Here is a 48231-nt window from a genome sequence, read left to right as displayed (position 1 = left end):
TGCTCGACGATCCAACTTGCCCGCCGGAGTCAACGGAATCGAATCCAACACCACAAACACCGACGGAACCATATGCGCCGGCAACACCGACACCACCCGATCACGCACCGCATCGACATCGACCAACCCACCACCGACACCGAACACATACGACACCAACACCGCCGCACCACCAGGACCATCAACACCCAAAGTCGCCACGAAATCAACCTCAGGAAGAGCAGCAATCACCGCATCGATCTCACCCAACTCGATCCGAAAACCACGAACCTTCACCTGAAAATCGCTACGCCCCACATACTCCAAAACCCCAGAACCATTCCACCGCACCACATCACCCGTGCGATACATCCGCTCCCCCACCAAAGAAAACGGCGCCGCCACAAACCGCTCCGCCGTCAAACCCAACCGATCATGATAACCACGCGCCAACCCAGGACCAGCCAAATACAACTCACCCACAACACCCACCGGCACCGGCTGCAAACGCGAGTCCAACACCACCACAGCAAAACCCAACACCGGAGAGCCGATATCGACCGGAACCCCCGGCGACATCGGCGCACTCAACGACGCAAACACCGTCGCCTCCGTCGGACCATACGCATTGAACATCAAACGGCCCGGCGCCCAACGCTCAACCAAATCAGAACCCGAAGCATCACCACCGGTCGCTACCACTGCAAGCGAATCGAGACCGGCCGGATCCACCGACGCCAACGCCGCCGGCGTCACAAAAGCATGCGTAATCTCCTCCTCACGCAGCAACTGAGCAAGCTCGACACCACCGAACACATCCGTCGGCACAATCACCATCGCCGCACCACCACAAAACGCCAACAACAACTCGAGCACCGACGCATCGAAACTCGGCGACGCAAACGACAACGTACGCGAGCCAGCAGTCACCCCGAACCGAACACGCTCCACCTCAGCCAAATTCGCCAAACCCCGATGCGTCACCACCACACCCTTCGGAACACCCGTCGAACCCGAGGTATAAATCAAATACGCCGCATCATCGAGACGAACCGAACCCAACCGATCACCATCGGACACCGGCCCACCAGAAAACTCACCAACCTCATCGACGATCGACTCATCGTCGAGAACAATCCACGACACCCCATCACCGGCCCGGCCCACATCCGACACATACTCGACCGCGGTAATCCCCACCACAGCACCAGAATCGGACAACATATGAGCAATACGATCCACCGGATACGACGGATCCACCGGCAAAAACGCACCCCCAGCCTTCGCCACCGCCCACACCGCAACCACCGACTCCACCGAACGCCGCAACCCCAACGCCACAAACGAACCCACACCCACACCACGACCGATCAACAACCGCGCCAACCGCGAAGACCGAACATCCAACTCCCCATACGACACCGACACACCACCACACACCAACGCCACACCATCCACACCCGCAACATCTACCGCAGAAACCAAAATCTCCGGCAACAACCGACCCACCACCGACACACCACCACGCACCGGCACCAACAACTCACGCTCGGACTCCGACAACACGTCTATGTCGTCAGTGAAGACTCGTGGATTCTGAGAGACAACGCGGAGGATCTTGATCAGCCGAGCGAGATGACCACGAAGTGCCTCTTCATCGAGAACTGTTGCTTCGCAATCGAAGCGGATCGAAATGCCCTGGGGAGCGCCTAGCGCGTCGAACGTTTCGTCGACCGACACCACCAGTTCGGCATCGGTGTCGACTGAGGGTGTCGCTTCGGTACCGAACGCCAGCACGACGCGGTAAAGATCCTCACGTGAGAGTTCCTCGAAGACGTCGGCAATCAACACGTCCGCGTGAGCGAGAGCAGCGGTATCGCTATCTTGCGCACGAGAGGCCAATTCGGCGAACGGTTCTCCGCGCACGACCGAGGTTCGAAACACGATTGTGTTGCCGTCGGTGAACGGTGTCCGGGCGCCGATCGCGATGTCGGTCTCCCCCGAGAGGCGGGCCAACAGTGCGACAAGAGCCGCGTGAACCGTGATGAGAAGACTGGACCCCTTCTTTGCCGCATCGGAAGTGAGTCGTCGGTGGACTCCGGGGTCCACGGTGTCCGCGACTGCAAGTCTCGGCTGCGGATGAACCTCGGAAGGTGCGACCTGCGTGGACGTCCCCAGGCCGACTCCGACCGGTGCGTCGGCGAGCGTTGCCGACCAGTAAGCCAATTGTTGTTGCTCGAGTCTGCGGCGGCGGCCGACAGCCGCGCTCTCGACATGCACATCGTCGACCAGATCCAGCGGGTTCGCGTCGACGAACGCGGACAGAATGTCGATGAATCCACGATGATGACGCGCAAGATCCGCATCGATGTATCTGTTCGGATTTCCGCGGAAGTCGATGAATGTTCTTGCTGGAGAGCCGCTTTGGTAAATATTGACCAAAAGGTCGTCGACCGGGCCGGAGGTGACGATGTTGAATTCACCGGCGATGGGCCCGAGATGGATTTCCTGATGAAAGAGCATCACGTTGACCATGGGCGCAAGTAGGCCGCTATCGAGACCCTTGGCGGTCAGGTCGCGTCGGATGTCCTCGATGCTGAATCGCTGATGCCGTAGCGCTCCCATGAGTTCGAGTTGGACATGCTGTACCAAGTCGCCGATGCTGCCGGCCGGAGAGACCCTGATGGGCAGCGGAGCGACGTTGACGAGCATTCCGCCGGAGCGACGTAGAACTGCGGTCGTTCTCGCGGACACTGGAATGTTCACCAGGACGTCTTCGCGCCCTGTCATGCGTGAGAGGTAGCACGCGAAAGCTGCGATCACTACGGCGGCTGCCGTTGCGCTCTTGGTTGCGTCCGACTTCTCGAGATTATCCACGACGTGCTCGTCGAGGGCCGCGCTTTCGAGCTTGCTCGCGGCCACTGTGGCGCCATCGGAGTTCGCGAGTGTGGCGCCACCCTGCACGTCACGAACGTGGTCGGCCCAGTACTCGCGGTCGGTTTCGAACCGCCCAGAATGTCGGTACTCCTGATCGAGTGAGTACAGCTTCTTCAGATCCGCTGCACTCGCCGGCTTCGGATCCTTTCCTTCGAGCTCGGCTGTATAGAGCTCGGCGGTGCGATTGACCATGGTCATCGCGCCGTAGCCGTCGAGCGCGACGTGATGGATTTTGCTGTACCACAGGAAACGACTGTCCTCGACTTGCAGAATCCACACCGTGACCAGCCGATCGCGGGTCAGATCGACTGGTGCCGTGTAATTTTCGTCGATCCATGCCTTTGCAGCGGCCATGGGGTCCGGTTCGCTACGTAAGTCCAGAAAATCGACGTTGTCGTCTATTCCGTGATCGACGATCTGGTTCGGTTCCCCGTCGATCTCGGACAGGCGAAGAAAGGCAGATTGGAATTCGTGCCCGGCGGTACGTGAAGCCTTTCTCAGTAGCTCGAGATCGAGGTCACCTCGTAGGTCCACGTACTGCGCGATGCAGACCGGGACCTGAGGCGCCAGTTGCTGCGCAAACCACATTCCACGCTGCGCCGAGGAAAGCGGAAATCCGGCTGTCTCGTCACCACTTCGAGGAAGGGAGCTGTGCGAATCCCCCGAGATCACGGCTCGCATTCATTCGCCTTTCTGACGCGGGAACGTCGTCGAACTGATCGTCGGCTTCGACACCGGTCGTCGATACGATGCGCGAGCAGGATCGATCAATGTGTTCACTGTCCGTTCTGATCGGGTGCAGCTGTGTAGGCCAGTACTGAGCAAGCGGGTTCTCGGCGCGGGTACGCGCTCGAGCAACTCAGGTTGATTCGAAGCGGACCACATCATGGATTGGAACTGTGCGCGGATTCAGAAACATGCTTGCAGTCTGTTTCCGATGTCGTGCAGTGCCGCGAGTCGGCTATCCATACACTTCGTGCCCTCTACGGCAAGACTCATCACCGGCGCCCCCTCTCATGTGCGTACACCACCGAACGTTCAGGGCCCCGGTCTTCCTGGCGAACGGTTGGCGATATGCGTGCTGCATATCGCGCTCATGACAATTTCGACCTACCAACACACAATAGTCAGCCGCCATTGCTTTAGCGGACTATTAGTTGAGAATCGAGAACAACTCCCGGTCCGTTACATCTTCGGCGAATCCGAGGTGAATCGCGTCAATTGTCCTGTTCCATGGCGACCGATATCAGGATGCGAATATGTTGGCGGCTCATTTACGAACTTCCGAGACGCTTTCTTCGCCGATAACAGACTCTTTGCCCGTTGTTCGCGAGCGCATTACTGCGAACAATAGAAACAGTCCCGCGCTGACGCACAGGAGCCGTTCGGGCCATACACCCAGATCTGTCGCGACTGTCGTTCCGCTGTGTAGGCCGATCTCTGCGACGAGAGCGTCGGCGACGAACAAGGGGGTCTGGTCGACGATTGCCCCGTCGGGCGAAACAATTGCACTAACCCCGCTCGTTGCGGCGACAACAACAGATCGCCCATGCTCGACAGCACGAATTCTCGACATCGCCAACTGTTGATACGTCATCTCGGTATCACCGAAGGTGGCATTGTTGGTCGGGATCGCGATGAATTCTGCGCCGGATCGGACAGATTCGGTCAATGCTCGGTCGAACGCGACTTCATAGCACGTCGCGATACCGGCAGCGATACCAGCAGCGTGAACGACGCCGTTTCCGCTACCTGGGATGAAGTAGCCTGCTTTGTCGGCGTACTCCGAGAACATTCGAAAGAAGCTTCGGTAGGGTAAGTATTCACCGAACGGTTGAATTATCTTCTTGTCGTGACGTTCGCCGGGCCCCTCGGCACCATCCCATGCGATAACCGAATTCGTGGTCGTGCGATCGTCGTTGACCAAGACCGTACCGACAAGAATTGGTGCCCCGACGGCCTCGGATGCCGCGGTGATTTCCATAGCCGCGTCCGCGTTTCGCAAGGGGTCGATATCCGAAGCGTTCTCGGGCCATACGACCAGATCCGGTCGATCCACGCGCCCAGCCGATACTTCGTCGGCCAACGCGAATGTTTCACGGACGTGATTGTCCAAGACCGCCCGGCGCTGAGAGTTGAAATCCAGACCCAGCCGAGGCACGCTCCCCTGTATTGCGGCCACGGTGATGGTGCGCTCTCCTGCCTCCGGTTCATTGCTCACCAACGTCGGAAGAAGCGCAACTGCGACAATGGATGCTGCACTCGTCGCCGCGACCGAGACGATCAGCATGCCTCGGATGGGACGTCTCTTTCTCGCCGCGAGAGTACAAGCGATCGCAGCAAGTCCAGTGCCGGTCAGCGCAACGCCGAAGCTCAGCAGCGGAGCCCCGCCGATGCTCGCGAGGGGCAGCAACCAACTGTCGGGTTGGCCGAACGATAGTCGGCCCCAAGGGAATCCACCGAACGGAAAACTCGACCTTGCCCACTCGACGAGACTCCACACTGCAGCCGTGGAGACGGGCCACCAGCGGTTTCGGGAGACAACGACAGCTAGTACGCCGAAGAGACCGATGAACAAAGATTCTGCTGCAGCGAGTGCGAGCCACGGCAGCGGACCGACGTAGACACCGATCCAAGGGAGCAGGGGAACGAAGAACCCCAGTCCTGCGAGGAATCCATAGCCGAAACCGCTCTTCTTCGAGACCGACTCGGTAGTTCCGAAACGCCGTAGGACGAGGACGAGAAGCGCCACCCCGACTGCGGCGAGGAACCAAAGGTGGCGGGGAGGGAAGCTCAGGAACAGCAGGAGGCCGGACGCCACAGCGGACAAGACCGACACACCAGTGCGGACCACCTGCGCTCGTGCGACCCCCACCCCTTCAAGCGCCATGAATTGTCCGCCCACGATGAACGGTGCGAAGACAGGTCGGGGACGGCGAGCCAGGCTCGAGCGACGGCAGGGCAGGAACACCGGCCCGCGGGTCGGTCGACCAACGCGCAACACTGTCCTTGGGTGCCCTGACCACGAGGTCGGTTGCGTCCCAGATCGCGTAGCTTGCCGGAGCGCCCGGCGTCAGGGTGCCGGCAAGGCCGTCCCGCACGCCGCCGGCGCGCCACGCACCGCGCGTGGCGGAGGCGAACGCCGCTCGAGGCGAGATTGCACTCCCCTCGGTTCGGTGATTGACCGCTGCGCGCAGCATCCTCCATGGATCGAGCCCGGTGACGGGCGCGTCGGAGCTGAACGCGAGGGAGACGCCAGAGGACGCCAGTTGTGCGAGCGGGTTCAACGTCCGCGCACGATCGATACCTAATCGACGCGCATACATTCCCTCGTCGCCACCCCACAAGTCATCGAACATCGGCTGCATACTTGCGATGACTCCCCAGGATGCCAACTTCGCTGCTTGTTCGCCGGACACCATCTCCACGTGTTCGACGCGATGTCCGAGGGCAGCAAGGGCGGGGCCACCGATGGCGGCCGCCACGCGGGAAAACCCCTGTACGACGGCGGATACAGCAGCATCGCCGATTGCATGGAAGCCCGCTTGGATCCCGGCTTCGGTGCAGGAAGCCACATGCGTGGCAATCGCGTCGACGTCCAGGAACGAGAGTCCTGTGCCGGGCCCGTCGTCGTAGGGCGAACTGAGCCACGCTGTATGTGAGCCGATCGAGCCGTCGACGAACAGATCGCCGCCGAGCGCATATGCACCTGTCTCTCGAGCGAGCGTGCGCGCATGATCTGCGCTGGTCACCGTCTCACCCCAGTATCCGCGTACTTCGACCCCGTGGTCTGTCGCGAGCAGTTCCTGGAAATCGTCACGGCCGGAGATATCCGGACCGCCACATTCGTGCACAGCGCAGATGCCCTGCGATGCGGCGTTGTCGAGAGCCAACGTTCTCGCGGCCGCTCGAGCGGCTGGAGTCAAAAGTTTCAGTGCGGCGCGACGAACGGAGTGATGAGCGTCGCCGGTAAGTGCGTGCTCGGGATGAAACCCCGCGAGGGCGTTCAGCGCGCCACTGGCGGCGCGGAGAACCGTCGAACTTGCGGCGCTGTGGCCGTCCACTCGAACGAGATAGATCGGCCTGCCGGGCGCGGCTTCGTCCAGGTCCGAGGTCGAGAGCACACCAGGCTCGTCCCATGCCGTGTCGTCCCAGCCGTTCCCCCAGATCAACGGATCGGAGCTTTTCAGCGCGTAGCGGCGTATCGCCTGCACACACTCTCCGCGCGAGCGGCACGCACTCAGATCGAGCGCACCGAGAGCAAGACCGTACGCGGTGGTGTGGACGTGTGTGTCGACGAATGCGGGGGCTACGAACGCGCCGGCAAGGTCGATTTCTTGGGCGCCGGGGTGCAACGCGCGGCCGGTTCGATCCTCACCTGTCCAGGTCACGATTCCGTCGGTAATTGCCATAGCGCTCGCGTCGGGAGCCGTCGGACTGTAGATCCGTCCACCGAGAAGCAGTTGGGTACTCACGATGGTTCAGTGTGCCCTCAGCGAACCGGCTTCTGGAAATCCTGACCGTCGATCTCGATTATCCGTCCCTCGAGCACCGTGCCAGAGGGCGGCCCGCCATAGGTGGTCCGGGTGGGCGCGTCGGACACGACCTCGCCGTCGATGACGGTAGGCCGCATCCTGCCTGCGGCTGTCGCTACCGTCGGCATCCACCTGGCGGCCGCCAGCATCACCAGTGGACGTAGCGCCCAACGCGTGGGGGGCAGAAGAAGCAAGATGCCGAACGCAGTGGTGACCAGGCCTGGAACGAACATCGCGACCGAACCTATAGCGAACAGCACACCGTCGGCGACCGCTCCACCAGGGGATCGTTCACCGCGACTGGCGCTGCGGAGGCCTTCCATGACGCGACGTCCCTGACCGCGGACAAGTATCAACCCGGCCGCGGAACCTGCGATGAGGAGCAGCACTGTCCAGAGCACGCCGATGGCGCTACCGACAGCCACCAGCGCGGCCACCTCGACGATGACATAGAGGGCAAAGAGCGCAATCACGTGTTCGTTCCTTTCGTCGCCTGTACTGACAACGGACAGCCACGTTGTATTTCTCCCTGAATCCGTCATCGTTTCGATAACGATTCACAACCGGGGACGCACGACACCCGTTTCGTATGCCAGGACAACCGCTTGAACTCGATCGCGAAGACCGAGTTTCGTCAATATCCGACCGATGTGGGTCTTCACCGTGGCTTCGGACAACACCAACTTACCGGCGATCTCGGCGTTGGACAGTCCGGTTGCGAGCAAGCCGAGCACTTCCCGTTCACGGTCGGTCAGAGCGTCGAGCACCACCGGGTCCTGTGCAAGGGGTGCGTCCTCGGCGATGAAACGTGACAGGAGACGCCGCGTCACTTTCGGTGAGACGACCGCGTCACCTGCCGCGACGCTGCGGATCGCGGATATCAAATCCTCAGGCGGGGTGTCCTTGAGCAGAAAACCACTGGCCCCTGCCCGCAGTGCTCCCAGGACATGCTCGTCGAGATCGAACGTCGTCATGACGAGTACTCGGGAGATCGACTCGGATTCGGCGATCATCGAGGTAGCTCGCACACCGTCGATTCCTGGCATTCGAACATCCATCAGTACGACATCCGGGCGGTGCTCGTGGACAGCGCGCACTGCTGCCGATCCGTCTGCGGCCTCCGCGACGACGGTGATGTCTTCCTGCGCGTCGAGGACCATAGTCAGGCCCATCCGCATCAATTCTTGGTCGTCGACGATGAGAACTGTAATCGGCACGGTCCCAACCTAACGTCATTCGAGCGGCAACTCAGCGCGTACTCGCCACCTGCCGTCCGCCGTTCGGCCGGCTTCCAGTGCACCCTGCAGGACGGCAACACGCTCACGCATGCCGAGCAGGCCGTTCCCTGTCCCCTCGACGGCACTGGTTCCTGATCCGGCACCGTTGACGATCTCGACGAGGATGTCTTCCTCGCGGCGCACGACTGCTACCCGTGCCCGCGGCGCGTGGCCCCCGTGGCGCAGAACGTTGGTGAGAGATTCCTGAACGAGGCGGTGGATACCCAAACTGATCGCGGGACTGATGTCGTCCAGATTCCCGGTTTGTTCGAGTTCTACGTTCAATCCGGCTCGCGACATCATGTCGACCACTTTGGCCAGCCCCGCAGTCCCGTACATGGGCATGTCCTCGGAATAGGGAGTGGTTCGGAGCAGTGCGACCGTGCGCCGTAGTTCCGCGAGCGCCTGCCTGCCGGTAGCAGAGATGTTCGCGACTGCTTCTTCTGCTCGATCCGGATCCCGCCGGATCGCATACGACGCCCCGTCGGCCTGAACGATCATCACGCTGACACCGTGTGCGATGACGTCGTGCAACTCCCGAGCGATGCGGGTGCGCTCGTGTGCAACGGCTTCCTCGGCGCGCCTGTCCCGATCATAGTCGGCGACAAGCAGTTTCGCCTCGACTGCCTCGTCGTACGCACGGCGAGCTCCGAGGAACTCGGCAGCGATCCAGGCGAATCCGTACAGCAGAACAGTGAACAGCATCGAAAGAACCGCATCGTCGTCCAGCGCCCATACCGCCAGACCTCCATCGAGCAGTACCCCGCCCAGATAGATCAGCCCTTCTCGGCGGCCCACGTACGCGATAAGTGTGTAGAGCATGATCGGCAAGGCCAGTGCAGCAGGATGAATGTCGGTTTGCTCCCCGACGGCAAGTCCGCCGAGCGTGATGAGCAGCGAACCTGCCAGCACCGCCCACGCCACGGTCCGCGGGTGCCGTCGTCGCCATGCGATCGGAGCACTCAACGCCGCCGCCCCGACGACGAACAACATCGGGCTTCTCATGTCGACGTTGCTGAAAAATGACACAACCTCGAAGGAGAACAGAGTGCCCGCTAGCAGCATGTCGGCGATGAAGGGCTTCCCCCTGAGCCACAAGCTGAATCTACGCATGTGATTGAGTTTGCCGCATGACTGCCGCCGACTGGGGATTGTTGATGGTCGCAGCGACAGCGGCAGGTTGGGTCGACGCCGTAGTCGGTGGTGGTGGTCTCATTCTCCTACCCGCTATCTTGCTCGTCGCGCCACAGCTGGCCCCACAGGCGGCGCTCGCCACGAACAAGATGACTGCCGTGTTCGGTACTTTCGCAGCCGTAGTCACCTTCTCCCGTCGAATCGCACTCGACTGGCGAATGCTCGTTCCCGCCGGAGCCCTCGCAGCCGTCGCGTCGGCGGCAGGTGCCGCGGCGGTGTCCTTGATCGACCGCGAGTTGTTCATCCCGATCATCATGGTCGTACTGATCGCGGTCGCGGCCCTGGTGACCGCTCGACCCACGATCGGCTCGGCTGCAGGCTCACACGCCCCGAGCAAGCGGAAGACGCTGACCGTCGTCTTCCTCGCAGCGGGTGGGTTCGGGTTCTACGACGGCATACTCGGGCCAGGCACCGGGACGTTCTTCATCATCGCCTTTGCGACGTTGCTCGGAACCGAGTTCGTGCGCAGTGCAGCAATGGCGAAGGTGCTCAATCTCGGCTCCAATCTCGGCGCACTGGCGTTCTTCGCCGTCACCGGTCACGTGCTCTGGCAGCTGGGAGCAGCGATGGCTGTCTGTAATGTGATCGGCGCAGTATCGGGCTCACGCATAGCGCTCGCTCGTGGTTCCGGATTCGTGCGAGTGGTGTTGCTGGTGGTCGTGTTCGGGATGGTCATCCGACTCGGATGGCAACAGTTCGGCTAACCTCGATTCCTGTGACCCAGCAGCGGCAAAGACTTGTGGACCCGGACTTTCTCGAGCTCCCCCTGCGCGAACTTGCCGCGGCAGTACTCGATACCGCGCGGCGAGCGGGTGCCGTCCACGCCGATCTTCGCGTGCACCGGCTGACCACGCAGTCTCTCAATCTTCGCGACGGTGCGGTTCAATCCGCGGTCGACGGCTCCGAGATCGGTCTGGCAGTTCGCGTGGTGATCGACGGTACCTGGGGATTCGCCTCGCACAGCGACTTGTCCGTTGCCGCTGCTGTACGGACGGCCAAGACGGCCGTCGACGTCGCCACTGCTCTGCGCGTCCTCAATCGTGAGCACGTCGAGTTGGCAGGCGAACCGATCTATGCGGACGCAACCTGGGTGTCGGACTACGAGGTGGATCCCTTCGACATCGCTACCCGTGACAAAGTCGAGCTCCTTGCCGAATACTCGTCGCGACTGGCAGCGTCCGACGGCGTCGACCATGTGACGGCTTCGGTTCAACAGGTCAAAGAACAGACGTTCTACGCGGACTCGGCGGGCAGCTCGATCACCCAGCAACGCGTTCGACTGCATCCACAGTTCGAGGCGACCACGGTCGACTCCGACGCCGGTGCCTTCGAGACGATGCGGACTCTTGCGCCACCGGTCAGTCGTGGATGGGAGTACCTGGCTGCGGACAGCACGTGGGACTGGGCCGACGAGCTCGCGCGCATACCCGACTGGCTCGGTGAGAAAGTGAAGTCCCCCTCGGTAGTAGCCGGTCCGATGGACCTCGTGATCGACCCGACCAACCTGTGGCTCACGATCCACGAATCGATCGGCCACGCTACGGAATACGACCGCGCCATCGGATACGAGGCGGCCTACGCCGGTACATCTTTCGCGACGCCGGACAAACTCGGCACACTGAAGTACGGCAGCGAATCCATGCATGTAACAGCCGACCGCACCGAAGTTCACGGGCTGGCAAGCACGGGTTACGACGACGAAGGTGTCGCCGCCCAGAAATGGGACCTGGTGCGCGACGGCGTACTGGTGGGGTACCAATTGGATCGCGTATTCGCACCACGACTCGGGCTTTCGAGGTCCAACGGGTGCTCGTACGCCGACTCCGCACACCACGTTCCGATTCAGCGCATGGCCAACGTCTCCTTGCAACCCGACCCGAATGTCGATCGCAGCATCGACGACCTGGTGGCGGCAGTCGAGGACGGAATCTATGTCGTCGGCGACAAGTCATGGTCGATCGACATGCAGCGGTACAACTTTCAGTTCACCGGTCAGCGGTTCTTCCGTATTCGACATGGACGACTCGAAGGCCAAGTACGCGATGTCGCCTATCAAGCGACCACCACCGACTTCTGGGGCTCGATGGACCTGCTGGGTGGTGAGTCGACCAGGCGGCTCGGTGGCGCATTCAATTGCGGCAAAGCGCAACCCGGTCAAGTTGCTGCGGTCAGCCATGGCTGTCCGGCAGCTCTCTTCCGAGGCGTCAATGTACTCGACACCCGATCGGAGGGGGTCCGATGATTCGAGCTCAGGACGTCGTCGAGCAGGTTCTACGTGCCGCCACAGTCGACGAGACCCTGGTGATCGTCACCGACTCAAGTGAGTCCTCACTCCGATGGGCCAACAATTCGATGACCACAAACGGCGTCGGAGTGTCCAGACGATGGACGGTCGTCTCCATCGTTCGCGGGGACGATGGCACGCGGGTTTCCACGTCTTCGTCCAGCAGCGTCGACCCGAAAGACATAGTAGTGACGGTCCGCGCCTCCGAAAATGCCGCTCGCACAGCTGAATCGGCCGAGGATGCAATGCCCCTCGTCGAGGGGGGCGCGGCGGCACCGGATTGGGATGCCGATCCCGCGCGGACCGACATCGGGGTGTTCGAGTCCCTCACCGGTCCCCTGTCGACCGGTTTCGACGGGCAGGACCAGCTCTACGGTTTCGCCCACCACCAGATCGAAACGGTGTGGCTCGGGTCGTCGACGGGCATCAGACGGCGATACACGCAGCCGACGGGATCGATCGAGATCAACGGAAAGCGTTCGGACGCCAGCGCGTGGGTCGGCGCGAGCACGAAGTACTTCGACGACGTATCGATCGAAAAGCTGCTCGAGAACCTGTCCACCAGGCTCGACTGGTCCAAGAACCGAATCGATCTACCCGCAGGTCGGTACGAGACTCTACTGCCGCCGTCCGCGGTTGCCGACATGATGATCTATCTGATGTGGTCCATGGAGGGACGTGGCGCACAGGAAGGACACACGGCGCTTTCTCGGGCGGGCGGAACTCGCCTAGGTGAGAAGCTGGGCCGGTTGCCGCTGACGTTGTTCTCGGACCCTCGGCAGGAGGGGCTCGAGTACTCGCCGTTCGTCGCAACGGGCTCTTCGAACGACTCGGTATCACTGTTCGACAACGGTGTGTCCACCTCGCGCGTCGAGTGGATCCGAAACGGAACGATCAACGCACTCACCTACCCGCGCTTTCTCGCGGAGAGATACGACACCGAGCTCACCGTCCCGGGCGACAACCTCGCCCTTACCGGTGGGTCGGACACCACCCTCGAAGAGATGGTCGCGCGAACTGAACGTGGATTGCTGCTGAGCACCCTCTGGTACATCCGCGAGGTGGACCCTGCAACTCTACTTCTGACGGGTTTGACTCGCGACGGCGTCTACCTGGTCGAAAACGGCAAGGTTGTCGGAGCGGTCAACAACTTCCGCTTCAACGAAAGCCCACTGGACCTGTTGCGCCGGGCCACGGAGGCCGGGGCAACGGAGAAAACGCTGCCCCGGGAATGGAAAGACTGGTTCACGCGAACGGCTATGCCGCCGTTGCGGATTCCGGATTTCCACATGTCCTCGGTGAGTGAAGCGCAGTAGCTACTCGCTGGGACCCGCGATTTCCAGGGCAATATTATCGGGGTCGCGGAACTCGAGAATCGACAAGCCAGGGCCACCGCTCTTGATCGGCTCGTGTGCGATGCCGAGCTTGTCCAGCGTCGCCACTGCGTCCTGCAAGTCCTGGTGCTTGTCGACACTGAAGGCCAGATGATCGAGTCCCGTTCGATTTTCGTCGAAGGAATCCCCCTCGGGTGCGACCGGGCGCAAGCCGAACAATCCGCCGGGAAACTTGTAGATCACTCCGCCGAAGAGAAACCACAGAGACTTCTTTGTTTCCTCGTCTGCATTGGGATCGAAGGCGAAAGCAACTTCGAAGCCGAACACCTCGTCGTAGAACTTGCGCGACACAGCGATGTCGCTGACCGTGAGGCGAACATGGTTGTAGTCGGATACTGAGATCGGCATTGTGAAATCTCCGTTCTGGCGACTCAACTCGTCACCGATTGTCGAGCACTCGTACAAACATTCGGAACTGGCGCCGCACACGATTGCCGGATGAGCAAAATCCGTATCGACCAGCGCACGACCGATGGCGAAAGCATCGGTGGCTGCTGTGTTCGTCGACTATGCCGGCACGATCGAGATGCCGACCGTGCCGGATTTTCCTCGACGAAGCGAGCTTCCCTTCACCGTGAGCCAACCGAGGATGCCGTACTTGGACGAGATCGCCGAGCGTGCCTTCTCGGTGCCTGCGGCGTCCATGATCTCGGCGACACCGTCGACTGCGTCGCCTTCGACCTTGCCCCGGGCCGAACACGGGGCGATGGTGACCGAGGGATTGCGCTTGATGCGCTTGACCTTCCACGAATCGGTCGTCGTCCACACGAGCAGGCGATCGCCGTCGCGAGCACCCCACAACGGCGTCGCGACGGGAGTCCCGTCCTTCTTGAAGGTGGTCAGTGACACGTATTTTCCGTCGGCGATGTTCGCAAAGGTGGTCATGCCGATAAAGGGTACGGCTACTCCCCTTCCAGGTCGCCTTCGGTTTCGAGGTACACCTGGCGTAGACCGTCGAGGATTGCGGCGTCTGGCTCGGCCCACATCTTTCGTTCCGCTGCTTCGAGCAACCGCTCGGCGATCCCGTGCAGTGCCCACGGATTGGACTGCTGCATGAACTTCTGATTCTGCTCGTCCAGGACGTACGTCTCGGCCAGCTTTTCGTACATCCAGTCGGCGACGACATCTGTGGTGGCGTCGTACCCGAACAAGTAGTCGACCGTGGCCGCCATCTCGAACGCGCCCTTGTAGCCGTGTCTGCGCATCGCTTCGAGCCAGCGAGGATTGATCACCCGCGCGCGGAACACGCGGGCGGTCTCCTCGGACAGCGTTCTGGTCCGCACGGATTCCGGCCTCGTACTGTCACCGATGTACGCCTCGGGAGACTTACCCGTCAGGGCACGAACAGTTGCGACCATGCCGCCGTGATACTGGAAGTAGTCGTCCGAATCGGCGATGTCGTGCTCACGAGTATCGGTGTTCTTGGCGGCAACAGCGATGCGGCGGTACGCACTGCGCATATCGCCGGCAGCGGGTACTCCGTCGAGACCTCGCCCGTATGCGAAACCGCCCCACGTTGTGTAGACCTGCGCCAGATCCTCGTCGCTACGCCAGGTCTTGCTGTCGATCAGTTGCAGCAGCCCAGCGCCGTACGTTCCAGGCTTCGAGCCGAAGATACGGGTCGTCGAGCGACGCTCATCGCCATGCTCGGCGAGATCTGCCTGAGCGTGCGCGCGAACGTAGTTCTGACCGGCCGGTTCGTCCAATGCCGCAACGAGGCGCACCGCGTCGTCGAGCATCGCCAGCACGTGGGGAAAGGCGTCACGGAAGAAACCACTGATTCGCACCGTGACGTCGATGCGTGGGCGTCCCAGTTCGGCCAGCTCGATGACCTCGAGCTTGGTGACGCGTCTCGATGCCTCGTCCCACACCGGTGCGACGCCGAGAAGTGCGAAGACCTCTGCGACATCGTCACCGGAGGTCCGCATGGCTGAGGTGCCCCACACCGACAGACCCACGGACTTGGGCCACTCCCCGTGGTCCTTGCGGTAGCGCGCGAGAAGCGACTCGGCCATTGCCTGCCCGGTTTCCCACGCCAAGCGCGACGGCACTGCCTTGGGATCGACCGAGTAGAAGTTCCTGCCGGTGGGCAGAACGTTGATGAGTCCGCGCAGCGGGGACCCGCTCGGGCCGGCAGGAATGAACCCGCCGTCGAGTGCGTGGAGGATTTGATCGATCTCGCGAGAGGTTGCCCGGAGCCGGGGAACCACCTCGGTGGCCGCGAAGCGAAGGATCTCGGCGACGACCGGTCCGTGCTCTCCCGCCACCCGTTCGGCGGCGTCGGGTTCCCACTGCTCCGTCTGCATTTTCGCCACGAGAGCGTGCGCGATCGACTCGATGGCGTCGACTCGTGTTCGCTCCTCGTCCCCGTCTTCGCTCAGTCCCAACGCTTCGCGAAGTCCGGGCACGGTTTGTTCGCCGCCCCACATCTGACGTGCACGCAGCATGGCCAGCACCAACTCCACCTCGGCGTCGCCGACCGGTTCCTGGCCGAGGATGTGCAGACCGTCCCGGATCTGGACGTCCTTGATCTCGCAGAGCCAACCGTCGACGTGCAGCAGCATGTCGTCGAATACTTCTTCGTCGGGACGCTCCTCCAATCCGAGGTCCTGATGCATCTGGGCCGCGGTCATCAACGTCCAGATCTGCTGCCTGATAGCAGGCAGTTTGGCCGGGTCCAAAGCCGAGATGTTGGCATGCTCGTCGAGTAACTGCTCGAGCCGGGAGATGTCGCCGTAGCTTTCGGCGCGGGCCATCGGCGGGATGAGGTGATCGACCAAGGTGGCGTGGGCGCGACGCTTGGCCTGCGTCCCCTCGCCCGGATCGTTGACGAGGAACGGGTAGATCAGCGGCAGGTCGCCGAGCGCGGCATCGGTGCCGCACGAAGCGGACATCCCGAGCGTCTTACCGGGCAGCCACTCGAGGTTGCCGTGCTTTCCGAGGTGGACCATCGCGTCGGCACCGAAGCCGCCGTCCTGACGAGAGGCCTGGATCCAGCGATATGCCGCGAGATAGTGGTGGCTGGGAGGCAGATCCGGATCGTGATAGATCGCGACGGGTCGCTCACCGAATCCGCGGGGCGGTTGAACCATGATGACGACATTGCCGAACTGCATCGCCGCGATGACGATTTCGCCGTCGCGATCGCTCGACCGGTCTACGTACAGATCACCGGGAGCCGGTCCCCAATGCTTCTCGACGGCGGACGTCAGATCCTCCGGGAGCTCGGCGAACCACGACCGGTACCGCGCGGCCGAGATGCGGATCGGATTTCCCTCGAGCTGTTCGTCGGTGAGCCAATCCGGGTCCTGTCCACCGCGCGCGATCAGTGCGTGAATGAGTGCGTCGCCATCGCGGGCGGCCAAGCCCGGAACTGCGTCGGCGCCGTCTTCGGGTCCGAGATCGTATCCCGCTGTGCGCATCTCGGTCATGAGCGAAATCGCGCTTGCCGGTGTATCGAGGCCGACGGCATTTCCGATGCGAGCATGTTTGGTCGGGTAGGCCGAGAACATCAGGGCAATCCTGCGCTCCGATGCAGGAATGTGGCGAAGCCGTGCATGACGCACCGCGATTCCGGCGACCCTCGCGGCACGTTCGTGATCGGGGACGTAGGTGGTCAGGCCATCGCCGTCGATCTCTTTGAACGAAAACGGAACCGTGATGAGTCGGCCGTCGAACTCGGGAACCGCAACTTGGGTCGCAACGTCGAGCGGCGACATGCCGTCGTCGTTCGCGTCCCAGGCAGCCCGGCTGCTGGTCAAGCAGAGCCCCTGAAGGATGGGAACGTCCAGTGCGGCCAGTTCGGCAACGTCCCAGGCTTCGTCGTCGCCGCCTGCGGACGCGCCTGCAGGCTTGGTTCCGCCCGCGGCCAGCACGGTCACGATCATCGCGTCGGCCGACTTCAAAGCGCCCAGTAGTTCCGGTTCCGCGGCGCGCAACGATGCGCAGAAGATCGGCAGCGCCTTTCCACCTTTCGCCTCGACGGCCGCGGCGAGAGCTTCGATGTAGGCAGTGTTTCCGGCCAGGTGCTGCGCTCGGTAGTAGAGGATCGCGATGGTCGGTCCATCTGCATCGGCGGGTGTCACCGAAGATTCCAGCACTCCCCACGTGGGGGTGTGGACGGGCGGAGCAAACCCATGACCGGTGAGCAGAACGGTGTCGGACAGGAAGCCGAAGAGTTCGGCAAGATTCTCCGGGCCACCTTCTGCCAGGTAATTATGAGCCTGAGCTGCGACATTGCCTGGAACGGTCGACAACTCCATCAACTCCGCGTCCGGCGCCTGCTCCCCACCGAGAACGACCACGGGAACGCCCGAGGCGAGTACTGCGTCGACGCCTTCTTCCCAGGACCGCTTCGACCCCAGGATCCGGAGCACGATCACATCGACGCCCTCGGCCAGCCCGGCGACATCGTCGGCGAGCAGGCGGGAGGGGTTTCCCCACCGGTAGTCGGCGCCGCTGGCACGCGCACTGAGCAGGTCGGTGTCCGATGTGGACAGAAGCAGGATCACGGGTACTGCCCTCCTCGGGGTTTTCGCGCCCCGCATTCGTCTTGCGTGTGGGCTCACGGGAGAGGGTCTGGCTTTCACAGTGGCGCGACCGCGCCGGACTTACACCGGCTTCCTCTCGGCCGAAGCCGTTCGAAGGGGATGCTACCGAAGAAACCTCCTGGCTCGTAACATCGGGAAACGCCGACAAGATGCACTTGTAGCCTGGACAGGTGATGTCGAGCGACCCGAGAACGACCCCCGACCGCTGCCCAGGCGCACTGACCTTGCACCAAGCAGCCGATGGCGCTCTGGCCAGGGTGCGGCTGCCCGGCGGAATGGTCAACCCTTCCCACATGCAGGTTCTCGCGAAGGCTGCCGGCGATCTCGGCAACGGGTCGATGCAGCTGACATCCCGCGGCAACATTCAATTCCGCGGGGTTCGGGACAGCACCGAGCTGGCTCGACGGCTCGCGGATGCCGGTATGTTGCCCTCCCCGTCGCACGAGCGTGTGCGCAACATTCTTGCCTCGCCTTTGACTGGTCGGGTCAATGGTGTCACCGATGTCCGAACCTTGATCACCGCACTCGACCGAGCCTTGTGCGCCCGTGCCGAGCTGGCGGATCTTCCCGGCCGCACACTGTTCGCCCTCGACGACGGCCGAGGCGATGTCACCGCTCTAAACCCGGACTTCGGTGTCCAAGCGCTCTCGCCCGAGTTGTTCGCCCTGATCCTCGGTGGCGCTGATACGGGTGTCCGGGTCTACCGCGACAGCGTCGTCGACGTTTTGGTGGACGCCGCCCGAATATTCGTCTCGTTGCGGGGCACGGAGTGGCGACTGACCGAGCTAGCCGACGGACCCGCACGAGTTCTCGCAACGCTGGGCCTCGATTCATCCGGTTACGACCCTACAAGTACGGGCCCACTGGCCACTCGACCGTCCGATACGCCCCCGATCGGGTGGCTGTCGCAGGGCGACGGACTCGTCGCGCTGGGCGGAGTTCTTGCGCTCGGAGTCCTCGACGCACGGCTCGCCGAGTTTCTCGCTGCAATCGACAAGCCGCTCGTCGTCACGCCGTGGCGCGGGATCGTCGTGTGCGATCTCGACGAGGGCGCTGCCGAACAGGTGGTCCGAGTACTGGCTCCGATGGGCTTGATCTTCGATGCCGACTCACCCTGGGTGAACCTCAGCGCCTGCACCGGCGCACCTGGGTGCGAGAAGTCGAATGCCGACGTGCGGGGGGATCTACGTGACGCCGTGGCCGCCGGCCGAAATCTGGCTGACCAACGCGAACATTGGTCAGGATGCGAGCGTCGATGTGGCAGGCCGAAAGGCGAGATCGTGGACGTCGTCGCCACCGGCGCCGGATACCGGGTGTCATGAGGGGTCTCCGTTCTGACCTATCGTGAACTCCATGTACGACTACATCCGCGACGGTGCGGAGATCTATCGACAGTCCTTCGCGACTATTCGAGCCGAGGCGGATCTTTCGGCGTTCGCCCCTGACGTTGCGCAGGTCGTCGTTCGGATGATCCATGCCAGCGGTGAAGTCGACCTCACCGAAGTTGTCGGTGCCACACCGTCGGTTGTTTCCAACGCCCGCTCAGCCCTTGCTGCAGGTGCACCGGTTCTGTGCGATGTGAAAATGGTCGCAGCAGGTGTCACGCGCCGACGGTTGCCCGCCGACAACGAAGTGATCTGCATGCTGTCGGATCCGAGAGTGCGTGATCTCGCGGCCAAGATGGGTACGACTCGAACTGCAGCCGCGCTCGAATTGTGGGGAGATCGGCTCGATGGCGCCGTAGTTGCGATCGGTAATGCGCCGACAGCGCTGTTCCATTTACTCGAGATGCTGGCTGCAGGCGCGCCCAAACCCGCCGCGATCGTCGGGGGTCCGGTCGGTTTCATCGGTGCTGCCGAATCCAAGGAGGACCTCATCACCTCGAACTTCGGTCTCGAGTATCTGGTGGTTCGGGGGCGGCGTGGCGGTAGCGCCATCACAGCTGCCGCAGTCAATGCCATTGCAAGCGAGGAAGAATGAGCATAATTCCAGGCAAGTTGTGGGGCGTCGGCATCGGGCCCGGGGATCCCGAACTGGTGACGGTCAAAGCTGCGCGGGTCATCGGTGAAGCCGATGTCGTGGCATTCCACAGCGCCAAGCATGGCAAATCCATCTCACGCGGAGTCGCCGCCGGCTATATGCGCGAAGGTCAGATCGAAGAGCACCTGGTCTACCCGGTCACCACGGAGGCCACCGATCACCCAGGTGGCTATCAGGGAGCTATCGACGAGTTCTACGCCCAGGCAGCCGAACGCCTTGCCGCACATCTCGAGTCCGGACTCTCGGTGGTCCTTCTCGCCGAGGGCGACCCGCTCTTCTACAGCTCCTACATGCACATGCACAAGCGGCTCTGCGACCGATTCGACGTCGAGATCGTACCGGGTGTGACGTCGGTGAGCGCCGCCTCGGCCGCATTGAAGACACCACTGGTCGAGCGAGACGAAGTCTTCACGGTGCTACCCGGAACGCTGCCTGTCGCCGAGCTGACCAGACGGCTTCGAAACACCGATGCGGCCGCAATCATGAAGCTCGGGCGCACCTACCCCAATGTTGCAGCTGCACTGAAAGACTCAGGACGACTCGACGAAGCTTTCTACGTCGAACGCGCCAGTACCGGTAGCGAACGGGTCCTTGCCGCTGCCGACGTCGTCGCCGACGAGGTGCCGTACTTCTCCATCGCAGTCGTACCGAGCCCGGCGAACAATCCCGTCGAATCGCGCACGCTGGGTGAAGTGGTCGTCGTCGGGCTCGGTCCGGGCGCAGACAGGTGGACGACGGACGAGGTTCGTCATGAGCTTCGCGCTGCCACCGACCTCGTCGGTTATGTGACGTACCTCGACCGAGTCCCGTTGCAGGCCGGACAGATTCGGCATGCAAGCGACAACAAGGTCGAGTCCGAACGCGCTGCCTTCGCATTGGATCTCGCGAAGCGGGGTCGACGGGTTGCCGTGGTGTCCTCCGGCGATCCTGGAGTGTTCGCAATGGCCTCGGCGGTAGTGGAAATTGCCGCCGAAGATCAATGGTCTACCGTGCCGGTGCGGGTCGTCCCCGGAATGACTGCAGCGAATGCGGTTGCAAGCCGCGTCGGTGCACCCCTCGGACACGACTATGCCGTGATTTCACTGTCGGATCGCCTCAAGCCCTGGGACGTCGTGGCCGCCCGCTTGTCGGCTGTGGCCGAAGCGGACATGGCGATCGCCATCTACAACCCCGCCTCGAAGTCGAGGACATGGCAAATCTCGGCGACCCGTGACATCCTCCTCGAACATCGTGGACCCGACACCCCGGTGGTCATCGGTCGCGCGGTGGGAAGCGAAGACGAGTCGGTGACCACCGTCCGGTTGGCCGACCTCGCCGAAGCGAATATCGATATGCGATGCCTCCTCATCGTGGGATCCTCGCTTACCGAGATCATCGACACGGGAAGTGGCGCAATGATCTTCACGCCACGCAGATATCCCGCGACAGAGGGACGGGCCTAGCCGGAGAGCGAACCAAGCCAGGTGACGACGTCGTCCACGGTGTGGACCACACGTCGATCGGGCGGCACTGTCGGCCGGGCGATCATGATCACTGGAATACCCAGTTCTCTCGCTGCGGTGATCTTCGCTTCGGTCATCACTCCCCCGCTGTTTTTGCTGATGACGGCGTCGATCCCACGGCGACGCATCAGTTCGATCTCGGAGTCGAGGTCGAACGGCCCTCGCGCGAGCAGTAATTCGTGATGGATAGGAAGTACCGGGTCCGGTCGATCGATACTACGAATCAGAAACCAGCTGGATTCGACCCCCGCGAATGCCGCTACCTCCTGACGCCCGATCGTCAGCAGGACGCGACCGGCGTCGGCTGGAATGGCCGCCGCTGCTTCGCCTGGGGTGAATACCTCTATCCACTGGTCACGGGGCCTGCGGGACCATGGCGTGCGATGCAGTCCGAGAAGCGGGATGCGATGGTGTGCAACGGCGATGGCGGCGTTGTTCGAGATCGTGGAGGCGAAGGGATGCGTCGCGTCCACCATCGCGTCGATCTCGTGATCGTGCAGCCAACGGGTCAGCCCGTCGGCCCCGCCGAACCCGCCGACGCGCGAAGTGCCGAGCGGGAGTTTCGGGTCCCGGACGCGGCCGGCGAGAGAGGTGACGACGTCGAACCGATCGTCGCCGGACAACCGTGCGGCCAGCTCTCGCGACTCGGAGGTGCCTCCGAGTACCAGCACCCTCACTGCTTGATCGATATCCACTGCGCAACCGGAAGCTGCGGGCGCCAACTCGTGAACGAGCCCAACGGCTCCCCCCGGTAGATCTGGAACTTCCTCAACGACCCACCGTACCGATCCACACATTGGAGAAGAAGCGCCTCGGATTCGGCCGTCACCGCATTCGCGACGAGTCTCCCCCCTGCTCGCAATTGTGACCAGCAGGCTTCGACCATCTCTCTCTGGGTCAGTCCGCCACCGATGAACACGGCATCGGGCTGCTCACCGTCGCCGAAGCAGTCGGGTGCAGCGCCTCGAACCTGAAGTCCTGGAACACCGAGCGCATGTGCGTTGACTTCGATCTGTGATCGCCGTGCCTCGATAATCTCGAATGCGACTGCGGTGCATCGTGGATCCGTTCGCATCCATTCGATACCGATCGATCCGGACCCGCCTCCGACGTCGAACAACACTTCTCCCGGCGTCGGGGCAAGCGCGCTGACCGTCAAGGCGCGAACCTCGGATTTGGTCAGCTGACCGTCACCGGCGTAAACAGCGTCGGGCAGCCCTGGGATCCGACTGATCCGAGTCGAAGTGGGCGAGAACACGCACTCGACAGCGACGACGTTGAGCGGATCTCCGGGCGACTCGCCCCACGTGCGCGCAGTACCGGTCACCGACCGTTCGGCGTGTCCACCGAGTTGTTCGAAGACTGTGACAACCGAGTCCGCGAACCCCGATTCACGCAGCAACGACACCACCTGAGCGGGGGTGTGCCGGTCTCGGGAAAGGACGATCACTCGGCTGCCGTGAGCCAAGGCGGGTAACAGCGTCGCGGCTTCGGAGTTGACGAGACTGACTGCGGTGGTGGTGTGCACCGCCCAGCCCAGCCGCGCACAGGCCAATGACATCGACGACGGGGCAGGCATCACATGCAACCGCTGGGCGCCGAATTCCCTCGCCAGCGTGACTCCGATGCCGTGGAACATGGGATCCCCGCTGGCGAGTACGCATACCCGCTTACCGTCGAACTCGTCGATCGAGGCTCGCAGGCCGGGCAACATCGGGGACGGCCACGGACGTACACGATCGTCCGGTATGGGAAGCGTCGCCAACTGCCGAGTCGAGCCGAAGACCACGTCCGAGGACAAGATCACAGCCCTGGCGGATTCGGCTACACCTTCCCAACCGTCCGCTCCGATACCGACGACGGCGATACGACCGACAGGGAGCATCAGCGAGGCATCTTTCGCCAGAGCCACGACGGCAGCAGATTCAATCCGACGTACAGGGGTCCGAGAATGCCGGGCACCCACACCCGAGACTTCTTTCGTGCCAGTGCATGCACGACGGCATCAGCAACTTGGTCCGGCGTACTGGAAAACGGTGCGGGAGACATCCCCTCGGTCATCGATCCGATGACGAATCCTGGGCGAACCAGTAGCAGTGATACCCCAGACCCATGCAGTGCATCCGCTAGACCGCCCGCGAAACCGTCGAGGCCGGCCTTGGCCGAGCCGTACACATAGTTGGCTTTGCGCACGCGAACGCCTGCCACGGAGGAGAACACTACAAGTTCGCCGCTCCCCTGTTGGCGCATCATCCGAGCCGTATGAGTGAGAACGGAAACCTGGGCGACGAAGTCGGTATGCACTATCGCCATCGCATGCTCGGCGTCCGATACCGCCCGTGAATGATCGCCAAGGATTCCGAATGCCAGAACAACGGTCGCCAACGGGCCGTACTCCTGCGCGACGGATTCGAGAAACTCGCCGTGCCGGCTCACGTCGTCGGCATCGAACTCCACCGTTGCGACGCTGTGTGCACCGCCGGCCCGCAATCGCCCTACCTGCGAGGAAAGCTGGTCGCTCCGCCTCGCGGCAAGTACGACGGTCCGACCCGGTGCGAGCCGCGTCGCCACCTCCATACCGATCTCGCTGCGGCCCCCTAGAAGCAGGACTGTGCCGACATGGCGCGGAAAAGTGTCACTGGGTGGAGTGGACGTCACGCCTGACAGTCTCGCCGATTACGGTCGTAGCATGGCCACCACCCCCGCAGACCCCGCAGCCCTCACCGCCGAGGCGACCGAATTTCTCACCCAACGTCATCTCGCCACGCTGACGACACTCCGCGCCGACGGCACTCCCCACGTCGTCGCTGTTGGGTTCACCTGGGATCCCGAAGCTCGCCTTGCGCGCGTGATCACCGGCCGAACTACACAGAAGGCGATCAACGCTGCACGAGGTGGATACGCAGCTGTCAGTCAGATCGAAGGACCGCGATGGCTGACTTTGGAAGGGCCGAGCACCGTGCTGACGGACCGAGACGACGTCCACGAGGCCGAGCGGAGATATGCCGAGCGCTACCGAGTCCCTCGGGAGAATCCAGAACGCGTCGTCATCACGATCGCCGTCCAACGGATACTCGGCTCCCGGTCACTGCTAGCGCGCTGATCTACGTGGTCGGCAATACCGCCAGCCCGTGCGGCCGAAGATTGACCGACTCACACCCGTCCGCGGTGACGATCACGATGTCCTCGATGCGCGCACCCCACTGGCCCCGAAAATAGATCCCGGGTTCGATGCTGAAGGCCATCCCCTCGACCAATTCGATGTCATTGCCTGCCACGATGTAAGGCTCCTCGTGAACCGACAGACCGATTCCGTGGCCGGTGCGGTGCAGGAACACATCTCCTAGTCCCTCGGCGGACAGCACGTCGCGCGCTGCCGCGTCGATCGTCTCGGCTCGCGCACCGGGCCTGACTGCGTCGACTGCCGCCTGTTGTGCTCGCTCGAGAACGGCGTACTGCTCGGCAACTTCGGCAGAGGGCTCGCCCAGAACGTAAGTCCGCGTCGAATCGGAGTTGTACCCCGGCGCGACGGGCCCGCCGATGTCGATCACAACGACATCTCCTGCCTCGATGATGCGCTCCGACACCTCGTGATGCGGATCCGCGCCGTGGGGACCGGAACCGACGATGATGAACGCTGCCTCGGTGTGTCCCTCCTCCACGATCGCGGCGCCGATGTCGTGCGCAACTGCAGCCTCAGTTCGGCCGACCCTGAGGAAGTCCCCCATTCGGGCGTGCACCCGGTCGATCGCATGGCCGGCGCGCCGAAGCGCCTCGATCTCGGCGCTGTCCTTCGACATTCGCAGTTGCCGCAACACCGCGGTCGCCAAAATCGGTGTCCGCCCCATTTTCTCGGCCAACGGCACGAAGTGCAATGCCGGCATGGCGTCGTCGACCGCGGTCTTCGCACCGGACGGCAAGATGGCGGCGACAAGTGCGTAGGGACTGACTCCATCCACCCAATCGGTAATGACGAGACCGAGATCACCGACCGCAGAATCCTGCAAGGCTGCCAACTCGATCCGCGGGACGATCACGGTGGGGCTCGAGCCATCCGCAGGGATCACCAGGCAGATCAGCCGCTCGAACGAACTAGCCCGCGAACCGACCAGATATTGCAGATCTGGACCAGGGGTGACCAGCAAGGCATCCAGACCCGCCTGCCCGGCGTACTCGGCCGCGCGAGCCAGCCGCGAAGCATAGATTTCTGTCGCGAATCGGGTGGGTGACGACGTGGAATCGGAACTCATGACTTCAGGCTAACGGCGTTTGGCAAGATGATGTCCATGACAGCCCCGGGAACGTCACCTCTTCTCCTTCTCGACGGAGCCAGCCTGTGGTTTCGGGCCTACTACGCGCTACCCGAATCGATCACGGCCCCGGATGGGCGACCGGTCAACGCCGTGCGGGGATTCATCGACATGGTCGCTGCTCTGATGGCTCGAACCGAGCCGCGCCGTCTCGCCGTCTGCCTCGATCTCGATTGGCGCCCACAGTTTCGAGTGGATGCAGTGCCGTCGTACAAGGCGCATCGCGTCGCAGAAGTACTGCCCGACGCCGGATCGAGCGAGGAAGTACCCGAAACACTGACACCGCAGGTCGAGATGATCATGAACGTTCTCGCTGCCGCGGGGATCGCCACTGCCGGATCGGTCGGACTCGAAGCCGACGACGTACTCGGAACTCTGGCCGCGCGCGAGCGAGAAGATCCGGTCGTCGTCGTCAGCGGAGATCGAGATCTGCTGCAGGTTGCATCCGATGAACCCAACCAGGTCAGGGTGCTCTACGTCGGGCGGGGGTTGGCGAAGGCCGAGTTGTTCGGCCCCACGGAAGTGGCAGACAAGTACGGGGTTCCCCTGCACCGGGCGGGCGAAGCATATGCCGAACTCGCCCTTCTACGCGGTGATGCCTCGGACGGGCTCCCGGGCGTGAAAGGCGTCGGCGAGAAGACGGCGTCGACGCTCATGCTGCGCTACGGCTCGGTGGCCGACCTGCGCGCAGCGGTGAACGATCCAGCATCCGATCTAGCGAAGGGCATCCGAGCAAAACTGACCGCGGCGAGTGACTACCTGGACGCAGCACTGCCCGTAGTTCGCGTCGTCACCGATGCCGAGGTCGAGTTCTCACGGCCGGACATCATCCCAGCTGTGCCCGCCGACCCGGATCGGCTGTCGCAGCTGGCTTCCGAACTCGGAATCGGCAGCGCCGTGGATCGACTGACCTCGGCACTGGGCACCTACGGACGTTCCTGACGTACGAAACCCAGCTGCACTCCCTATCTCAGCTGGGTTTCGTACGTCAGTTGGTCCCAGTACGTCAGTTGGTCCCGGTATGTCAGCGCGGACGTGATACCTCGTAGGTTCCGGTGTCATCGGTGAACGTCAACGTCACCTTCTTGTCGATGCCATCGACTCGCACCGAGCAATCGAAGGATGCACCTTTTTCGACGGCCTGGCCGCTGGGGCAATCTACGTTCGAAACGCTTGTGGCGCCGTAGGTTCCGGAGACAATCTCTTCGATTCCGGCCTCGGCTGCGTCAGCATCGAGGGTCTTCGTTCCACCCAAGGTCGCAAAAAGCACCCCACCGATGAGAAGAATTGCGACGACCAACCCGCCGATCACGAACAGGGGTGTCTTCGACTTGGTGCCCTCAGGTGGTTGTTGACCTGGATTCCACTGCTGCTGACCGGGCTGCTGCTGACCTGGATACATGCTGCCGTACTGGGCCTGCGGGTTTTGACCTTGTGGATACTGCCCCTGCGGATACTGGCCCTGCGGGAACTGACCTTGCGAGAACTGGCCCTGGGGGTACTGCCCCTGGGGAAATTGGCCTTGTGGGAACTGGCCTTGTGGGAACTGGCCCTGGGGAAATTGCCCCTGCGGATACTGCCCCTGCGGGAACTGGCCCTGCTCGAAGGACTGAGTTGGATAGTTACCCTGCCCCTGGGGCTGCGCTGGGTATTGCCCCTGTGAATAGGGCGGCTGCTGCGGGTAGCCCTGAGTCGGTTGGCCAGATGTGGGTCCGGCTTGGCCCCATGCTTGCTGACCAGGTGCTTGCTGACTGGGTCCCTGTTGCTCCCATGGCTGACCGGTCGTCGGGAATTCAGAACCAGAATGGGTCTCCGACGCTGGTTCTTCCCGTTGCCCCTGATTACGCGACCACTGCTCATCAGGGTTGTTCGGACCGTAAGGGCCGGTCATCTCGCCTCCACTTGAATCGATGTCGTCACACCTTAACGGAATTACCTCAAGCCGCATCGACTGCGACAACACCACGTCGTAAGGCAGTAACTGCGCGAGCAGCCGTCTTGGATATCTCCGGATCCGGCGAAGCGAGACGTACTTGATCGAGTAGATCGATGACCTGTCGGCACCATCGAACGAAATCGCCCCCGGACAGAGCTTTTCCGTTGTCTCCTGCAGCTACGAGAGCATCTACGAGCGAGCTGTCGCTGGCCCAGCGATACACGGCTTTCACGAACCCCATATCGGGTTCACGTGTCGGCGGTAGAGAGTGTCGAATCTCGTCGGCGCGCAATTCCGTCCATACCCGGACCGTCTCGGTCAGCGCATGACGCACGGGTCCGGTTGGCCCCTGCGGAGTCGAGTCGCCTTCTTGTCGTGACTCGAACACGACCGAGGACACAACGGCTGCAAGTTCGGCGGGAGCAAGGCCGAGCCAGAGGCGTTGCCGCAGGCACTCGGCGACAAGCAGGTCCGATTCGGAGTAGATGCGGCTCAATCGCGAACCGTTGCCCGTCACCTCGGGTGTACGACCGGCAGTGATGTACTCCCTTTCGGCAAGCAGCGACAAAATCCGATCGAATGTACGCGCCAACGAATTGGTCGTGGCGGACACCTTGCGTCGCATCGATTCGTTCTCCCGAGCAAGCCTGTTGTACCGCTCGCCCACTCGGCCGAGTTCCTCACGATCGGACCTCGAATGAACTGGATGCGAACGTATGCTCCGCCTCAACGTGGCGAGTTCGCGGTCGTCGGCCGCCGTGGATTTACGGCGTCGGTGATCCGATGGCACGGAGATGCCGGTCGAACGCAACGCCGCCGCCAAATCACGCCGAGTCCTCGCTGTTCGATGATCGACGTAACGAGGCAAACGCATCGCGCCCAAGGAGTCTGCAGGAGAGGGGAAGTCGGCAGCCGACACTCGTCCGGCCCACTTGTCCTCGGTCAGAACCAGGGGCCGAGGATCGGTGAGGTCGTCATCGGGCTCGAGGACAACAGCCAACCCGCTGCGTTTGCCGCTGGGAACGGATACGACGTCGCCACGCTTGAGAGTTCGTAGCGATTCGACGGCATTGTCCCTTCGGTCCTGCCGTCCCTGACGCTCGAGGGTTTTCTCGCGGTCCTTCAGTCGTTCCCGCAGTTTGGCGTACTCGAAGTATTCGCCCTCCGGTCCACCCAGTCGCGCACCCAACTGGGTCAGAGTCACATCGTTGCGCTCGATGCCGCGAACGAGACCGACGACAGATCGGTCCGCTTGAAACTGGGCAAACGAGCGTTCCAGCAATGCGCGCGAGTCGGCAGCTCCGAACTGTTCGACCAGATTGATCGACATGTTGTAGCCCGGGCGGAATGAACTCCGCAGCGGAAAGGTGCGGGTCGATGCCAGACCCGCTACTTCGGTCGGCTCGGTTCCCGGCTGCCACAACACGACCGCATGACCTTCGATATCGATGCCGCGGCGGCCCGCTCGACCCGTCAGCTGGGTGTACTCCCCCGGAGTCAACTCCGCATGAGTTTCGCCGTTGAACTTGACCAGCTTCTCGAGCACGACGGTGCGTGCAGGCATATTGATGCCCAGAGCCAAGGTTTCGGTGGCAAACACTGCCCGGACCAGGCCTTTGACGAACAGCTCTTCGACCGTATGTCGGAAGACCGGCAGCATGCCCGCATGATGGGCAGCGAGACCCCGCTCGAGGGCCTCGCGCCACTCCCAGAAGCCGAGTACTTCGAGATCCTGACGGGGAAGCTCGGAAGTGTGCTTTTCGACAATGTCGCGAATCTCTTCGACCTGCTCCGGCGTCGTGAGAACCAACCGGGAACGCAGACATTGCGTCAGCGCGGCGTCACAACCGGCACGGCTGAAGATGAAAGTGATCGCCGGGAGTAGACCTTCCTGATCTAGCCGAGCGATAACTTCGGGCCGCGGCAGAGGGCGATTGTTCGCACTCGCTCCGTGTCCACCACGCCCGCGCCCTCTTCCATGGGGCGCTTGCCATCTGTCGACGTAATCGAGTGACTGCCGTTCCTTCACATGGCGGACCAGATCGCGGTCGACGACAGGTTTTGCCGCACCCCCGCTGGAGTGAGAGCGATTGTCGAACAAATCGAACAACCGGCGGCCGACCATGATGTGCTGCGACAACGGCACCGGTCGATTCTCGTCCACCACGACGGTGGTATCTCCCCGGACCGTCTCCATCCACGCGCCGAACTCCTCGGCGTTGCTCACGGTCGCCGACAGGCTGACCAGTCGAACGTCCTGCGAGAGATGAAGAATCACCTCTTCCCACACCGCACCCCGGAACCGATCCGCGAGATAGTGAACCTCATCCATGACCACGTGGGACAGTCCCCGAAGGGCATTCGAGTTGGCATAGAGCATGTTTCGCAAGACTTCGGTCGTCATCACGACGATCGGAGCATCGGGATTGATGCTCGAGTCACCGGTCAACAGGCCGACAGTCGACCGGCCGTACCGTGCCGTCAGCTCGGCGAACTTCTGATTGCTCAGTGCTTTGATCGGAGTCGTATAGAAGCACTTGCGACCCGATGCGAGGGCGAGATGAACGGCGAACTCACCGATAATCGTTTTACCCGCACCGGTGGGAGCGCACACCAGCACGCCGTGGCCTGCCTCCAACGCCGTACAGGCATCGATTTGGAAACGATCGAGTGGAAAGCTCAGCTCACCGGCGAACTTCTGCAATTCGGACGTCGAGGCGCTCACTCGATCACGTCAGATCGTGTCGGTGAAGTCCTGCTGGGGTTGACGGGGTGCCTCGACCTTGCTCGGTGCCTCGACCTTGTTCGGTGATTCGATGGATCCAGTGAAATCGATCGACGATGCTTCGTCATCGGATACATCACCCCATTCCTCGCTACTCTTGCGCAATTTACGCCTGTCGTGAATGCGAGCGATCTGCACTGCCATCTCGAACAGGATCGTAAGTGCCAACGCCAATGCCAACATCGAGAACGGGTCTTGTCCGGGCGTTGCGATCGCAGCGAAGACGAACAGTCCGAAAATCAGTCCGCGGCGCCATGCTTTCAATCGTTCGTAGGTCAAGATGCCCACGAAATTCAACGCCACCACCAGAAGCGGAATCTCGAAGCTGACACCGAAAATGATCAGCAAATTGATCAAGAACCCGAAGTACTGGTCACCGCTGAGCGCCGTGATCTGAACGTTGTCACCGATGGACAACAAGAAGTGCAGGCCCTTGGCCACGACGAAGTACGCGAGAATCGCACCTGCGACGAACAGTGCAGCCGCGGACGACACGAACGCGATCGCATAACCGCGTTCCTTCGCGTAGAGACCTGGGGTGATGAAGGCCCACAGCTGGTAGAGCCATATAGGACATGCCAACACCACGCCGGCGGTGAACGCGACCTTGAATCGGAGGAGGAACTGATCGAATGGGCCGGTAGCCAGCAAGCGGCACGAATCGTCGTTGCTCAGATTCGCTCTCAAACTTGGATCGAGCGAGCAATAAGGACCGCGTAGGAGGTCACCGAGGCTCTCGAAGCCGAACAAGGTGTGCGAGTACCAGAAAAAGCCGAAGGCCGTCGTCACGGCAACGGCGAGCAGAGCCCACATCAACCGAGTCCGCAACTCGTACAAGTGATCGACCAACGACATCGTGCCGTCGGGATTCAGTCGGCGCTTGCTTCGCCTTGGGTCGAACGGGATTCGCATTCTCTGTCTTCGCTCAGCAGTGAACCGGGGTGCTGATCAGCACCCCGGTTAGCTACGTATCGTTCTTCTCAGGCCGACTTGGTGTCAGGTCGGCTGCTCACACCGTCGACGGGATGAGCGTCCACGGCGTGCGGGTCGACCGGCACCGCAGGATTGAGCTGCGTCGGCGCGGCAGGTTGAGCGGCAGGAGCTTCGGCCTTGCCGTCGTTCTGCATCTCCTTCACTTCGCTTTTGAAGATGCGCAGCGAGCGGCCCAGTCCCCGAGCTGCTTCGGGCAGCTTCTTGGAACCGAACAGAATTACGACGACCACCGCGACGATGGCCCAGTGCCACGGGCTCAAGGCTCCCATGTGTACCTCCCAGAATCAGATACCTCGAGCGTACCCGACATCAGACCTAGTCGGACCCGAAGAAACCGAGTGTTAACGGCAAGTTCATTGATATTGAGCAGTGCGAAACAACCTCGCTCGAATCATTCACCGAGCTCAGCATAAGCAGCCAGCGCGGTCTGGGCGCGTTCGTTGACGCTGCGCTGCAGTTCCGGCGGTCCGAGCACCGCGATACCCGTACCGAAACCAAGCGTCAAACGGGTCATCCACGCCAAGGTCGCGAATCGCATCGTCACCGTGATCGAGCCATCTGCCGCAGCACCTATCTGAGTCATCGGGTAGTAGTCCATCACCCACACGAAACTGGGTTGGATCTCGAGTAGAGCCTGTGGGAGCGAGGGGTCGTCATTGAAGATCTCGAAACTGTCGTCCTGTGGCACGCCCTCGGGAGGGCGCGACGGCTCGGAAAGCTCGACTGCGCTGTCGATTCGATCGAATCGAAACAGTCGCACTCCCTCGGCGCGACGGCACCAAGCCTGCAGGTAGCTGTGATCGTCGATCAGGACAGTTCGGATCGGATCGACGATTCGTTCGGACACGGCGTCACGCGAAGCGGAGTAATAGGTCAATTCGAGCGCATGTCGATTCCGAAGGGCAGAGCGGATGGCGGCCGCGGCCTCGCTCTCCGGTACCGATGTCGCCGTATCTTGCCCGGATGATCGGGGGACGTTGGCGGCAGCAGCTCCCGCCGCATCCTCGATCTTCGCGATCGCGCGCTGCGCAGCTGACGGATCCACCATCCCCGGCATCGAGGTCAATGAACGAAGTGCGACGAGCAGGGCCGTGGCTTCGGTCGACGTCAACCGCAGCGGACGATCGATTCCGGCAGAGAACGTCACCTCGATGCTCTCCTCGGAGAAGGACAGGTCGATGAGATCTCCGGGACCGTAGCCGGGCAATCCGCACATCCAGAGCTGATTCAGATCGGTCATCAGGGTCGTGGTGGATACGCCGAGCTCGCGCGCTGCTTCGGCTGCGCTCAGGCCCGGATTGGCCAGGAAGAAAGGCACCATGTTGAGGAGTCGGGCCAACCGCACCGACAGTCGCGCGCTCACCGTGACGCCGCGACCGCTGCGGAACGCAGCGCACGAATGACGTCGGCACGTAGCTCCGGCGGATCCAGTACCAAAGCATCACCCCCGTGCCCTGCCACGAGACGGGTCACCCATTCCCACGAACGTACCGGGATCTGTACGACCGATCCGCTTCTTCCGCCGACTGTGCGGTCCTCCAGCGCAGTTCCCAGTCTTCTGATCTCGAATGCGGCATCGTCGACAACCCAAACGGTTGCCGATCCGCTGACCTCCGCGGTTCCGGCAACTCGTTCGACAATGGACTGAAGATCGATGCCCTCGGGCTTACGGACACTTCCGGTGCGCCCGAACGTGGAAACGTCATCGCCGATCCGCGACAACCGGAACGTCCGAATGTCGTCGCGATCGACGTCGTGCCCCACCAGGTACCACCGTCCGCGAAACGTGACTACGCCCCACGGTTGCACGGTGCGAGTGACGTAAGGGTCTGTGGTCGAGCCTCGATGCTCGAAACGGACGGACCGCCCCGCGTCGATTGCCGAAAGCAAGGCACCGAGCGCAGGTTCGGAGCCTCTGGTCCGCGCTGGAACCGCGGTGACCGACGCCGCCGATTGGTCCTGATCGACCTGAATGCCGGCGGCACGTAGCTTGAGGAGCGCGCTTTGCGCTGCGGAAGTCAACTCTGGGGACTCCCACAACTGCACGGCGACTGCGACGGCGGCGGCTTCTTCTCGGCTGAGATCGATGGCCGGGAGCTCGTAGGCATCACGATTGATCCGATAGCCCTCGATCCCTCCCGAGCCGGCAGCCAGCCCGGTCTCCAACGGCACGCCGAGATCGCGGAGTTCGTTCTTGTCTCGCTCGAACATGCGACTGAACGCTTCGTCGGTCCCCGAGTCTCCGTACCCTGCGACGCTGTCTCGGATCCGCTCCGCGGTCACGAACTGCCGCGTCGACAGGAGACAGATGACCAGGTTCATCAATCGCTCGACTTTGGTGATCGCCACTATGGCAGCCTAATGGTCGATGCGTGACCCGCTACATCGAAGCGATCAGACGCTCCACGCGTTCGTCGACCGAACGGAACGGATCCTTGCACAGCACGGTGCGCTGTGCCTGGTCGTTCAGCTTGAGATGTACCCAGTCCACGGTGAAGTCGCGTCCTGCTTCCTGCGCGGCGGTGATGAATTCGCCTCGCAGCTTCGCGCGAGTCGTTTGCGGTGGCACATTGACCGCCTCGTCGATTTGTTCGTCTTCGGTGATGCGTTTGACCAAGCCTTTGCGTTGAAGAACGTCGAACACCCCGCGACCGCGCTTGATGTCGTGATACGCCAAGTCGAGCTGAGCGATCTTCGGATCCGACAGCTCCATCGAGTAGCGATCCTGGTAACGCTGGAACAGCTTGCGCTTGATCACCCAGTCGATCTCGGTATCGACCTTCGCAAAGTCCTGCGCTTCCACGGCGTCGAGAGTGCGGCCCCACAGATCGACCACTTGCTCCACCTGTGGATCGGGTTCTCGGGACTTCAGGTGTTCGACGGCTCGCGCGTGGTACTCACGCTGGATCTCCAGTGCACTGGCCTGACGGCCACCGGCCAGGCGGACAGGCTTCCTGCCGGTCAGATCGTGGCTTACCTCGCGAATCGCCCGAATCGGGTTGTCCAGAGCGAAGTCTCGGAAGGAGACGCCGGCCTCGATCATTTCCAGAACGAGCGCAGCGGTACCGACCTTGAGCATGGTGCTCGACTCGGACATGTTCGAGTCACCGACGATGACATGCAGACGCCGGTACTTCTCGGCATCGGCGTGTGGTTCGTCTCGGGTGTTGATGATCGGTCGAGAGCGCGTAGTCGCGGAGGACACACCTTCCCAGATGTGTTCGGCCCGCTGAGAGAGGCAGAACGTCGCAGCTTTGGGGGTCTGCAAAACCTTGCCGGCCCCACAGATCAATTGGCGAGTCACCAGGAAAGGCAGCAAGACGTCGGAGATTCGGGAGAACTCCCCTGCGCGTGCCACCAGAAAGTTCTCGTGGCAGCCGTAGGAGTTACCGGCCGAATCGGTGTTGTTCTTGAACAGGTAGATATCGCCGCCGATACCTTCTTCGGCGAGACGCTGTTCCGCATCGATCAGCAGGTCTTCGAGCACGCGCTCACCGGCTCGGTCGTGCGTGACGAGCTGCAGAAGGCTGTCGCACTCGGCCGTCGCGTACTCCGGATGCGAACCTACGTCGAGGTACAACCGCGCACCGTTACGAAGAAAAACGTTGGAGCTACGGCCCCAGGACACGACTCGGCGAAACAGGTAGCGGGCCACCTCGTCGGGACTCAGCCGCCTGTGCCCGTGAAATGTACATGTCACACCGAACTCGGTCTCGATGCCCATAATTCGTCGTTGCACACTTCGACAGTACAACGACCCAGCACCCACCTGGGGTCCGAACGTCCCGACTTCTGTCGTGTCACCTCGCTCCGCATAGGCTTGAACTGTGAAGCACAGGCCATCGCGACTACCCGACCTGATCCATACCTGGGACGTAAGAGTGTTCGATCGCATTGCTGTGAGCCGCGCGTCCGCTGCCGATCCACTGTTGCGCGAACTCAGTACGGCCGCGAATCACAGTCTTCTGTGGGCAGCCTCGGCAGGACTGCTCGCTGCCCGCCCCGGCCCGACGCGTCGTGGCGCTGTTCGCGGACTTCTTGCCGTCGCCGGCGCAAGTGCAGTCGCAAACGGCGTTCTCAAGCCACTCCTACCGCGTACCAGGCCAGGGTTCGAGCGGACTCCACTCGTCCGGCGCCTGCTGTCTCCACCCGAGTCGTCCTCATTCCCGTCCGGACACTCCGCGTCGGCGGCAGCATTCGTTGTCGGGGTTTCCCTCGAATCACCGCTCGCAGGAGCGCTTGTGGCTCCGCTCGCAGCCGCAGTCTGCTATTCAAGGGTGCACACGGGCGTCCATTGGCCATCCGACGTCGTCGCAGGCGCTGCTCTGGGTGCGGGTATCGCCCTGTCGACCAGGAGGTGGTGGGCGGTTCGCACAGAGGAAGCAGCAGAGCTCGGCACTTCCATCGAAGCACCCGCGTTGCCGAAGGGAAGAGGACTACTCATCCTCACCAATCCGGGTTCCGGGACGAACGACGACATGTCGGCCGTAATCAGCGAACTGCTCCCCGAGGCCGAACAATTCGCCCCGGATGTCGACACCGATTTCAACGAACAACTCGAGAAACGCATCAGCGAAGGCAGACCGCGAGCGCTGGGAGTGTGCGGAGGTGACGGCACGATCGTCAGTGTGGCGGAATCAGCTGTTGCACACGGACTCCCGCTTGCAGTGTTCCCTGGAGGAACGCTCAACCATTTTGCCAGAGACGCCGGGGTCGCCAGCGTCGAAGCGACAGTGCATGCCATCGAGAGTGGATACGCATCGCGGGTCGATCTCGCATCGGTGATCGTCGACGGTTCTCGGTCTGTTCATTTCGTCAATACGGCAACGTTCGGCGGGTATCCGGATTCCGTACGACTTCGAGAACGCTTGGAAGGCAAGATCGGTAAATGGCCGGCAGCGGCGGTAGCGATGATCCGTGTTCTGGCAGCGGCGGCACCCTTGAAGATTTCCCTCGACGGCCAGCCGAAATCGGTGTGGATGCTGTTCGTCGGCAACGGCCAGTACCACCCCAGTGATCAGGTTCCGATGTCTCGACGCTCCATCGGTTCTGGCACGCTCGATGTTCGGTATCTTCCATCGAAGCCGTTTCTGTCGCGCACGAGACTGCTGATCGCAGCGTTGACCGGCACGCTCGGAACTTCGGCAACCTATGTGCATTCCGTTACTAGAACGTTGAGTGTGAAGGTCACCGGCTCGGAGGTTGCACTCGCGACCGACGGCGAAGTAACCGCTGACGGTAGTGAATTCACGTTCTCCACCGACGACAATGGCCTCGTACTCTACCGCGACAGGTAGCGCACGAGGCCGGCCCGCAACAACTCAATCAGCCGTCGAGGACTCGGAAGTCGATGCGAGATTGGGCAACATTTCCTGCAACGCCGGGCCCGCTATGCGTCGAAACGCACGCCGGGGGCGAGCTTGATCGAGAACGGCGACTTCGAGGGAACTGACTTCGAGAACTTTCTTCTCGGAGTCGACTCCGGTCGTAGTCGTCGACACCGTGCCCTGAGCAAGTGCGTCGACTGCGATATTCACCGCAGCGCTGAGGTCGAGCCCCCGCCGGTAGGACGTCCGAAGCGCGGTGACTATCGGTTCGGTAGTGCCGCCCATGACGACGAACTCCTTCTCGTCGACGATCGAACCGTCGTAGGTGATTCGGTACAGCTGCGTCGACGACGGCTCATCGGAGTGACCTACCTCGGCAACACAGATCTCCACCTCGTACGGCTTGAGTTGCTCGGTGAAGATCGTACCGAGCGCCTGGGCGTAGGTTTTGGCGAGAGAACGTCCGGTGACATCACGCCGGTCGTAGGTGTAGCCCTTGGTATCGGCGTGCAGAATCCCAGCCTTGCGGAGGTTTTCGAACTCGTTGTACTTGCCTACGGCTGCGAAACCGAGTCGGTCGTAGAGTTCGCTGACCTTGTGGAGTGCCGAAGAGCGGTTCTCGGCGACGAACAACACACCCTCGGCGAAGGTCAAGACGATGACACTTCGACCTCGTGCGATGCCTTTGCGTGCCAGCTCCGAGCGATCGCGCATGATCTGCTCGGCCGATGCGTAATACGGCATCGTCATGACGAAAGCCCCCCGTCCTGAGCGCGTTCGGCTATCACTGCCCGAGCGGCATCGGTAATTCGTGATTCGGCAACGTCGACCGCACCGACACTCGTGATGGTGACAGCGGTCGGATAGATGCCGCGTGTCACATCCGGTCCACCAGTCGCGGAGTCGTCATCTGCTGCGTCGAAGAGGGACTCCACGGCTGCACGCAGCGCGGCTTCCTCGTCCATGCCCGGTGAAATCAGCTTCTTCAGTGCCGATTTCGCGAACAGCGATCCCGAACCCACCGAGTGATAACCGGATCGCTCTTCGTACCTGCCGCCGACCACGTCGTATGAGACGATGCGACCAGCAACCTCGGGATCGGCTGCGTCGACGTCGAATCCGACCAGCAGGGGCACTGCTGCCAGGCCCTGCATTGCGGCACCCAGGTTGCTACGGACCATCGAAGACAGCTTGCTCGCCTTACCGTTGAACGTTAGCGGAACGCCCTCGATCTTCTCGTAATGTTCGAGTTCGACGGTGAACAGACGCACGAGTTCGATTGCGATGCCTGCAGTCCCGGCAATGCCCGCCGCCGAGTATTCGTCGGTGACGAAGACTTTCTGCATGTCTCGGTTGGCAATGAGATTGCCCTGAGTCGCACGACGATCGCCGGCGATGAGAACGCCACCGGCGAAGGTGACCGCGACGATGGTCGTACCGTGGGGCGCCAGATCCGACATCGTCACGAAATCGCCTGCACTTCCGCGTGGATCCGCACCTGCTTCCGGCGAAAATCGATTTCCCGGAAGCAGGTGCGGCGCATGATCACGTAGGTGGTCGGTGAACGAAGAATGATGCGAGCCGAATGTCGGCAGCAGATCATCGAGCACAGACGCCGTCCGGTCCAACCTCACTGGCCGCCCTTCTGAACGTAAGCACGTACGAAGTCTTCGGCGTTTTCCTCGAGCACGTCGTCGATCTCGTCGAGTAGGTCGTCGGTTTCCTCTGCCAGCTTCTCGCGCCGTTCCTGACCACCGCCGGCCTCACCGGGGACCTCGTCGTCGCCGTCGCCACCGCCAGAGCGTCGTGTCTGCTCTCGAGCCATAGTCGCCGACCTCCTTACGTATTCGCAGTACCTGCTCGGACCTTCACCCTACCGATTCGGCGCTGAGACGGGTGGCAAGACACCAGATCAGGCAGGAGCGGAGCCCGCGGAGTGACCCAGGTCAGGCAGGAGCGGAGCCCGCGGAGTGACCGAGATGAACAGGAGTGAGAGCTGGGTGGATCAGGTGGTGAGTTGTTCGACGAGCTCTGCGGCGGTGTCGGCGGACTCGAGGAGTGCCCCTACATGCGCTTTGCTGCCCCGCAGCGGTTCCAGGGTCGGTATTCGTACCAAGGAATCGCCACCGAGGTCGAAGATCACCGAGTCCCAGCTTGCGGCTGCGATGTCGGCCCCGAATTTGCGGAGGACCTCTCCGCGGAAATAGGCCCTGGTGTCGGTCGGCGGGTTGGTCACCGCGTCGAGGATCTGCTGTTCGGTGACGAGACGCTGCATGGATCCGCGCGCCACGAGTCGGTTGTAGAGACCCTTGTCGAGCCGCACATCCGAGTACTGAAGATCCACGAGATGCAGTCGCGGCGCGGACCATCCGAGGCCTTCGCGCTGCCGAAACCCCTCGAGCAGGCGGAGTTTCGCCGGCCAGTCGAGCAGATCCGAGCATTCCATCGGGTCGCGTTCGAGTAGGTCGAGGACCATCGCCCATTTCTCGAGGATGTCCGCAACCCGTGGGTCGTCGTTGCCTTCTCCGGCTACGAACTTGGCGACGCGTTGATGGTAGATCCGCTGCAGTGCCAAGGCAGTCAGTTCTCGACCGTCTGTAAGTGCGACGGTCTGCCGCAATGTCGGGTCGTGGCTGATCTGATGAACTGCGGTGACGGGACGCGCCAGCTGAAGATCCGAGAGGTCGACGCCTGCCTCGATGATGTCGAGGACGAGCGCTGTCGTTCCGACCTTCAAATAGGTCGCCATCTCGGCAAGATTGGCGTCGCCGATGATGCAGTGAAGTCTCCGATACTTGTCTGCATCTGCATGCGGTTCGTCCCGGGTATTGATGATTCCGCGCTTGAGTGTCGTTTCGAGGCCGACTTCTACCTCGATGTAGTCGGCGCGCTGCGAGAGCTGGAAGCCCGCTTCGTCACCGGATTGACCTATTCCTACCCGGCCCGACCCGGTGAAGACCTGACGGGATGCGAAGAACGGAGACAGACCGGCTATGACAGCCGAGAAAGGTGTCGCGCGGGACATGAGGTAGTTCTCGTGAGTTCCGTACGAGGCGCCTTTGCCGTCGACGTTGTTCTTGTACAGCTGGAGTCGCGGGGCACCGGGCACGCTGGAGGCATGCCGTGCCGCGGCCTCCATCACCCTCTCGCCTGCCTTGTCCCAGATGACTGCATCGAGCGGATCGCGTACTTCTGGTGCCGAGTATTCCGGATGTGCGTGGTCGACGTACAGCCGTGCACCGTTGGTGAGAATCATGTTGGCGGCGCCGATCTCGTCGGCATCGATGATCGGTGCGGGTCCGCTGAAACGACCGAGATCGAACCCACGAGCGTCACGCAGGGGTGACTCGACCTCGTAGTCCCAGCGGGTTCGCTTCGCCCGAGGCACTCCGGCCGCGGCTGCATAGGCCAGCACTGCCTGAGTGGACGTGAGAATCGGGTTGGCCGTTGGATCGGTTGGGGAGGAGATTCCGTACTCGACCTCGATGCCAATGATGCGCTCCATACATCCGAGCCTAGGTGATGGCCGGATCTACAATCGAACGACCAGGCCGGTCCGGATCGATACCGTCGCATCATTGCGTCGTGGCACCGAGGGCGAAGTGCCGTTTCCTCGCGTAATCAGAACTGCTCGACGCACCTACCGAACGAGCGGCGTGTGCGTCGAGCAGTTCTGATTGACGATCTTGCTTTCGAGAAACTCGGTTGCTACAGGTACTGCCCCGTGTTCGATTCGGTGTCGATTGCGCGGGAAGCACTTGCGTTCTTGCCGGTGACCAGGGTGCGAATGTAGACGATGCGCTCGCCTTTCTTCCCCGAGATTCGAGCCCAGTCGTCCGGGTTGGTGGTGTTGGGCAAGTCCTCGTTCTCGGCGAACTCGTCGACGATCGAGTCGAAGAGATGCTGAACGCGAAGTCCGGGGGTCCCCGACTCGAGAACAGACTTGATCGCGTACTTCTTCGCACGGTCGACGATGTTCTGGATCATGGCACCGGAGTTGAAATCCTTGAAGTACAGGACTTCTTTGTCTCCATTGGCGTAGGTCACTTCGAGGAACCGATTGTCGTCGCTTTCCGCGTACATGCGGTCCACCACACGTTCGATCATCGCCCGAATGCAGGCAGTCCGATCTCCGCCGAATTCTGCGAGGTCATCGGCATTGACCGGGAGTGAATCGGTCAGGTACTTCGAGAAGATGTCCTGAGCCGACTCGGCGTCGGGGCGCTCGATCTTGATCTTCACATCGAGACGGCCGGGACGAAGAATTGCTGGATCGATCATGTCTTCACGGTTGGACGCACCGATGACGATGACGTTCTCAAGTCCCTCGACGCCGTCGATCTCGGCGAGAAGCTGTGGGACGACCGTTGTCTCGACATCCGAGGACACCCCAGAGCCGCGGGTACGGAAGATGGAATCCATCTCGTCGAAGAACACGATGACGGGCGTACCCTCCGAAGCCTTTTCACGGGCACGCTGGAAGATCATCCGGATATGACGCTCGGTTTCACCGACGAACTTGTTCAGCAGTTCGGGACCCTTGATGTTCAGGAAGAACGATTTTGCTTCCTTGGCATCCTGGCCGCGAGATTCGGCAATCTTCTTCGCGAGCGAGTTCGCGACGGCCTTGGCGATCAGAGTTTTACCGCAGCCGGGTGGGCCGTAGAGCAGTACTCCCTTGGGTGGCCGCAGGGAGTACTCGCGGAACAGATCCTTGTGAAGGAACGGAAGCTCCACCGCGTCGCGGATCTGCTCGATCTGGCGGCCGAGACCACCGATATCCTCGTATCCGACGTCCGGCACTTCTTCGAGCACCAAATCCTCGACCTCGGCCTTGGGTACACGCTCGAACGCGTACCCGGCTTTGGTATCGACCAGGAGCGAATCGCCGGGCCGCAGTTTGCGGGACGGCTCGTCCGGATCTTGGGGAAGGGTGTCGTTGACCATGTCGAACAGCGGCTTTGCGAGCCACACGACTCGCTCTTCGTCCGCGTGACCCACGACCAGAGCGCGGCTGCCGTCACCGAGCAACTCTCGGAGCGAACAAATCTCCCCGACTTGCTCGAACGATCCCGCCTCGACGATCGTCAGTGCCTCGTTCAACCTCACCGTCTGGCCGGGTGCGAGTAAGACTGCCTCGACGTTGGGCGAACACGTCAGCCGCATTTTGCGACCGGAAGTGAACACGTCCACCGTGTCGTCCTCGTGCACTGCCATCAAGATGCCGTAACCGCTGGGGGGTTGTCCGAGCCGATCGACTTCTTCGCGCAGCGCGATGAGTTGCTGACGTGCCTCCTTGAGGGTGTCCATCAATTTCGAGTTTCGTAGCGACAGCGAGTCGATACGGGTCTCGAGTTCGCGGACACGCTCCGGTGATTCCCCGAGTTGACCGAGTTGTCGCCGTAATGCCGCAGCCTCGGTACGTAGCTCGTCGAGTTCCGCCCGTGCCGCAGCCGATTCTGGATTGTCTGTTGAGCTCATGAGCGACTCCTCCCAGTCCGATCTTTCAACGCTACCGGCACAGCGACCAAAGCGCGTGTGGACGCGTTCGAGTGTTGTCGGCCGGGTGACGAATGGAGCCATCGAAGACTACGTAAAGCCATGTTAGCCTCGCCTGACCTCGTGACCCGAGAGCCCCGCCAGAAAGAGGCTCCACCAGTGCCGATGCGAGGTTTCGCGGTGCTGATTGCACCCGCACAACAGGGATGGCCGTTGCCGGTTCAGCGACAACGAAGGTTCCGATCACGCTGATCACAGTTCGGACTCCACCGTCGAGACACCCGACAACAGCATCCAGCGCGTGCGGCGCCGACAGTCACGCAACTTCGACCTGGCATTGGGCCAGGAGCCTTCACCGAGAGCCGTCAGCCCTTCCCGGATCGACGCTGCGGCTTCGGGGTAACGGTCCCGGCTGCCAGTTTGCGAGCACTGATCAAGAATGCGGTGTGCCCCTGCATACGATGCTCGGGCCGCACAGCCAATCCCACAACGTGCCAACCGCGGACGATGGACTCCCACGACTTCGGTTCGGTCCAGCATTCTTGGCCGCGCAGAGCTTCGACGACGCGTGAGAGCTGCGTTACCGTCGCGACGTAGACGATCAACACCCCGCCAGGGACGATCGCATCCGCGACGGCGGGCAGGGCATCCCACGGCGCGAGCATGTCGAGAATCGCGCGGTCCACCGTCTCACCTGGATGATCCGCGGCGAATTGATCGATGTCTGCCACCGTCAAATCCCAGTTCGACGGCCGCTCACCGAAGAAAGTTTCGACGTTCTTCACGGCATAGTCGGCGTGGTCCTGCCTGATCTCGTACGAGATGACGGTGCCCTCCGATCCGACCGCCCGAAGCAGCGAACACGTCAGTGCGCCGGAACCCGCTCCTGCCTCCAACACGCGTGCACCGGGAAACACATCGCCCTCATGGACGATCTGCGCAGCATCCTTGGGGTAGATGACCTGTGCGCCGCGCGGCATCGACAGGACGTAGTCGGTCAACAGCGGGCGCAGCGCCAGGTATGGCGTGCCGTTCACGGACGTGACTACGCTGCCCTCGTCGGCACCGAGGAGCTTGTCGTGGGTGATTCCGCCGCGGTGAGTATGGAACTCCTTGCCGGGCTCGAGTACCACCGTGTAGTGCCTGCCCTTGCCGTCGGTCAGCTGGACTCTGTCGCCGGTGCGGAACGGTCCGCTCCTGGCGGGTCCGGCATTCTCGGTGGGCTCAGGAGCTGCATCGTGTGCGGGAGCTGGGTCGGATACAGGAGCTGGGTCGGATGCGAAAGCCTCCTCGGATGATTCGATTTCGCCCGAAGACACGCTCTCGTCCGAAGACACAGCCATTCCCACCTTCTAGTACTTGCACCTCAACCATCCGCCCGCGCGTAAATCTGCATGGGAAGGCGGCCGCCGATCCGAGAATTCGGAAGCGACTCGACCGCCCAGACTACGGCCTTCCCCGATTCTGTCGGGGCAGGGGCTTACCCTGCCCTATGTGAGTATTTTGGAATTGCCGGCGCAGCCACGTCCGCGTCGGAGTAGGCCCGCACTGTCGCCCTCCCGCGCGAACGACTTCAAACAGTGTCCTTTGCTCTACCGATTTCGAGCAGTGGATCGTCTTCCCGAGAAGTCCACCACAGCTCAGGTCAAAGGAACCGTCGTTCACGCTGCACTCGAAGCGCTGTACGCAATGCCCACCGAAACAAGGGATTCCGTCGCTGCGGTCGAGTTGGTATCCCCCGCGTGGGATCGGGTGCTCGAAGAATCACCGGAACTCGACGCACTGTTCGAGGGTAAAGATCGCGAGGCACTCCTCGACCAAGCGCGGACGCTGGTGGCCGGGTACTACGAGATGGAAGATCCGACCAGATTCGATCCGGAGTCCTGCGAACAACGAGTGGAGATCGAACTGTCCGACGGCACTCCTCTTCGCGGATTCATCGATCGAATCGATGTTGCACCCAATGGCATGATCCGCGTCGTCGATTACAAGACCGGTAAGTCTCCTCGTGAGTTTACCGAGGCCAAGGCCCTCTTCCAGATGAAGTTCTACGCACTGGTGATCATGCGTATGCGCAGCGTAGTACCCTCCCAGCTCAAATTGATGTACCTGGGCGACAAGAAGTCGCTGACCTACACACCCGACGAGGAAGAATTGATTCGGTTCGAACGGATGCTGTCGGCGATATGGAAAGCAATTCTCGAGGCAGGGCAGTCCGGCGACTTTCGACCGAAAAAAACCAAACTGTGCGGGTGGTGCGATCACCAGGCCCTGTGTCCAGAGTTCGGTGGTACTCCCCCGGTCTATCCAGGGTGGCCTGACGAACTTCAGGACCGGAACTTGCTCGTGTCGGAGATGAGCCTGTGACCTCGAGCGAGCACACCCCGAACTCCGAGACCCCCGCTACCGAGACCGAGCCGGAGGCATTCTTCGTGCCCCTCGGTCTCAATGCCCGAGGCAACGAGGTGTTCTCCACGACTCGTCGTACGGTGAGCTTGTGGGCACCGACCATGCAGCACGGCGCACCCCCGTCAGCCTTGCTCGTTCGCGCTCTCGAGCGCGTCTCACCGCGCGAGGACGTACGCGTGAGTCGGGTCGTCGTCGAATTGCTCGGCCCGGTGCCCATCTCGGACATCGAGGTTCGTTCCTGGGTCGATCGACCGGGCGCGAACATCGAACTTGTCGTCGCCGAATTATGGGCTCGGTCTCCTGACCGTGTCGATCAGAACGGTGTCGTCCGCGAGGGTGTCGAACGCGCGGTTGCCCGGGGCACAGCGTGGCGCATGACCACCGTCGACACCTCGAGCGAGTCCCACCAAGCTGACGCGTCCTTGAAACCCCTGTCGGAGGGGACAAGTCACAACTGGGGAGGAATGTGGAAGTCCGGGTATCTCGACAATATCGAGATCTTCGCGCTCACCGAACTGGGCGGTAACGGACCGGGGCAGGTATGGGCAAGGCCTACACCGGCTTTGGTATTGGGCGAAGAGATGACGCCCCTCGAAAGACTGTTCTCGATTGCCGATATCGCAAACGGTATCGGTGCCAAACTCGACCTGAACCGGTGGACCTTCCTCAATACCGATCTCACCGTCCACATCTTCCGCGTACCGGAGGGTGATTGGGTCGGGATTTCGGCCGAAACGTCCACCGGGCCAGACGGGTTCGCAATGTCTGCGGGTGTGCTGCACGACGAACGAGGGCCGATCGGACGTATCGCACAGACAGTGCTGGTCAGACCGCGCCCGTAGGGACGAGAGCCGACCGGTCAGAAGGCGCGGCAGGACCTGATATCCGAAGCGAGAATAGCTTTGGCTCCCAGGTCCGCCAGCTCGTCCATGACGCTGTTGTGCACCTTGCGAGACACCATTGCCCGCACGGCTACCCAGTTGTCGTCGACCATCGGCGAAAGCGTCGGGGATTCGATGCCAGGCGTGATTTTCACGGCTTCGTCGAGGATGGACTTCGGGCAGTCGTAATCGAGCATGAGGTATTGCTGAGCGAACACGACACCCTGCACGCGAGCGATCAACTGCTTGCGAACCTTGTCGGTGTCCTCGCTACCTGCCCGCGAAATCAGCACACCTTCCGAATCGCACAGGGACTCACCGAACGCGACCAGATTGTGTTGCCGCAAGGTGCGACCGGAGCCCACGACGTCGGCGATGGCGTCGGCGACACCGAGCTGGATGGAGATCTCGACGGCGCCGTCGAGTCGAATGACCTCTGCCGTCAGTCCGCGACGAGCAAGGTCTGCACGTACGAGATTCGGGTACGAGGTTGCGATTCGGAGTCCGTCGAGGCTTTCCGCAGTCCACTCTTTTCCTGCCGGCGCAGCGTATCTGAAGCTGGATCGCCCGAAACCGAGGGCCAAACGCTCATCGACGGGTGCACCTGAATCGAGAGCAAGATCGCGGCCGGTGATGCCAAGGTCGAGTTCGCCGGAGCCGACGTAGATAGCGATATCTTTCGGGCGCAGAAAAAAGAACTCGACCTGGTTGGCTGGATCGAGGACCGTGAGATCACGAGCGTCGGTCCGGCGCCGATAGCCGGCCTCCGACAGAATCTCAGCGGCAGATTCGGAGAGCGAGCCTTTGTTGGGAACTGCTACACGCAACATGGAGTTTTCCTGTTCGGGGGTGTCGGTCGGGATTCGTCGGGGCGGAGCTCACAGATGTCGGTAGACATCTTCGAGTTCGAGGCCCTTACCCACCATCAACACCTGAACCCAATACAGAAGCTGAGAGATCTCCTCGGCGAGCGCTTCGTCGCTCTCGTGTTCCGCGGCGATCCACACTTCGCCTGCTTCTTCGAGGATCTTCTTTCCTTGCGCATGCACGCCTGCATCCAACGCAGCGACGGTGCCGGAACCCTCAGGACGTGTCGCGGCGCGATCGGTGAGCTCGGCGAACAGGGATTCGAAGGTCTTCACGGGTTGTGATTCTTTCATGACGAAGTAGTGGAACGCGCATCGCACCACGCCGACGAGAGTTCGTCGGCGGTGAGCCCGACGAGCGAGCTGCGTACGACATAGCCCGCACGAGGGGTTACTGCGAGTTCGGAGGGCACATAAAGCACGGAACAACCTGCGCGATGAGCGGACAACGATCCGGTCGGTGAGTCCTCGACAGCGAGACAGTCCTCCGGAGCGACACCGAGCAACGATGCCCCGCGGAGATAGGGCGCAGGATGCGGTTTGCCGGCCTCGACTTCGTCGCCGCTCACCGTGGCGTCGAAGTAGTCACGGCCGACGGTGTCCAATGCGTACTCGACCAGACCCCGCTCGGTGTTGGTCACCAGAGCAGACCCGAGACCGAGATCGCGGACCAGCGCAAGAGCGTCCTTGGCACCGGGGCGCCACGAGATTCCCTCGGCGAACAATACAGCGACACGGTCGGTGAGCCAGTTCCTTGCGGTGGCCAGCGACTGGTCGGTCACCTCGGTACCGGTGTGGGCGAACACTGTGCGAAGGGCGTCCTGCATCGAATTTCCGAGTGTGCTCTCGCGGACCTCCGGCGTCAGTTCACGCCCGAGTTCGAGGGACAGTTCCTCGACCGCGACGTCCCAGATCTTCTCGGAATCGAGCAAAGTTCCGTCCATGTCCCACAGCACAGCCCGCAGACGGCGGTCAGAAGAGTCAGACATTGAAATACTTGGCCTCCGGGTGATGAAGAACGAATGCGTCCGTGGACTGCTCTGGATGCAGTTGTAGTTCTTCCGACAGCTTGACGCCGATCCGTTCGGGTTCGAGAAGTGCAGCCAACTTGATACGATCCTCGAGGTCCGGGCACGCACCGTAGCCGAACGAGTAACGCGCACCACGGTATTCGAGCTTGAAATATCCCTCGGCCTCGGTCGGGTCCTCGGCCGCAACACTCGCGCCACTGGAAAGCTTCAGTTCTTCACGGACGCGGCGATGCCAATACTCGGCGAGTGCCTCGGTCAGCTGCACACCGATGCCATGCACTTCGAGGTAGTCACGGTAGGAGTCCGCAGCGAACAGTTCGTTGGCGAAATCCGCGATCGGCTGCCCCATCGTGACCAGATTCATCGGAAGGACATCCACCTGACCAGATTTCGTGGCGTCTTCCCGCGACCGAATGAAGTCGGCGATGCACAGGAATCGATCGCGATTCTGACGTGGGAAGGTGAACCGGAATCGTTCGGGCGCATCGACGCGCGGCTCGGT

The 48231-nt window shown here is 62.0% G+C and carries 41 protein-coding genes (1 of these 41 running past the window's edge); 11 read left to right on the top strand and 30 right to left on the bottom strand.

Translation table 11 applies throughout. The features are described from left to right. From BJD99_RS20320 to BJD99_RS20295, 6 genes are all read right to left on the bottom strand, one after another. The coding region (locus tag BJD99_RS20320; RefSeq protein WP_143542238.1) for an amino acid adenylation domain-containing protein at positions 1 to 3597 on the bottom strand (3597 nt) is incomplete at its 3' end. Between the two features lie 589 nt (positions 3598 to 4186). Then, entirely contained in the window at positions 4187 to 5806 is a 1620-nt protein-coding gene (gene lnt / locus BJD99_RS20315; RefSeq protein ID WP_084348920.1) for an apolipoprotein N-acyltransferase, read from the bottom strand. After that, complete coding sequence (locus BJD99_RS20310) at positions 5796 to 7391, bottom strand: amidohydrolase (RefSeq protein ID WP_084348919.1); 1596 nt, start codon at positions 7389 to 7391, stop codon at positions 5796 to 5798. Before BJD99_RS20310 ends, lnt begins: the two co-directional genes overlap by 11 nt. Before the next feature lie 17 nt (positions 7392 to 7408). After that, positions 7409 to 7924 carry an FxsA family protein gene (locus tag BJD99_RS20305; RefSeq protein WP_256895944.1) on the bottom strand — a complete coding sequence of 172 codons (516 nt, stop codon included), beginning with the start codon at positions 7922 to 7924 and terminating at the stop codon, positions 7409 to 7411. Positions 7925 to 8008: 84 nt separating this feature from the next. Then, the gene (locus tag BJD99_RS20300) at positions 8009 to 8668 is read right to left on the bottom strand and encodes a response regulator transcription factor (protein ID WP_084348917.1); all 660 of its coding nucleotides are present in this window, start codon (positions 8666 to 8668) and stop codon (positions 8009 to 8011) included. Between the two features lie 15 nt (positions 8669 to 8683). Next, entirely contained in the window at positions 8684 to 9841 is a 1158-nt protein-coding gene (locus BJD99_RS20295; protein ID WP_084348916.1) for a sensor histidine kinase, read from the bottom strand. Positions 9842 to 9858: 17 nt separating this feature from the next. Here BJD99_RS20295 and BJD99_RS20290 point away from each other — a divergent pair, with 17 nt between their 5' ends. From BJD99_RS20290 to BJD99_RS20280, 3 genes are read left to right on the top strand one after another with little or no spacing between them, the layout of a single operon-like run. Next, positions 9859 to 10626 carry a TSUP family transporter gene (locus BJD99_RS20290; protein WP_084348915.1) on the top strand — a complete coding sequence of 256 codons (768 nt, stop codon included), beginning with the start codon at positions 9859 to 9861 and terminating at the stop codon, positions 10624 to 10626. Next, the gene (locus BJD99_RS20285) at positions 10608 to 12164 is read left to right on the top strand and encodes a TldD/PmbA family protein (RefSeq protein ID WP_084348914.1); all 1557 of its coding nucleotides are present in this window, start codon (positions 10608 to 10610) and stop codon (positions 12162 to 12164) included. The genes BJD99_RS20290 and BJD99_RS20285 overlap by 19 nt, the downstream gene beginning before the upstream one ends. Beyond that, a complete protein-coding gene (locus tag BJD99_RS20280) occupies positions 12161 to 13522 on the top strand; it encodes a metallopeptidase TldD-related protein (RefSeq protein ID WP_084348913.1) in 1362 nt (453 codons plus the stop codon). The genes BJD99_RS20285 and BJD99_RS20280 overlap by 4 nt, the downstream gene beginning before the upstream one ends. On the opposite strand, the gene BJD99_RS20275 is transcribed toward BJD99_RS20280, so the two are convergent. The 3 genes from BJD99_RS20275 to cobN form a co-directional block, all read right to left on the bottom strand. After that, complete coding sequence (locus BJD99_RS20275) at positions 13523 to 13948, bottom strand: VOC family protein (RefSeq protein ID WP_084349020.1); 426 nt, start codon at positions 13946 to 13948, stop codon at positions 13523 to 13525. Between the two features lie 159 nt (positions 13949 to 14107). Beyond that, positions 14108 to 14485, bottom strand: a complete 378-nt coding sequence (locus BJD99_RS20270; RefSeq protein WP_084348912.1) for a PPOX class F420-dependent oxidoreductase — start codon at positions 14483 to 14485, stop codon at positions 14108 to 14110. 17 nt (positions 14486 to 14502) lie between these two features. After that, on the bottom strand, positions 14503 to 18111 hold the full coding sequence (gene cobN / locus BJD99_RS20265; protein WP_084348911.1) for a cobaltochelatase subunit CobN: 3609 nt from the start codon (positions 18109 to 18111) through the stop codon (positions 14503 to 14505). Between the two features lie 212 nt (positions 18112 to 18323). On the opposite strand from cobN, the gene cobG reads away from it, so the two are divergent. From cobG to cobJ, 3 genes are read left to right on the top strand one after another with little or no spacing between them, the layout of a single operon-like run. Continuing rightward, the gene (cobG, locus tag BJD99_RS20260) at positions 18324 to 19472 is read left to right on the top strand and encodes a precorrin-3B synthase (RefSeq protein ID WP_084348910.1); all 1149 of its coding nucleotides are present in this window, start codon (positions 18324 to 18326) and stop codon (positions 19470 to 19472) included. A gap of 31 nt (positions 19473 to 19503) precedes the next feature. Next, positions 19504 to 20130 carry a precorrin-8X methylmutase gene (locus BJD99_RS20255; RefSeq protein WP_084348909.1) on the top strand — a complete coding sequence of 209 codons (627 nt, stop codon included), beginning with the start codon at positions 19504 to 19506 and terminating at the stop codon, positions 20128 to 20130. After that, complete coding sequence (gene cobJ, locus BJD99_RS20250; RefSeq protein WP_084348908.1) at positions 20127 to 21632, top strand: precorrin-3B C(17)-methyltransferase; 1506 nt, start codon at positions 20127 to 20129, stop codon at positions 21630 to 21632. Before BJD99_RS20255 ends, cobJ begins: the two co-directional genes overlap by 4 nt. Here the strand turns inward: cobJ and BJD99_RS20245 are convergent. From BJD99_RS20245 to BJD99_RS20235, 3 genes are read right to left on the bottom strand one after another with little or no spacing between them, the layout of a single operon-like run. Continuing rightward, positions 21629 to 22387 carry a cobalt-precorrin-6A reductase gene (locus tag BJD99_RS20245; RefSeq protein WP_143542237.1) on the bottom strand — a complete coding sequence of 253 codons (759 nt, stop codon included), beginning with the start codon at positions 22385 to 22387 and terminating at the stop codon, positions 21629 to 21631. The two genes, cobJ and BJD99_RS20245, sit on opposite strands and share 4 nt — an antisense overlap. Beyond that, positions 22366 to 23598 (bottom strand): precorrin-6y C5,15-methyltransferase (decarboxylating) subunit CbiE, encoded by a 1233-nt coding sequence (gene cbiE / locus BJD99_RS20240; protein ID WP_143542256.1) that lies wholly within the window; start codon positions 23596 to 23598, stop codon positions 22366 to 22368. Before cbiE ends, BJD99_RS20245 begins: the two co-directional genes overlap by 22 nt. After that, the gene (locus BJD99_RS20235; RefSeq protein ID WP_143542255.1) at positions 23577 to 24269 is read right to left on the bottom strand and encodes an SDR family NAD(P)-dependent oxidoreductase; all 693 of its coding nucleotides are present in this window, start codon (positions 24267 to 24269) and stop codon (positions 23577 to 23579) included. The genes cbiE and BJD99_RS20235 overlap by 22 nt, the downstream gene beginning before the upstream one ends. A 112-nt stretch (positions 24270 to 24381) precedes the next feature. Between BJD99_RS20235 and BJD99_RS20230 the strand changes: the two genes are divergently transcribed. Next, positions 24382 to 24795, top strand: a complete 414-nt coding sequence (locus BJD99_RS20230) for a pyridoxamine 5'-phosphate oxidase family protein (protein WP_084348905.1) — start codon at positions 24382 to 24384, stop codon at positions 24793 to 24795. A 1-nt stretch (position 24796) separates the two neighbouring features. On the opposite strand, the gene BJD99_RS20225 is transcribed toward BJD99_RS20230, so the two are convergent. Continuing rightward, positions 24797 to 25942: a Xaa-Pro peptidase family protein gene (locus tag BJD99_RS20225; RefSeq protein ID WP_084348904.1), complete on the bottom strand. Its 1146-nt coding sequence runs from the start codon at positions 25940 to 25942 to the stop codon at positions 24797 to 24799. 27 nt (positions 25943 to 25969) lie between these two features. Here BJD99_RS20225 and BJD99_RS20220 point away from each other — a divergent pair, with 27 nt between their 5' ends. Beyond that, entirely contained in the window at positions 25970 to 26944 is a 975-nt protein-coding gene (locus tag BJD99_RS20220; protein WP_084348903.1) for a 5'-3' exonuclease, read from the top strand. Positions 26945 to 27026: 82 nt separating this feature from the next. On the opposite strand, the gene BJD99_RS20215 is transcribed toward BJD99_RS20220, so the two are convergent. From BJD99_RS20215 to pafA, 7 genes are all read right to left on the bottom strand, one after another. Then, positions 27027 to 27893, bottom strand: coding sequence for a DUF4333 domain-containing protein (locus BJD99_RS20215; protein ID WP_084348902.1), 867 nt, complete (start codon positions 27891 to 27893; stop codon positions 27027 to 27029). A gap of 46 nt (positions 27894 to 27939) precedes the next feature. Beyond that, positions 27940 to 30663 carry an RNA helicase gene (locus BJD99_RS20210; protein ID WP_084348901.1) on the bottom strand — a complete coding sequence of 908 codons (2724 nt, stop codon included), beginning with the start codon at positions 30661 to 30663 and terminating at the stop codon, positions 27940 to 27942. Positions 30664 to 30672: 9 nt separating this feature from the next. Further along, entirely contained in the window at positions 30673 to 31635 is a 963-nt protein-coding gene (gene tatC, locus BJD99_RS20205) for a twin-arginine translocase subunit TatC (protein ID WP_084348900.1), read from the bottom strand. A 68-nt stretch (positions 31636 to 31703) separates the two neighbouring features. Further along, the gene (tatA, locus tag BJD99_RS20200) at positions 31704 to 31985 is read right to left on the bottom strand and encodes a Sec-independent protein translocase subunit TatA (RefSeq protein WP_084348899.1); all 282 of its coding nucleotides are present in this window, start codon (positions 31983 to 31985) and stop codon (positions 31704 to 31706) included. A gap of 122 nt (positions 31986 to 32107) precedes the next feature. Further along, a complete protein-coding gene (locus tag BJD99_RS20195; protein ID WP_084348898.1) occupies positions 32108 to 33079 on the bottom strand; it encodes a YafY family protein in 972 nt (323 codons plus the stop codon). Further along, positions 33076 to 34065: a YafY family protein gene (locus BJD99_RS20190; protein WP_084348897.1), complete on the bottom strand. Its 990-nt coding sequence runs from the start codon at positions 34063 to 34065 to the stop codon at positions 33076 to 33078. The genes BJD99_RS20195 and BJD99_RS20190 overlap by 4 nt, the downstream gene beginning before the upstream one ends. Before the next feature lie 31 nt (positions 34066 to 34096). Continuing rightward, on the bottom strand, positions 34097 to 35455 hold the full coding sequence (pafA, locus tag BJD99_RS20185; RefSeq protein ID WP_179142432.1) for a Pup--protein ligase: 1359 nt from the start codon (positions 35453 to 35455) through the stop codon (positions 34097 to 34099). Positions 35456 to 35543: 88 nt separating this feature from the next. Here pafA and BJD99_RS20180 point away from each other — a divergent pair, with 88 nt between their 5' ends. Then, the gene (locus tag BJD99_RS20180; RefSeq protein ID WP_306294127.1) at positions 35544 to 37013 is read left to right on the top strand and encodes a bifunctional phosphatase PAP2/diacylglycerol kinase family protein; all 1470 of its coding nucleotides are present in this window, start codon (positions 35544 to 35546) and stop codon (positions 37011 to 37013) included. A 24-nt stretch (positions 37014 to 37037) separates the two neighbouring features. On the opposite strand, the gene prcA is transcribed toward BJD99_RS20180, so the two are convergent. From prcA to BJD99_RS20150, 6 genes are all read right to left on the bottom strand, one after another. Beyond that, a complete protein-coding gene (gene prcA, locus BJD99_RS20175; protein ID WP_084348895.1) occupies positions 37038 to 37793 on the bottom strand; it encodes a proteasome subunit alpha in 756 nt (251 codons plus the stop codon). Continuing rightward, positions 37790 to 38677: a proteasome subunit beta gene (gene prcB, locus BJD99_RS20170; protein WP_084348894.1), complete on the bottom strand. Its 888-nt coding sequence runs from the start codon at positions 38675 to 38677 to the stop codon at positions 37790 to 37792. Before prcB ends, prcA begins: the two co-directional genes overlap by 4 nt. Beyond that, the gene (locus BJD99_RS20165) at positions 38674 to 38868 is read right to left on the bottom strand and encodes a ubiquitin-like protein Pup (RefSeq protein WP_084348893.1); all 195 of its coding nucleotides are present in this window, start codon (positions 38866 to 38868) and stop codon (positions 38674 to 38676) included. The genes prcB and BJD99_RS20165 overlap by 4 nt, the downstream gene beginning before the upstream one ends. A 180-nt stretch (positions 38869 to 39048) precedes the next feature. Next, complete coding sequence (gene dop / locus BJD99_RS20160; RefSeq protein ID WP_084348892.1) at positions 39049 to 40548, bottom strand: depupylase/deamidase Dop; 1500 nt, start codon at positions 40546 to 40548, stop codon at positions 39049 to 39051. Positions 40549 to 40751: 203 nt separating this feature from the next. Then, positions 40752 to 42524, bottom strand: a complete 1773-nt coding sequence (gene arc, locus BJD99_RS20155) for a proteasome ATPase (protein ID WP_084348891.1) — start codon at positions 42522 to 42524, stop codon at positions 40752 to 40754. Positions 42525 to 42907: 383 nt separating this feature from the next. After that, positions 42908 to 43885, bottom strand: coding sequence for a tRNA (adenine-N1)-methyltransferase (locus BJD99_RS20150; RefSeq protein ID WP_256895940.1), 978 nt, complete (start codon positions 43883 to 43885; stop codon positions 42908 to 42910). Between the two features lie 151 nt (positions 43886 to 44036). On the opposite strand from BJD99_RS20150, the gene BJD99_RS20145 reads away from it, so the two are divergent. Both BJD99_RS20145 and BJD99_RS20140 read left to right on the top strand, forming a co-directional pair. Continuing rightward, complete coding sequence (locus BJD99_RS20145; RefSeq protein ID WP_084348890.1) at positions 44037 to 44909, top strand: RecB family exonuclease; 873 nt, start codon at positions 44037 to 44039, stop codon at positions 44907 to 44909. Continuing rightward, on the top strand, positions 44906 to 45793 hold the full coding sequence (locus tag BJD99_RS20140; RefSeq protein ID WP_084348889.1) for a thioesterase family protein: 888 nt from the start codon (positions 44906 to 44908) through the stop codon (positions 45791 to 45793). The genes BJD99_RS20145 and BJD99_RS20140 overlap by 4 nt, the downstream gene beginning before the upstream one ends. 17 nt (positions 45794 to 45810) lie before the next feature. Here the strand turns inward: BJD99_RS20140 and hisG are convergent, their stop codons facing one another. The 4 genes in view from hisG to metH are tightly spaced (at most 48 nt apart) and all read right to left on the bottom strand, a layout consistent with a single transcriptional unit that may run on beyond the window. After that, positions 45811 to 46662, bottom strand: coding sequence for an ATP phosphoribosyltransferase (hisG, locus tag BJD99_RS20135; RefSeq protein WP_084348888.1), 852 nt, complete (start codon positions 46660 to 46662; stop codon positions 45811 to 45813). Positions 46663 to 46710: 48 nt separating this feature from the next. After that, on the bottom strand, positions 46711 to 46992 hold the full coding sequence (locus BJD99_RS20130; protein WP_179142431.1) for a phosphoribosyl-ATP diphosphatase: 282 nt from the start codon (positions 46990 to 46992) through the stop codon (positions 46711 to 46713). Further along, positions 46989 to 47687 carry an HAD family phosphatase gene (locus BJD99_RS20125; RefSeq protein WP_084348887.1) on the bottom strand — a complete coding sequence of 233 codons (699 nt, stop codon included), beginning with the start codon at positions 47685 to 47687 and terminating at the stop codon, positions 46989 to 46991. The genes BJD99_RS20130 and BJD99_RS20125 overlap by 4 nt, the downstream gene beginning before the upstream one ends. Beyond that, positions 47680 to 48231, bottom strand: the end of a protein-coding gene (gene metH / locus BJD99_RS20120; RefSeq protein ID WP_084348886.1) for a methionine synthase. Its footprint extends 3018 nt past the window's final position; 552 of the gene's 3570 nt are visible here — the last part of the coding sequence; its start codon lies beyond the right edge, outside the window; its stop codon occupies positions 47680 to 47682. The genes BJD99_RS20125 and metH overlap by 8 nt, the downstream gene beginning before the upstream one ends.

It is taken from the genome of Rhodococcus sp. 1163, assembly GCF_002091985.1.
Taxonomy (GTDB): Bacteria; Actinomycetota; Actinomycetes; order Mycobacteriales; family Mycobacteriaceae; genus Rhodococcoides.
This window is presented reverse-complemented; position numbering and strand designations above follow the sequence as displayed.

What these genes read in the sequence shown, in the direction of transcription:
- BJD99_RS20165 (WP_084348893.1), bottom strand. Translation starts at nt 38,868, where the DNA reads ATGGCTCGAGAGCAGACACGACGCTCTGGCGGTGGCGACGGCGACGAC.
- BJD99_RS20215 (WP_084348902.1), bottom strand. Translation starts at nt 27,893, where the DNA reads ATGACCGGCCCTTACGGTCCGAACAACCCTGATGAGCAGTGGTCGCGT.
- cobG (WP_084348910.1), top strand. Translation starts at nt 18,324, where the DNA reads ATGTCGAGCGACCCGAGAACGACCCCCGACCGCTGCCCAGGCGCACTG.
- BJD99_RS20130 (WP_179142431.1), bottom strand. Translation starts at nt 46,992, where the DNA reads ATGAAAGAATCACAACCCGTGAAGACCTTCGAATCCCTGTTCGCCGAG.
- BJD99_RS20275 (WP_084349020.1), bottom strand. Translation starts at nt 13,948, where the DNA reads ATGCCGATCTCAGTATCCGACTACAACCATGTTCGCCTCACGGTCAGC.
- BJD99_RS20225 (WP_084348904.1), bottom strand. Translation starts at nt 25,942, where the DNA reads ATGAGTTCCGATTCCACGTCGTCACCCACCCGATTCGCGACAGAAATC.
- BJD99_RS20235 (WP_143542255.1), bottom strand. Translation starts at nt 24,269, where the DNA reads ATGGAGGTGGCGACGCGGCTCGCACCGGGTCGGACCGTCGTACTTGCC.
- BJD99_RS20230 (WP_084348905.1), top strand. Translation starts at nt 24,382, where the DNA reads ATGGCCACCACCCCCGCAGACCCCGCAGCCCTCACCGCCGAGGCGACC.
- BJD99_RS20255 (WP_084348909.1), top strand. Translation starts at nt 19,504, where the DNA reads ATGTACGACTACATCCGCGACGGTGCGGAGATCTATCGACAGTCCTTC.
- BJD99_RS20295 (WP_084348916.1), bottom strand. Translation starts at nt 9,841, where the DNA reads ATGCGTAGATTCAGCTTGTGGCTCAGGGGGAAGCCCTTCATCGCCGAC.
- BJD99_RS20270 (WP_084348912.1), bottom strand. Translation starts at nt 14,485, where the DNA reads ATGACCACCTTTGCGAACATCGCCGACGGAAAATACGTGTCACTGACC.
- prcA (WP_084348895.1), bottom strand. Translation starts at nt 37,793, where the DNA reads ATGACGATGCCGTATTACGCATCGGCCGAGCAGATCATGCGCGATCGC.
- tatA (WP_084348899.1), bottom strand. Translation starts at nt 31,985, where the DNA reads ATGGGAGCCTTGAGCCCGTGGCACTGGGCCATCGTCGCGGTGGTCGTC.
- dop (WP_084348892.1), bottom strand. Translation starts at nt 40,548, where the DNA reads ATGGAGCGCATCATTGGCATCGAGGTCGAGTACGGAATCTCCTCCCCA.
- tatC (WP_084348900.1), bottom strand. Translation starts at nt 31,635, where the DNA reads ATGCGAATCCCGTTCGACCCAAGGCGAAGCAAGCGCCGACTGAATCCC.
- BJD99_RS20290 (WP_084348915.1), top strand. Translation starts at nt 9,859, where the DNA reads ATGACTGCCGCCGACTGGGGATTGTTGATGGTCGCAGCGACAGCGGCA.
- cobJ (WP_084348908.1), top strand. Translation starts at nt 20,127, where the DNA reads ATGAGCATAATTCCAGGCAAGTTGTGGGGCGTCGGCATCGGGCCCGGG.
- hisG (WP_084348888.1), bottom strand. Translation starts at nt 46,662, where the DNA reads ATGTTGCGTGTAGCAGTTCCCAACAAAGGCTCGCTCTCCGAATCTGCC.
- BJD99_RS20150 (WP_256895940.1), bottom strand. Translation starts at nt 43,885, where the DNA reads ATGGCTGTGTCTTCGGACGAGAGCGTGTCTTCGGGCGAAATCGAATCA.
- arc (WP_084348891.1), bottom strand. Translation starts at nt 42,524, where the DNA reads ATGAGCTCAACAGACAATCCAGAATCGGCTGCGGCACGGGCGGAACTC.
- BJD99_RS20280 (WP_084348913.1), top strand. Translation starts at nt 12,161, where the DNA reads ATGATTCGAGCTCAGGACGTCGTCGAGCAGGTTCTACGTGCCGCCACA.
- lnt (WP_084348920.1), bottom strand. Translation starts at nt 5,806, where the DNA reads ATGGCGCTTGAAGGGGTGGGGGTCGCACGAGCGCAGGTGGTCCGCACT.
- BJD99_RS20125 (WP_084348887.1), bottom strand. Translation starts at nt 47,687, where the DNA reads ATGTCTGACTCTTCTGACCGCCGTCTGCGGGCTGTGCTGTGGGACATG.
- BJD99_RS20285 (WP_084348914.1), top strand. Translation starts at nt 10,608, where the DNA reads ATGGCAACAGTTCGGCTAACCTCGATTCCTGTGACCCAGCAGCGGCAA.
- BJD99_RS20220 (WP_084348903.1), top strand. Translation starts at nt 25,970, where the DNA reads ATGATGTCCATGACAGCCCCGGGAACGTCACCTCTTCTCCTTCTCGAC.